A 56,307-nucleotide genomic window follows, 5' to 3' on the forward strand; every position below is an offset into this window, starting at 1 on the left:
TCATCGCCTGGCGTATGCTCGATATGCGGCGAGCTCATGGACTGGATCGCCACGCCGCGCGCATCGAAGCGTGTCATGTCTGCCCCGTCGAGATAGTAATCCGGCTCACTGCTGTCGACCTCGACATTGACGGTCGATTCCAGGCTGTTGCGCTGCTCGATCAGCGCCAGCACGCCACCGACGAGCAGCAACAGCAGCATCAGCCAGAGACGCGGAGAAGGGCGGGGCAGACGTAACATCAGGGACGCGACTCCTGCAGGTAGGTATCCAGCACCGAGGCCCAGTGGCCCTGTGCCTTGAGCAGCAGATCACAGAGCTCGCGCACGGCGCCATCGCCGCCCTGGCGCGAGGTGACCCAGTTGGCCTCGCTCATCACGTAGGCCATGGCGTTGGGCACGCTGACGCCGAGGCCGACACGCCGAATAGCTTCGCGGTCCGGCAGGTCATCGCCACAATAGGCGACGTCTTCCAGCTCGATCCCGTGCTCGCGGCACAGATCGGTCAATGCGACCAGCTTGTCTTCACGGCCCTGGATGACATCCTGAATACCCAGTTCCTTGGCGCGACGCTCGACCATCGGTGAGCTGCGGCCGGTGATCAGCGCGACGCGAACGCCACTGCGCAGCACCAGCTTGAGGCCATGACCGTCCTGGACGTGGAAGGACTTGGTCTCGACGCCGTTGGCATCGTAGTGCAGGCGGTTGTCGGTGAGCACGCCATCGACATCCAGCGCCAGCAGACGCACGCGGCGTGCGCGGTCGATGATGTCCTGCGGATATTCTTCGCTCAGGGAATTCGTGTCGCTCATGGTCTTTCTCCTCGCACTCCGTGCATGCTTGACGCTGTCCTGTGAACGGCGCTGATGGGCGTTGAGCGGTGGCGTCTTGCCGGGACGATCTGCCGTCGAACAGAGACAGCGAACGCCCGCGGGAGTTCAGATCACGCCGCTGGCCAGCAGGCCGTGCATATGGATGGCCCCGATGGGGTGCTCATCCTCGTCACAGACTACCAGAACGCTGATGCGGTTTTCTTCCATGATGCGCACCGCTTCGGCGGCCAGCATGCTGGCGCGCACGGTCTTGCCGCCGCGGGTCATGACATCATCGACCTTCAGCGCGCGCAGATCGCCGTGCTGGTCGAGGGTGCGGCGCAGGTCACCATCGGTATAGACGCCGACCAGATGGTCGTCATCATCGATTACACAGGTGAAGCCCATGCCCTGACGCGTGATCTCGAGCAGCGCATCGCGCAGCGGGCTGCCGAGTGCCACGCGCGGCAGGGCGTCGCCATGATGCATCACGTCCTGGACTCGCAGCAGCAGGCGGCGACCCAGGCTGCCGCCCGGATGGGAAAGCGCGAATTCCTCGGCAGTGAAGCCGCGCGCCTCAAGCAGTGCCACCGCCAGGGCGTCGCCCATCACCAGCGCAGCGGTGGTCGAGGCGGTGGGTGCCAGATTCAGCGGGCAGGCTTCCTGGGCAACGCTGGTGTCCAGATGCGCCTCGGCGTCACGCGCCAGGGTCGAGCCGGGTTTGCCGGTCATCGAGACCAGCGGGGTGCCCATGCGCTTCAAGAGCGGTAGCAGCGCTGTGACTTCGGCGGTCTCTCCGGAGTTGGACAGCGCAAGTACTACATCGGCCGGCGTGATCATGCCCAGGTCGCCATGGCTGGCTTCCCCGGGGTGGACGAAGAAGGCCGGGGTGCCGGTGCTGGCCAGGGTGGCGGCGATCTTGCTGGCGACATGGCCGGATTTGCCCATGCCGGTCACGATGACGCGGCCCTTGGTGGCGAGCATCAGCTGACAGGCGCGGTCGAAGTCGTCATCGAGATGGCTTTCAAGCGCGGCGATGGCCGCCTCTTCAATGGCGAAGGTGCGACGGGCGCTGGCGCGAAAATCCGCCTGGCTGGCCGGAGTCTCATCAGCGGCGGCGGACTGGCTGGATGCTGAGGCGCCAGGTGTGGTGGCGTGTGGAGTGCTGGAAGGCTCGGTCATGATCGAATTGTTGCCTGTGGTTGGCCAGGGCTCAGGCCGCGCGGAAAGGGCGTGTCATCCCGCGCGGCGGCGTGGCAAACGATGATGAAGACGCTGCCGTCAGCGAGTCAGGCTGATGGCAAGCCAGGCCGTGTAGGCCAGATAGCAGGCGAGCAGGATAACACCTGGGGCACGGCCGATGCGCCCACGGCGCTGCCAGATGAGCAACGCGGCCAGCAGCAGCGTCAGTCCCAGCATCACCGGATAGTCACGGCTGATGGCGCTGCCATCCACCGGTCCCGGCGCCAGCAGGCCCGGCACGGGCAGCACGGCGAGGATGTTGAACAGGTTGGAGCCGATGACGTTGCCGATGGCGATGTCGTGATGGCGCTTGAGGGCGCTGGCCACGCTGGCGGCCAGTTCCGGCAGGCTGGTGCCGATGGCGATCACGGTCAGGCCGATGATCAATTCCGGCACGCCGAGTGCCTGGGCGATGTCGGTCGCTCCCCACACCAGCGCCCGCGAGCTGGCGATCAGCACGGCCAGCCCGACCAGTAGCCAGAAGATGGCGCGCCCGGTACTCATCTCGGGCACGTCATCCTGGCTTTCCGCCTCACTCGGGGCATCGACCTTGAACAGCCACACCAGCGTGAAGACCAGCAGGGCCAGCAGCAGGATGCCATCGAGACGCTCGAGCCCGCTGTTGGACAGCGCATAACCGCCCAGCGCCGTAGCCGCCAGCAGCAGCGGCAGCTCGCGGCGCACCAGCCCGAAATGCACTGGAATCGGGGCGATCAACGCCGTGACGCCGAGCACCAGGCCGATATTGGCGATGTTTGAGCCCAGCGCATTGCCGGTCGCGATATCCGGAGTGCCATCAAGAGAGGCCATGATGGAGACGACGATCTCGGGGGCAGAGGTGCCGACGGAGACAATCGTCATCCCGATCAGCAGTTTGCTCATCCCGGCGCGCCACGCAGTGGCCGCGGCTCCTTCGACGAAGCGATCAGCACTCCAGACAAGACCAATCAGGCCGATGACGACTGCAAGGATGGGAAATAGCATCAGAACTCTCGGGTCAGGGGGCAGGGCGGTGGCGTATCGCCGGGAACCGCGCCATTAAACGCATCCCCCCAATCCATTGCAAGACGGCGGCCTTGTTCGCATTGCAGGCCGTGTTGCCGAGCGCATTGCTGCCCGCATCACCACCCGCGGCACGGCTCTGTTGCCTTGATGAGACTGGCGGCACAGGGGTGGGTTCGGATACGATGTTCGCTAACTAACTTGATCCTTGGATCCCATGACTCGGACATTCGTCCTGTTCACGAGCCGACTGCGTGTGGCTTGTCACGGCGAAGGTCCCTCACAGCGGATGCTTCTATGACTGATTTGCCCGGTCAGACCGCAACCCGGACGGGTGCGGACGGCCAGGATGCGCAGGCTTCTTCACGTGGCGCGGCAGGCGAGATCAATCTCGATGACGCCCTGATTCGTGTCGAAGGCCTGCGGTTCACCCGTGGAGAACGCGAGATATTCTCCGGCATCGACCTCAAGATCCCGCGCGGCAAGATAACCGCCATCATGGGGCCTTCCGGTACCGGCAAGACGACACTGCTCAAGTTGATCGGCGGCCAGTTGACACCTTCGGCAGGACGCGTCGAGATCGCCGGGTTGCACGTGCATGGCCTGTCGCGGCGCGAGCTGTTTCGCATGCGCCGTCGCATGGGCATGCTGTTTCAGAGCGGTGCCCTGTTCTCCGACCTGAGCGTGTTCGAGAACGTCGCCTTCCCGTTGCGCGTCCACACCGATCTCCCCGATGCGATGATTCGTGACATCGTGCTGATCAAGCTCGAATCCGTCGGGCTGCGCGGCGCGCGTGAACTGATGCCGGCCGAACTCTCCGGCGGCATGACGCGGCGTGTGGCGCTGGCGCGAGCCATCGCGCTGGACCCGGACCTCATCATGTACGACGAGCCGTTCGCCGGGCAGGACCCCATCTCGATGGGCGTGCTGGTCAATCTGATCCGGCGCCTCAATGATGCGCTGGGCATGACGGCGCTGGTGGTCTCGCACGACATCAAGGAAACGCTGACCATTGCCGATTACGTCTATGTGATCGCCGATGGCAAGGTGATGGCGCAGGGCACCCCCGAGGCGCTGAACGCCGAATCGGACCCGCGTGTGGCCCAGTTCATCCACGGCAAGCCGGATGGCCCGGTGCCCTTCCATTACCCCGCCCCGGACTTCGCCGGCGACATTCTCGATGGTCGCGAGTCGGCAACCCGCAGGAGAGAGTCATGAGTGGTCTGAATCGTGGCCCGCTCGGGGCCATCACGTCACTGGGCCGCAGCAGCATCGACGTGATCGCGGCCATCGGGCGCGCCGGCATGCTGCTGGTGCAGGCCGGTATCGGCATCCCGTCCCGTGAGGGCATTGGCCTGTGGGTGCGACAGATGCACTTCGTCGGTGTGCTGTCGCTGGCCATCGTGCTGGTCTCGGGGCTGTTCATCGGCATGGTGCTGGCGCTGCAGGGCTACACCATTCTGGTCGGTTTCGGCGCCGAGGAAGCGCTGGGACAGATGGTGTCGCTGTCACTGCTGCGCGAGCTGGCGCCTGTGGTCGCGGCCTTGCTGTTTGCCGGGCGCGCGGGGTCGGCGCTGACGGCGGAGATCGGCCTGATGAAGGCCACCGAGCAGTTGACCAGCATGGAGATGATCGGCGTCGATCCGCTCAAGCGCATCGTCGCGCCGCGCCTGTGGGCCGGGTTCGTCTCGCTGCCGCTGCTGACCATCGGCTTCAGTGTCGTGGGTATCTGGGGCGGCAAGCTGGTGGGGGTCGACTGGCTGGGCATCTACGAGGGCGCCTACTGGAGCAGCATGCAGTCGAACGTCGATTTCATCGGTGATGTCATGAATGGCGTCATCAAGTCACTGGTCTTCGGGCTGGTGGTCAGCTGGATCGCCGTCTTCCAGGGCTATGACCTGATCCCGACCTCGGAAGGCATTTCGCGCGCCACCACACGTACCGTGGTTTATTCATCTTTGGCGGTGCTGGGACTCGACTTTGTCCTCACGGCCGTCATGTTCGGAGAGATTTGATGAAACGTACCCGCATGCTCGAGTTCGGCGTGGGCCTGTTCATACTCGCTGGTTTCCTGGGAATGGTCTTCCTGGGGCTGCGTGTCAGCGGCGTCACGTTCCAGCAGGCTGATGACACCTTCGTGCTCAATGCCAACTTCTCAGGGATCGGAAGCCTCAAGGCGCGGTCAAAGGTCACGATGGCAGGTGTTGCCGTCGGCAGCGTCGAGAAGATCGAGCTGGACCCGAAGTGGTTTGACGCCCGTGTCACGATGAAGCTGGACAGCAGCCTGCGTGGCAAGCTGAGCAAGGACACCACCGCCGCCATCCTGACGTCCGGCCTGCTGGGCGAGCAGTACATCGGCCTGAGTACCGGGGGAGACCCGGACGTGCTGGAGGACGGCGACACCATTCGCGATACCCAGTCTGCACTGGTGCTGGAAGAGTTGATCCAGCAGTTCGTGTCCAATTTTTCGAAGAGCTGATTCTGGAAGCGCTGATTCTCGAAGCGCTGTTCATCGAAGTCCAGGCACCCGGCGCATGCGTGTGATGCGCCGAAAGACCTGACTCGGTGCCTGTGGTTTCACGTTCGAGCACGATGCACATTTTCAAGGAGCAACCCTGATGATTCCTAGCCTCAAGAAGCTGATCCGTCCGCTGAGCGTGCTGAGCCTGTCCGCCCTGATGGCGCTGAGCCCGCTGGCCATGGCCGCCCCGCAGGAGCCGGACGTGCTGCTGCGCGACACGGTCGAGGGCCTGACTACCAAGATCGATAGCCGCGAGAGCTACTACAAGGACAACGTCGACGAGCTGGAAAGCCTGGTGGATTCCGCGCTGAAGCCGGTGGTGGATTATCGCTACATCGCCGCCAGCGTGATGGGCAAGTACTTCAAGGGCGCCTCTCCTGAGCAGCGCACCGAATTCGCCAAGGTCTTCCATGACACCCTGATCGGCACCTATGCCAAGGGGCTGGTGAGCTTCGATTACGCCAGGCTGGACGTGAAGGACAGCGAAGGTGAGCGTCGCTATGAAGACCAGGACACCGTCTACATGGACGTGGTCGATACCAAGGGCAAGGTCTATCCGGTGGCCTATTCCATGCGTCTGCGCAACGACAAGTGGAAGGTGGTCAACGTGATCGTCAATGGCGTCAACCTGGGCCTGACCTTCCGCAACCAGTTCGACCAGGCCATGCGTGACAACGGCCGCGACATCGATGCCGTCATCAAGGGCTGGCAGCCGGATGTCGACCTCGAGAAGGGTGAGGGGGATCAGGGCAACAGCTGAGCCCTGTCGTCGCCATGACCATGAAAACTCTCTTCGATCGCGAGGGCGTCACGCTGGAAGCCGGTGACGCACGGTTGAGCCTGAGTGGCCAGCCGGATTTCGACAATGCCGCAGAGCTGGCGGATTCCGGCAGGAAATGGCTGGGGCGCCGCGAGGATGGGGTTTCCATCGATCTGTGCGGCGTGGATAGCGCCAGTACTGCCACCCTGAGCGTGCTGCTCGAGTGGCAGCGCCATCTGGCGGAGCATGGTGGGCACGTCGCTCATCTCGCGTTGTCTCCCGCGTTGAGCCGACTGGCGGCAGTCTCTGGACTGGAAAACCTGCTGCCGGGGCTGAATGTCGCTGAGATCAGCGCCGAGCCCCCGCTGTCACTCGAGACGTCCTGAGCCAGCAGTGTGGCCTGACTACCTGTCAGGCCACACTGCTCTGCTGGATGCTAGAGGCTTGTCCGTATCGCCATTCATGCGCGCGGCAACGTGGAGGCAGCGATTGACTGCCAATCGCGTTCCCGCGCGCTTTTGATTACCATGTGCGGTCATATCGCATCGATCGTCGCGCAAGGATTCCCTGCCACGATCCCGACATGTACCGCGAAGGAGTCATCGCCCGTCATGCAACCGAATGATGTCAAGGCCCTGCTCGAGGCTCGTATCGAGAACGTCGATTTTCATATCCAGGGTGAGGGCTGCAATTTCCAGGTCGTCGCCGTGGGGGATGTCTTTGCCGAGCTGAGCCGCGTCAAGGCCCAGCAGCTGGTCTACTCCGCACTCAATGATGAGATCCGCTCTGGCGCGCTGCATGCCATCAGCATTCGTACCTATACCCCGGCGCAGTTCGAAGCTGCCGCCGGCAACGCTCAGGGTTGACCGGAACATTTCATGGATAAGCTGATCATCACTGGCAACGGGCCGGTCAACGGGGAAGTCTGGGCCAGCGGCGCCAAGAATTCGGCACTGCCCATTCTGGCAGCCACGCTGCTGTCGGAAGGTCCCGTGACCATCAGCAACCTGCCGCATCTGCAGGACATCACGACCAGCCTCGAGCTGCTCGGGCGTATGGGCGTCGAGCCGGTGATGGGCGACAACATGACCGTGCAGCTGGATGGCTCCAAGGTCGAGCATTGTCACGCGCCCTATGACCTGGTCAAGAAGATGCGTGCCTCGATTCTGGTGCTGGGCCCGCTGCTGGCGCACTTCGGCAGTGCCGAAGTCTCGCTGCCGGGCGGCTGCGCCATCGGCTCGCGTCCGGTGGATCTGCACATCCGTGGCCTGGAGGCGATGGGGGCCGAGATCACGGTCGAGAATGGCTATATCCGCGCCAAGGCGCCGGGTGGCCGCCTGAAAGGCGCGCGCATCGTCTTTGATGTCGTGACCGTCACCGGCACCGAGAACCTGCTGATGGCCGCGACCCTGGCCGATGGCCGCACCGTGCTGGAAAACGCCGCGCGTGAGCCGGAAGTCGTCGATCTGGCCGAGTGCCTGATCGCGATGGGCGCGAAGATCACCGGCCAGGGCTCCGACACCATCGTCATCGACGGTGTCGAGAAGCTGCACGGCTGTGAATACTCCGTCATGCCGGACCGCATCGAGACCGGCACCTTCCTGGTCGCGGCGGCTGCCTCGCGCGGCAAGGTGCGTGTCACGCGTACGCGTGCCGACACCCTGGATGCCGTACTGGCCAAGCTGGAAGAAGCCGGCGCCACCATCACCACCGGTGATGACTGGATCGAGCTCGACATGCACGGCAAGCGCCCGAAGGCGGTCAATATCCGCACGGCGCCGTACCCGGCATTCCCCACCGACATGCAGGCCCAGTTCGTGGCGATGAATGCGGTCGCGGAAGGCACCAGCACCGTGATCGAGACCATCTTCGAGAACCGCTTCATGCACGTGCAGGAGCTCAACCGCATGGGCGCCCACATCGCGCTCGAGGGCAACACCGCGGTCGTGACCGGCACCGAGCGCCTGTCCGGCGCGCCGGTGATGGCGACGGACCTGCGTGCCTCTGCCTCGCTGGTGATCGCGGCGACCGTCGCCGACGGCGAGACCATGGTCGACCGCATCTATCACATCGACCGCGGTTACGAGTGCATCGAAGAGAAGCTCTCCGGGCTGAACGTGATCATCCGTCGCTCCGCCGGCTGATCAGTGGCCCACCTCGTGCTGCCGGCCTTGATTGACCGGCAGCGCGTGCCGAATTCCTACGTACAAGCACGGGCGAATACCCCATGAGCAAGCAACTGGTCGTCGCCCTCTCCAAGGGGCGTATCCTCAAGGAAACCCTGCCGCTGCTGGCTGACGCTGGCATCGAGCCGCTGGAAGATCTCGACAAGAGCCGCAAGCTGCTCTTCGATACCAATCTGCCGGACGTCAAGCTGGTCATCATCCGTGCCACCGACGTGCCGACCTACGTGCAGCTGGGCGCGGCCGATCTCGGCATCGCCGGCAAGGACGTGCTGCTCGAGCATGGTGCCGAAGGCCTGTACGAGCCGCTGGACCTGGAAATCGCCAAGTGCCGCCTGATGACCGCCGGTGTCGTCGGTCAGCAGCAGCAGGGCGCTCGCCGCCGCGTCGCGACCAAGTTCGTCGATGTCGCGCGTCGTTATTACGCCGAGCAGGGCATTCAGGCGGAAGTCATCAAGCTCTACGGTGCGATGGAACTGGCCCCGCTGATGAATCTGGCCGACGAGATCGTCGATATCGTCGACACCGGCAACACCCTGCGCGCCAACGGCATGGAGCCGCGCGAGCTGATCACCGACATCAGCACGCGTCTGGTGGTCAACAAGGCCGCCATGACCATGAAGCACGATCGTCTCAAGCCGCTGATCGATCGCCTGCGTCAGGCCGTGGAAGCCCGCCGCGAGGCGTGATGGCGGCGTGCTGTTGGCATCGACCCGATGGATACCCAAGGTCGCATAGATGACCGTGGCAGAAGATGACGCTCGAAACGCCAGCTGCCGCCCCTGCTCGTCACGATCCTTATCAAGATGATAGGGGTAGGCGCTGGACAGAGCCCGTCCGGTTCAGCCTTCTCTGCCAAGCAATGAGAAAAGAGGTTCGCATGGATACCTTGATCAACCGGCTTGATAGCCGTGATACCGATTTTATTGCCCGCCTGGATCGCTTGCTGTCATGGGAGGGCGTGTCCGATGCCGAGGTACAGCATCGTGTCACCGACATCCTCGCGCGCGTCAAGCAGGAAGGCGATGTGGCGCTGGTGGAGTTCTCCAACCGCTTCGACCGCCTGAATGTCTCGAGCATGGCCGAGCTGGTCATCGGTGCCGAGCGTCTGGCCCAGGCCTATGCCGACTTGCCGGCGGATCAGCGCGAGGCGCTGGCTGTGGCTGCCGAGCGCGTGCGTGTCTATCACGAGCATCAGAAGCCGGAAAGCTGGTCCTTCAAGGACGAGCACGGCAGCCTGCTGGGCCAGAAGGTCACGCCGCTGGACCGCGCCGGCATCTACGTGCCGGGCGGCAAGGCCGCCTACCCGTCATCCGTGCTGATGAACGCGATTCCGGCGCATGTCGCGGGCGTGCGCGAGATCATCATGGTCGTGCCGACGCCGGACGGCGTGGTCAATGAGCTGGTGCTGGCCGCGGCTCACCTGGCGGGTATCGATCGTGTCTTCACCATCGGTGGCGCCCAGGCCGTGGCGGCACTGGCCTACGGCACCGAGTCCGTGCCGCGCGTCGACAAGATCGTCGGACCGGGCAACATCTACGTGGCGACTGCCAAGCGTGCGGTGTTCGGTCAGGTCGGTATCGACATGATCGCCGGGCCGTCCGAGATCCTGGTGGTCAGTGATGGCGTGACCGATCCGGACTGGCTGGCGATGGACCTGTTCTCCCAGGCTGAGCACGATGAAGATGCCCAGGCGATCCTGATCGGATGGGATGACGAGCACCTGGCCGCCGTCGAGGCCTCCATCGCACGCCTGGCACCGACCATGGAGCGTGCCGAGATCATCCTGACCTCGCTGCGTGAGCGTGGCGCCCTGATCCGTGTCAGCGGGCCGGAGCAGGCGCTGGAGCTGACCAACCGCATCGCGCCGGAGCACCTGGAGCTCTCGGTGGCCAATCCCCAGGAGTGGGTCGAGGGCGTGCGCCACGCCGGCGCCATCTTCATGGGCTCGCATACCTCCGAGGCGCTGGGCGATTACTGCGCCGGGCCGAATCACGTGCTGCCGACCTCCGGCACCGCGCGCTTCTCCTCGCCGCTGGGCGTCTATGACTTCCAGAAGCGCTCCTCGCTGATCCAGTGCTCGCCAGCGGGCGCGTCAGTGCTCGGGCGTACCGCCTCGGTACTGGCACGTGGCGAGTCGCTGACGGCACATGCGCGCAGTGCCGAGAATCGCATTCTCGACTGATCTTGAGACTGAGCCTTGCCTGGTCAGTCGTCTGACAAGACAAGAAGCCCCGCGACGGACTCCGTCGCGGGGCTTCTTGTCATCATGGGGCGGGGGCTGCCCAAGGCGCTGCGCCGATATACCGGCTCAGCCCTTGTCCTGCAGGGACGGCTCGACGGCCGCCGGTGTATTGTCGGGAATCGGGCGCTCGCCGACCTTGACATCGATGTCCAACGTCTTGCCGTCACGCAGCAGGCGCAACTCCAGCGCATTGCCGGGCTTGACGGCGGCGATGTCGGCCATGGCCAGGCGAGCATCCAGCAGGCGCTTGCCGCCGATGGCGGTCAGGATATCGCCCGGGCGCAGGCCGGCGCGCGCGGCAGGGCCGTCACGCAGCACGGCGGCCACCACCACGCCTTGCGGGGCGCTCAGGCCGAAGGAGTGCGCCAGCGACGGCGTCAGCTCCTGGACTTCCAGGCCCAGCCAGCCACGAATCACGCGGCCGTGGTCGACCAGCGCTTCGAGGATGTCACGTGCCAGGTTGGCGGGGATGGCGAAGCCGATGCCCTGCGAGCCCCCGGAGCGCGAATAGATGGCGGTATTGATGCCGACCAGCGAGCCGTCGGTATTGATCAGCGCGCCGCCGGAGTTGCCGGGGTTGATCGCGGCATCGGTCTGGATGAAGTCTTCATAGGCGTTCAGGCCAAGATGATTGCGTCCGGTGGCCGAGATGATCCCCATGGTGACCGTCTGGCCGACTCCGAAGGGATTGCCGATCGCCAGCGAGACATCGCCGACGTGCACCTGGGTGGAATCGGCAATCGCCACGGTGGGCAGGTTGTCGAGGTCGATCTTGAGCGCCGCGAGGTCGGATTCCGGGTCCACGCCCACGACCTTGGCGAATGTCTCGCGGCCATCGCGCAGGGCGACCTGGATCTGGTCGGCACCCTGGATGACGTGATTGTTGGTCAGGATGTAGCCGTCGCTGGAGAGAATGACGCCGGAGCCCAAACTCGACAGCATGCGCTGGCTGCGCAGTGCGTCTTCGCCGTAGAACTGGTTGAAGAAGGGGTCGGACATCAGCGGATGCTTGCTGTCGTCCTTGATCTCGCGCGAGGAATAGATGTTGACCACCGCCGGAGCGGCGGCGTCCACCGCGGCCTGATAGCTGGCCGGGCCGCTGTTGCGCTGCAGCGGCGGTGCTTCACGCAGTACCGGGTCTGCCGACTCTTCGCGCTGCGCCGCTGACAGCGTCAGGCTCGGAGGCGGCAGCACCTGCTGATTGGCGGCAGAGTTCCGTGACGGGCTCGGATAGGGGGTGTTGCCTGCCTGCTCGCTCTGCTGCAGGGCGGGTTCGCCCAGACCCAGCGTCGGAAAGCGATCCAGCACGACGACGGCCAGCAGGACGCCGGTGACGACGGGCCACAGTAGCGGGAGCAGTGTGCTGCGAAGAGAACGGGGCATCGGATTACCTGATGAAAAGTCCGCGCACCGACGCGATGCTGCGGACATGAAGATGAATGGCCTGAAACTCCACGTGCCACGCGAAGGGATGGCCCCGGTCAAGGCGCGGCACGCTTACATGGCGCCGATGCGCCGTTACAATGCTCGCCAGTGTAACACTCGATGACTCTGACTGCTGGAGGCCCAATGGCTGATCGTGACACGCTGATGAAGGCGCTGGATGGCTGTCTGGAGGCGCAGGCCTTCAAGGACTATACCGTCAATGGCTTGCAGGTGGAGGGGCGCCGCGAGGTGCGCCGCGTGATGACTGGCGTGACGGCCAGTCAGGCGTTACTTGATGAGGCGCTCGCCTGGCAGGCCGACCTGGTGCTGGTGCACCACGGCTACTTCTGGAAGAACGAGCCGGCCCAGATCACCGGCATGAAGCGTCGGCGCCTCAAGACCTTGCTGGCCAATGACATCAATCTGGCAGCCTATCACCTGCCGTTGGATGCGCATCCGACCCTTGGCAACAATGCCCAGCTGGCCGAGCGTCTGGGGCTGGTCAGTGAAGGCTGTCTGGATGGCGTGCCCGGGCGTGGCCTGGTGCATGTCGGGCGTCTGGCTGCTGAGGTGGAAGAGCTGGACAGCACAGCGCTGGGGGCCGAGTTCAGTCGGCGTCTGGGACGTGAGGTGCTGGTCGTGGCCGGCCATGATCGTCCCATCAAGCGCATTGCCTGGTGCACCGGCGGCGCTCAGGACTATATCGGTCTGGCCATCGAGGCCGGCGCCGATGCCTTCCTCTCGGGCGAGATTTCCGAGCGCACCACCCATAGCGCCCGTGAAGAGGGAGTGACCTACTTCGCGGCGGGGCATCATGCGACCGAGCGTGACGGTGTGCGGGCCCTCGGCGAGTGGCTGGCCGCCGAGCATGGAGTAGAGCACCGCTTCGTGGATATCGACAATCCGGCGTGACATCTGGTGCCGGAAACGACAACGGCCACCTCTCGAGGTGGCCGTTGTCGTTTTCAGATGCCGTGAGAGGTTCACGACAGCAGGGCGATCAGATGCGCGGCGGGTTGGTGGCCGGAGTCTCGCCTTCACTCGGTTGCGGCTTGAGGCCGAAGTCCTCTGACAGAGTGCCACGGTTATCGGCGTAATCACGCGGCAGGTCGACCTTGTCGGTCTCGCTGTCGTCCGGCGTGGTGTCAGTGTCCAGCAGGCGGCGCTTGAGCTGGCTGTCATCGCACAGCGCGGTGGCGCCAGTGGCCAGATGCTGGCGCAGCTCATTGCCGGCGCGCTGGATCTGGTCGGTCAGGTCGCTGGCCTTGGAGAAGTGGTCGTTGAGGGCATCGCGGAACTGGGTCAGCTCCAGTTCGCGCTCAGCCAACTTCTGGCGGGTCTTCTGATTGCGGGCCACGTTGGCATTCAGCAGGTGGTAGCACAAGGCGCCGATACCGATGCCAGCCAGAAAACAGGCAATGGCCAGGATCCAGTCAATGTTGCTCTCGTTCACGTCGCTCTCCTTGTGTCACGACTGCGGTGATCGTCACCGCTGGGGCATGGTAGCGCTGAGATACGATGCCGGTCTTCAATGATGTTCCATCACGCCGATCTCGGGATCGGTCTGGTGTCCAGCAGGTCAGCGCCGCTTGCCGCTGTCCTTCTTGCCTTGGTCTTTCCTAGCTCAGTCTGTAGTGCCGCTTGCGTTTCAAAAGCGTCCACGCGCCATTATATCGGTGTGGTGCAGCGATGCGTCAATTCACTCGGCGCGCGACCTTGGTCGCCTGTCGGCGCATCCGGCGGGGTGTGGGCGGATGCCAGCTCACGCCTTGCGAGCAATGCGCGCGGCGACAGCCACCTCGCACCGCCGATTGCTGGCCGGTGAGTGGGTAAAGTGGCCATCAAGGCGTATAATGCCGCGCAATTTCGTTCTTGCCTGCCCGCCGTGTCGGGTCAGGCGTGTTCTTGTTCCTTTTCATGTCAGGCGTGTGCCAGTAGGTGGCGCCTGACCTGCAGCGGGTTTCTCAATGCCAGCACCGACGCCTCTCGAGAAGTACCAGGCAGACCTCAAGCGTGATGACTTTGCCTACGATGCCGCCCAGGAAGATGCGGTCCGTCATCTGCAGCGTCTCTACGATGACCTCGTGCGCAGGCCGCGCCAGACGCCCGACAAGGTGTCCGACGCGACGGGTGGCGGCGGGCTGGGCTCCAAGGTGCGTCGTCTGTTCGGCAAGCCGTCACGCACGGCACCTGTCGATGAAGTGCCCGAGATCATGGGTCTCTACTTCTGGGGCGGTGTGGGGCGCGGCAAGACCTATCTCGTCGATACCTTCTACGAGAGCCTGCCGTTTGCCGACAAGATGCGCACGCATTTCCACCGCTTCATGCAGCGTGTCCACAATGAACTCGGCCACTACAAGGGCGAGAAGAATCCGCTGACTCTGGTGGCGGCCAAGTTCGCCGTCGAGGCGCGCGTGATCTGCTTTGACGAATTCTTCGTCAAGGACATCACCGATGCGATGATTCTCGCCACCCTGTTCGAAGAGCTGTTCAAGCAGGGCGTGGTGCTGGTCGCGACCTCCAATATCGTGCCGGATGACCTCTACAAGGACGGCCTGCAGCGGGCGCGCTTCCTGCCGGCGATCGACCTGGTCAAGCGTCACTGCACGGTGGTCAACGTCGATTCCGGCATCGACTATCGCCTGCGCGCGCTGGAGCACGCCGAGCTCTTCCATAGCCCGCTGGGCGACGACAGTGCCGCGCGGCTGGCGCGGGAGTTCCGCTCCATCGCCGGTGCCGAAGGCCATGCTGATGAAGGCTTGAGCATCAATCACCGCGTGCTGCATGCTCTGCGTCGCCATGAAGACGTGGTGTGGTTCCACTTCGATGAGCTGTGTGATGGCCCGCGTAGCCAGAATGACTACATCGAGCTGGCGCGTGAGTTCCATACCGTGCTGGTGTCCGAGGTGCCGCAGATGGGGCGCGACAGTGACGACCAGGTGCGTCGTTTCATCAACATGGTCGATGAGTTCTATGACCGTGGCGTCAAGCTGCTGATGAGCGCCGCGACGCCCGTCGAGGATCTCTACACCGGTGGCAATCTGGATTTCGAATTCCAGCGCACGCTGTCACGCCTGCAGGAAATGCAATCACGCGAGTACCTCGCACTGCCTCACAAACCGTGATGTCCATGACAGGGCAAAATAGCCTTTGTGGTAGGCGGGTATGACATGTACAATGCGCGCTCGCTCGAACTGTTGACCGGTTCTCGAGCCATCCTGAGTCATTCACTCCTGATGGGCGAGGGCAGTCTGGAGATGAGAGGGCAGTGACTGCGCAAGCAGCATGCCGCTCGCTGCCAGACGTCGGGCAACCAAGAAAAATAGGGATTGGTCGCGCACACAGGTGCAAGACCCGACTATAGGTGATTCATCCATGAAGACGTTTACTGCTAAGCCGCAGTCCGTCCAGCGTGACTGGTTCGTCGTCGACGCAGCCGGCAAGACGCTGGGCCGTATGGCTACCGAAATTGCTCGTCGCCTGCGCGGCAAGCATAAAGCCGAGTACACTCCGCACGTTGACACTGGCGATTACATCGTCGTCATCAACGCCGAGAAAGTCGCTGTGACTGGTCGCAAGGCAGAAGCCAAGACCTACTACCGTCACACCGGTTACCCGGGTGGCCTGCGCTCCATGAACTTCAACCAGATGATCGACCACAAGCCTGAGCGCGTGATCGAACTGGCTGTCAAGGGCATGCTGCCGAAGGGTCCGCTGGGTCGTGCCATGCAGTCCAAGCTGAAAGTCTATGCTGGCTCCGAGCATCCGCACGCTGCGCAGCAGCCGCAAGAACTGAACATCTGAGGGAAGCATCGCCATGACACAGCAGCACTACGGTACCGGGCGCCGCAAGACTTCTACCGCGCGCGTCTTCCTGAAGCCGGGCACCGGCAAAATCACCGTCAACCAGCGTGACCTGAACGACTACTTCGGTCGTGTGACAGGGCGTATGGTTGTCCGTCAGCCGCTCGAGCTGACCGAAACTAGCGAACAGTTTGACGTCTACGTCACTGTTGCTGGTGGTGGTGGTTCTGCCCAGGCCGGCGCTATCCGTCACGGCATCACTCGTGCCCTGATGGCTTACAACGAAGACTTCCGTCCGACCCTCCGCGCCGCCGGTTACGTCACTCGTGACGCCCGTGAAGTCGAGCGTAAGAAAGTCGGTCTGCGCAAGGCCCGTCGTCGTCCGCAGTTCTCCAAGCGTTAAGAGAACTCGCGTCGACTACAAGAACGTCCAGTACCCGCAAGGGTGCTGGACGTTTTTTTTGCGGTCTCGCTGCACGATTGACGAAAGCGGCTTTGGTCAAGGTGGCTTTCTTGAGTTGTGAGTGCTCTGTTCTTGCCCTTTAATACAAGCAAGCATCAAGTGCTCGGCAAGTGGATGGCCCAGCATCAAGCGGTAGTGTTTGGGAGATAACAATAAAATGTCAGATCAAGTCGTGAACCGAGGGCGACGCCGCTTCCTCGTCAGCGCAACCACCGTGGTCGGGGCGGTAGGGGTGGTCGGTATCGCAACGCCCTTCCTGGCGTCCTGGCAGCCAAGTGCGCGTGCTCGCGCGGCAGGCGCGCCTGTCACGGCGGATATCTCGCGGCTGGCACCCGGCCAGCAGATGACCATCGAGTGGCGCGGCAAGCCGGTGTGGGTGGTGCGTCGCACCCCCGAGATGATCGCCGATATCCGCGCCATCCCCCCCGCAGAGTTGCAGGACCCCGAGTCACTGCGTCCCCAGCAGCCCCCTTATGTCGATGCCGTGCTGCGTTCCATCAAGCCGGAATATGTGGTGTTGGTGGGTATCTGCACGCACCTGGGCTGCTCGCCTGGCTATCGTCCCGAGATTGGTGCGGCGGATCTTGGCGCGGACTGGCCGGGCGGCTATCTGTGTGCCTGTCATGGGTCCAGGTTCGATCTCGCCGGGCGAGTCTTCACCGGAGTGCCGGCACCTTCGAATCTGGAGGTGCCGCCGCATCGCTACGAGAGCGAGCAGGTACTGGTGGTGGGTGTCGACGAGGAGGCTGCCTGATGGGGAATCCAAACCGTGCCAAGGCGCCACGCGGCATCATGCGCTGGATCGATGACCGCCTGCCGGCCACCCAGTTTCTGCAGGACCATCTGACCGGCTACTACGCGCCGAAGAACTTCAACTTCTTCTACTTCTTCGGCTCGCTGGCCTTGCTGGTGCTGGTCAATCAGATATTGACCGGCATCTGGCTGACGATGAGCTATACGCCGAGTGCCGAGGAGGCCTTTGCCTCCATCGAGTACATCATGCGCGATGTGGAGTACGGCTGGTTGATCCGCTACATGCATTCCACCGGCGCCTCGGCCTTCTTTGTTGTCATCTATCTGCACATGTTCCGTGGCCTGCTGTATGGCTCCTACCGTGCGCCTCGCGAGCTGGTCTGGATCTTCGGCATGTGCATCTATCTGGCGCTGATGGCCGAGGCCTTCATGGGCTATCTGCTGCCCTGGGGGCAGATGTCCTACTGGGGTGCGCAGGTGATCATCTCGCTGTTCACGGCGATTCCGGTCATCGGGGCAGACCTGGCGCAGATGATTCGTGGCGACTATCTGATCTCGGGAATCACCCTGAACCGCTTCTTTGCGCTGCATGTCATTGCCTTGCCGCTGGTGATCGTCGGGCTGGTGGTGCTGCATCTGGTGGCGCTGCATGAGGTGGGCTCGAACAACCCCGATGGCATCGAGATCAAGGACCGGAAGGATGAGGCGGGGCAGCCCCTGGATGGCATTCCGTTCCATCCCTATTACACGGTGAAGGACCTCGTCGGCGTCGGCGTATTCCTGTTCGTGTTCTGTGCAGTGATCTTCTATTTCCCCGAAGGCGGCGGCTACTTCCTGGAGACGCCGAACTTCGAACCGGCCAATTCGCTCAAGACGCCCGAGCACATCGCGCCGGTGTGGTACTTCACGCCGTTCTACGCCATGTTGCGCGCGGTCAATTACCCGCTGTTCGGCGTGGATGCCAAGTTCTGGGGCGTGGTGGTCATGGGGCTGGCGATCGCTATCCTGTTCGTGCTGCCGTGGCTGGATCGCTCGGCGGTGCGCTCGATCCGCTACAAGGGCTGGCTGTCGCGTGTCGCCATCGTCATCTTCGTGGTCAGTTTCGTGACGCTGGGCGTGCTGGGGGTGATGCCGCCCACGCATGAGCGCACGATCATCGCGCAGCTGGCGACCGTGGCATATTTCGCCTTCTTCATACTGATGCCGCTGTATACGCGCTTCGAGACGACGCGAGCGGTGCCTGACAGGGTGACGGGCCGATGAACGCGCTGATGAGTGGGGCAAGGGAGTGGCTCAAACGCGGGCTGGCAGCAGGGTTGCTGGCCGTAGTGAGCCTGATGGGGGCGGGTATGGTGAGCGCGGCCAGCAGCGCGGTGCCGCTGGAGACGATGGAGCCGGATCTGCATGATCAGCCCTCGCTGCAGCGAGGCATGCAGCTTTACACCAACTACTGCCTCGGCTGTCATAGCCTGCAGTATCAGCGTTACTCGCGTGCCGCGGAGGACCTGGGGATGCCCGAGGACCTGGTCGAGCAATACCTGATTCTCTCGCCAGCGCTCAAGATCAATGACACCATGCGTACGGGCATGCAGAAAGAAGACGCGGCCGGCTGGTTCGGCACGCCGCCACCGGATCTGTCGCTCGAGGCGCGTCTGCGCGGCACGGACTGGATCTACACCTATCTGAAGAGCTTCTATCGCGATGCGTCACGTCCGTGGGGCGTGAACAATGCGGTCTTCCCCCAGGTCGGCATGCCGCATGTGCTGGAATCGCTGCAGGGCGTGCAGGAAAAGGTCTGTGGACAGACTGATATGGCGGTAGCGGGGGCGGAGATCGATCCCGGCACGGGGCGTTATGCCTCCTGTGATATCCTAGAGATCACCCAGCCTGGCAGCATGACGGCAGGGGAATTCGATCAAGCGATGTGGGATCTGACCAATTTTCTGGCCTATGTCGGCGAGCCTTCGCGACTCAAGGCTGAGAGCATGGCCCCCAAGGTGTTAATATTCATTCTGATCTTTACCTTGCTGGCGTATCTTCTCAAGAAGGAATACTGGCGCGACATTCATTGATGGCCCCCGGGGCGGGGTCTCAGTGATAATGGCGAGCCGGCAGTGACGGGCGCGCGGCTGATCAGTCGCGCGCCCGCTTGCGTCGCCTCGAGGTGGCGCAGGCTGACCCTCTGGCAGGGCCCGTTGTGACAAGGGCAGGCCAGAGGAAACTTATCCCCGTTTGTCAGGCCAAAAGCTGACACGGGCATGTCTCGAACAGATGCGAGGACAGTTTCATGGGTGTTGTGGCCAAGCGTTCATCGATGACCTTCTACTCCGGTGGTGACGACCACTTCAGCCACCGTGTACGGATCGTGCTGGCCGAGAAGGGTGTGGCAGTCGATATCATTGATGTGGATGATGACAGCCGTCCGGCCGAACTGGCCGACCTGAACCCGTACAACAGTGTGCCGACGCTGCTGGATCGCGACCTGGTGCTCTACGAGTCCAAGGTCATGATGGAATATCTGGACGAGCGTTTCCCGCATCCGCCGCTGTTGCCGGTGTATCCGGTGGCGCGCGCCCAGAGCCGTCTGTGGATGCATCGCATCGAGCGCGAATGGGTGCCGATGATGGAAACCATCCAGACAGGCACCAAGAAGGAAGCCGACAAGGCGCGCAAGGAATTGCGTGAAAGCCTGATCGGCATTTCCCCGATCTTCGACGACATGCCGTTCTTCATGAGCGACGAGTTCTCGCTGGTGGACACCTGCATTGCCCCGATCCTGTGGCGCTTGCCGACACTGGGAATCGAGCTGCCGGAGAAGCAGGTCAAGCCGCTGCTGACCTACATGGAGCGGTTGTTCGGGCGTGATGCTTTCAAGGCGTCGCTGTCCGAGGCCGAGCGCGAGATGCGCATCTGATCCGTGCGTGATCCTTCGGTCACTGATCGATCGGTCACGCATTCGGGCTTTCGCCCTCGCTCATCAGTCTGAGGTCGATGGATGTGAGCGATGTGCGGGGCGTTGGCCCGTTGGCGGAATGGACTTCGGTCGTCGCTGACACTCATTGCAGTTCAAGAGGTTCTCCCATGCTTTCCAGTCGCCCTTATCTGGCACGCGCACTCTACGAGTGGCTGCTGGATAACGACAATACGCCGTACATCGTGGTGGACGCCGAGCAGGAAGGTGTCCAAGTGCCGCGTCAACACGTCCAGAACGGCCAGATCGTGCTCAATATCGCACCCGGTGCGGTGCGTGATCTGTTGATCGCCAATGAAGGGGTCAGCTTCAATGCCCGCTTCGGTGGTCAGCCGATGCACGTCAGCGTGCCGACGACGGCCCTGGTCGCGCTGTATTCGCGTGAAAACGGTGTCGGTATGGTCTTCGGTCATGAGCCGGTGATGCCGGGTGCCGATGAGATGACATTCGGTGAAGCCGCGCCAGATGCCGAGCCGGCCGCCACAGCGCGCCCGACGCTGGCCAGTGTCGGCAGTGCGCCCGCCGAAGAAGAGGCACCTGCCTCGGAATCAGTGGATGCGTCCGTCGAGCCAGGCGCTGATGCCGGAGTCGCCGCTGAAGAGCCGGCGTCGGACTCGGCCAGTGACGAGCAGGATGCTGATGACAATGGTCAGCCCAAGCCGCCGCGCAAGGGGCGTCCTTCGCTGCGTGTGATCAAGTAATCACGTCGGCAGGTGGGGGCGATGGATGAGGGCTGGCCATTGTCCGCCTGATGTCGCTCCTGTCATGAAAAATGCCCCGCAGGCTTCGGCCTGCGGGGCATTTTTCATTCTGGGTGCTGTTCATTCAGGGCGCCTTGCATGTCAGGCATGCAAGGCGCGCCACCTTGATCAGTCGAGGTACTCGAAGACCTTGGCGATACGCTGGATGCCGCCGACTTCAGAGACCTTGCTGACGATCTGGTCAGCTTCGGCGCGGGTCACGATGCCCATCAGGTAGACGCTGGCATTCTCGGTGAGTACCAAGATGCGACCGGAGTCGATATTGGCATCCGCCGCCAGTGTGGCCTTGACGCGCGTGGTCAGCCAGGTGTCCTGCACGCGCTGGCTGGCCGGGGCATTGGCGCTGATTTCCAGCGCATTGTGCACCTGACGCACACGACGCACATCCTTGGCGATGTCCGTGGCCTTCTGCTTCAGCTCGTCACTGGCGACCTGGCCGGTCAGCAGCACCATGCCGTTGTAGGAATTCACATTGACATGGGCATCGTTGAAGCGGGCGTCGGTCTTGCCGAGATTGACCTCGATCTTGGTCTCGATGCTCTCGTCTTCCACCTGGGCGCCCAGGGTGCGATCGCCATAGTCTTCGTCGATCGGGCCGCTGTTGGTCAGGTCGGCGACGGTGGTGCAGCCGGCTAGCGTCAGGAAGCCGGCGGTGGCTATGAGGGAAAGCAGGTTCTTGGGCGTCATGCCGTTTTCTCCTGGTGAATGCCGTGGGGCGCGCGGATTACTCGTTGCTGCCGAACAGCTGATGATCAATCAGGTCGCACAGGCAGTGGATGGCCAGTAGATGGACTTCCTGGATGCGTGCCGTAGAGGTGGCGGGGACACGAATCTCGCAGTCTTCACTGCCCAGTAGTGACGCCATGTCACCACCGTCACGGCCGGTCAAGGCCACGACGCGCATGTCGCGGTCGTGAGCCGCCTGGATGGCCTGCACCACGTTGGCGGAGTTGCCGCTGGTGGAGATGGCCAGCAGGATGTCGCCGGGCTGACCCAGGGCGCGGATCTGCTTGGAGAACACCTCGTTGTAGCTGTAGTCGTTGGCGATGGACGTCAGCGTGGAGGTGTCGGTGGTCAGCGCGATGGCCGGCAGGCTCGGGCGCTCACGCTCGAATCGGTTGAGCAGCTCGGAAGAGAAATGCTGGCTGTCGCCGGCGCTGCCGCCGTTGCCGCAGGCCAGGATCTTGCCGTCATTGACCAAGCTCTGGACCATCATCTGGCTGGCCGCTTCGATGAAGGGCGGCAGCACTTCGCTGGCGTAGGTCTTGGTGTCAATGCTGGCGTTGAAGTGGCCGAGAATACGCGATTGGAAATCCATGATGGCTCTTGGTCGTTGGCTTCAGAACGCTTCGAAGGCGTGGCGAATCCAGTGAATGGAACGAGGGGAGGTCCCCTCCACGCCTACCACGTCGAAGCGGCAGGAACATGATAGCCCGTGCTGGGCCAGATAAAAACGCGCGGCAGTGATCAGCCGGCGTTGCTTGGTATGGGTCACGCTTTCCAGTGCGCTGCCGAAGCGGGAGTTGGCCCGGTAGCGCACCTCGATGAAGACCAGGGTCTCGGCGTCACGCATGATCAGGTCGATCTCGCCGCCCTTGGCATGCTGGTTGCGCGTGACGGGTGTCAGGCCACGCGCTGCCAGCCATTGTTCTACCTCCGCCTCGATGACGGCGCCGCGCGCTCGGGCGCGACGCTGGGGAGGCGGGTGCGCTTTGCCAGAGGGCGAGTCGGCGCGTGTCATGTCAGGGCGTGTAGGCTTCGACGGTGCGGCTGTTGGCGCCTTTCAGTGGCGGACGCGGTACGCCACCTCTGAATTCAGCCCAGGGCAGCGTGCGCTCGATGCGTCCATCGTGGCGCGGGAAGAGGCTGCCGGTGGCGCCGAAGAGTTCGCCGCCCGCTCCGGCCAGCATCAGCGGTACGCGCTGGGCCAGACGATAGGCATCGACCCCCATGGCGTTGAGCTTGAGCATGCGTGGTGAAGCATCGGACAGGGCGCGATAGGTGTCGGCTTCCGGCAGGGATGCCTTGCCACCGGAGGAGGCCTCCGGCACTTCCCAGGGAATGTCCACGAAGTCGACGCCATTGAGGTCGCCGTCCTGATCGGGCTGCGGTGCGCCGTCATAGAGATGGGAAGTGCCGTAGATCGGCAGGTCGCCCGCGTAGTAGAAGTCCAGCATCGGCGGCACCTGACGCGCATAGCTCGGCAGCGCCAGCAGGAAGATCATGTCGATGTTGCCGGAGTGCGCGCGGCCGTATTTGCTGCCGGATTTCTTGGCGGACTTCATGCGCGCCTGGTCCTGGCTCGAGACCGACAGCAGGTCCTTGACGGCCGAGCTGACGGCGCCCTTGGGGTTGTAGCGCTCAACGGAGACGATGTCGCCACCTTCCTGCTCGAAGCGGTCGCGGAAGGCGCTGTAGACGCGTTGGCCCCAGGCATTGTTGGGCACCAGTGCGGCGGCGCCACGATGGCCGTCGAGAGCGGCTCGCAGGGCGACCTGGCGGGCTTCGTCCTCGGCGGAAAGGCCGTACTGGAACAGGTTGTCGGCACGGTTGCTGTCATGGGTGCCGTAGTTGAGGGCCAGTGTCGGCAGCGGCAGGCTGTTCTGAGTCTCGAGCCGACTGACCAGCTTCTTGTCCAGCGGGCCGAGCACGACCTGAGCGCCATCCATGGTGGCACGGGCATACAGGGTCTTGAGGTCCGCGCTCGAGGTGTCATAGAAACTCAGCTGCGGCGTGGCCTCGGCATTGTCGATGGCGCTGCGATGGCGTGCCTCGATGCCTTCACGGATGGCCTGGGCGATCCGCTTGAGCGAACCGGACTCGGGCAGGAAGACGGCAATCTTGCGCACTTCCTGGCCGGAGAGCTCGCGCAGATCGAGAATGCCCTGCGGCATCTGGCGCGCTGCGGGATGCTGCGGGTTGGCGTCCGACCAGTCGTTGATGGCGGAGAACATCTGGTCGATGTTGCCGCCGAAGCGACGCTGTAGGCGCAGCAGGTCCGTCCAGCCGCTGGCGGTCGGGCTAGCGCTGGCCAGCTCATTGAGCTGACTGGGCGAGAGGCGCGTGAGCTGCTCCCACAGGGTGTCGTTGATGCTCAGGTCATCGCTGTCGGCCTGCAGGGCGATCAGGGTCTGGGCGCTGGCCAGGGGTTCGCCGACCATGCCGAGTGCCAGGCCGCGACGCTTGCGCAGTGTGCGCTGGTCATCGCTGGACATCTGGATGTTGTCCTCGAGCACCGAGGTGGCCAGGATCGTGTTCCAGCCGTCCTGCTGCTCAAGCGCGATACGCGACAGCAGCAGGGCCCATTGCACGCGTTCCTGCGGCTCAAGGCTTGTCGGGTCGATGTCGGATGCGATGGTGATCGCCTGCGCGTTGTCGCCGCTGCGTGCTAGGATGTCCGCAGCTTGCAGGCGCGTACTGGCCGCTTGCTGACCCTGTTGCTGCTCGGCCTGAGCTAGCAGGGCATCGGCACCGGGGCCGCTGGAAAGCGGTGACTGTCCGGCACACCCTGCCAGCAGCAGGGCGGAGGCGGCGAGGCCCGCCAGCGTGCGCAGGCCGGAACGTGAACGGCGCGCGGCCTCCTGCCGGATGGCTGACGAAGTGCCCAGCGTATTGGCTGATGCACGATTCCATGTCTGGCGCATGTACGACGGTCCCTTGGCTGATGGGCGATGTGGTCAGGACTGTGCATCGCCGCCTACTGTGATGAAGGGTGAAAGGCATCATGGCACTCGGTCGATCAGGGCCACGCATGCAGCGTCCTTCGGATGAAATGTCCCAAGGCAATCTGCCTGTGTCTGACGACCATTTCTACCATTGAGTTCAACGAGTCGAAGCATTGAATGTCCGAGTCTTCTGAAGGCGTATTGTACGTGGTCGCCACGCCGATTGGTAACCTCGATGATCTCAGTCCCCGCGCCGCGCGGGTGCTGGGAGAAGTGGACCTGATCGCAGCCGAGGATACCCGCCACAGCGCGCGGTTGCTGCGTCACCTGGGCCTGGAAGTGCCCATGATGTCCCTGCACGATCACAACGAGCGTGGCCGTGTCGACCAGCTGTGTCAGGCGCTGGAGGCAGGCCGACGCGTCGCGTTGGTCTCCGATGCCGGCACGCCGCTGATCTCTGATCCCGGCTTCATCGTCGTGCGCGCCCTGCGCGAGCGTGGCTTCAAGGTAGTGCCGCTGCCGGGGCCGTGCGCGTTGATCACCGCCCTCAGCGCTGCGGGCCTGCCGACGGATCGCTTCACCTTCGAAGGCTTTCTGGCCCACAAGGGCGGCCCGCGTCAGGCGCGCCTTGCCGCGCTGCGCGACGATAGCGCCACCCACGTGCTGTATGAATCTCCGCACCGTATCCAGGCGCTGCTCGGCGATATCCGCGAGGTGCTGGGCGAGCGTCGGGTCGTGCTGGCCCGTGAGCTGACCAAGACCTTCGAGACCTTCCTCGATGGCACGGCGGCCGAGCTGCTGGCGCAGATGGACGCTGACAGTGATCAGACACGCGGTGAGTTCGTGGTCATGATCGAAGGAGCGCCGGCACGTGACGGCGACGAGGCGGCCAGTGTCGAAGGCGACGCCCTGTTGCAGGTGCTGTTCGAGGAGGGCGTCGGCGTCAAGCAGATGGCCGCTATCGCCACACGTCTGGTGGGCGGGCGCAAGAAAGCCTGGTATGCCAAGGCGCAAGCCATGAAGGACGCGGCGGAGGAATAGGCAAACCTCTGTCACGCCAGACTTTTTTGCCGCTGCCATTGTTCGGCCTGCGCGGGCTTCGTCTTGTGAAAGGCCCATGACACTGGTAGTCTTGCGTGCTTGGGAGACGGCCAGACAGTCGCCGCCAGCGCAAGCTGGGGGAGGAAAGTCCGGGCTCCATAGGGCAAGGTGCCAGATAACGTCTGGGCGGCGCGAGCCGACGGCAAGTGCAGCAGAGAGAAGACCGCCTACGTCAGCTTCGGCTGACCGGTAAGGGTGAAAGGGTGCGGTAAGAGCGCACCGCGCGGCTGGTAACAGTTCGCGGCGAGGTAAACCCCACCTGGAGCAAGACCAAATAGGCCCCCTATGCTGCTGCCCGCAGTGGGGGCGGGTTGGTTGCTTGAGCCCTGAAGTGATTCAGGGCCTAGATGAATGACTGTCCACGACAAGACCCGGCTTATCGGTCATCTCCCGCCTTATAACGTCAGTGTGCTGCCATCCTTCGCGATGCGAGCGGTGGCAGCACACCTTGAATTCGCATGACCGGCGCCGTCCGCTGCGTGTTTCGTGAATGACCATTGCAGTTGGATGGCAACGAACACGCTGCCGTGACAGGCGCCGGTTGTCGGTTATGGCACTTGAATTCGTGTTTCAGCCGCTTGCCTGCTGCACGCAGGCGCTGTCTCCGCTCTTATGCTGTCGGTGTCCTTTGCCACCGGCTTTCACTGCTCGCATCGCGTGCCAAGGTCCAGAGTTTCGTCATGTCCAAGCCCAGTGCTCCTTCCGTTACCGAGTCTGTCGATACCGAGTCCGTCGAAGTGGCTGATCGCTTCGCGCATGTCAGTGTCATGCTCGATGGTGCGGTCGATGGTCTGATTCAGGACACTGCCGGCGTCTACTTCGACGGCACCTTCGGTCGCGGTGGCCATTCGCGTCTGATCCTGTCGCGTCTGGCGCCCGAGGGGCGTCTGATCGCCTGTGATCGTGACCCCCAGGCGCTGGCGGAAGCCGCGACCATCGATGATGAGCGTTTCAGTATCCATGCCGGTGAATTCGCGCGTCTTGGCGAGTATGCCGAGCATGAGGGCGTGCACGGTCAGCTGGATGGCATCCTGCTCGACATCGGCGTGTCATCCCCGCAGCTGGATGATGCCGAGCGTGGCTTCAGCTTCATGAATGATGGCCCGCTGGACATGCGCATGGACCCCACCAGTGGCGAGAGCGCCGCCGAGTGGCTGTCGCGTGCCAGTGCCGAGGATATGGCCTGGGTCTTCAAGACCTACGGTGAGGAGCGTTATGCCAAGCGCCTGGCGCGTGCCGTGGTGGAGCGTCGCGCCGAGCGACCCATCACGCGCACCGGCGACTTCGCCAGCCTGATCAAGGATGCCCACCCCAACTGGGAGAAGCACAAGCACCCGGCGACGCGTGTCTTCCAGGCGATCCGCATTCACATCAATGGTGAGCTGGATGAGCTGACCCGCGCGCTGGATGCCGGTCTCGAGGCGCTCAAGCCCGGCGGTCGTCTGGTCGTGATCAGCTTCCACTCGCTGGAAGACCGCATCGTCAAGCGCTTCATGCGTGACAAGGCGCGGGGGGATCAGGCGCCGCGTGGCATGCCGATCCGCGAAGACCAGCTCAACAAGCGTCTCAAGCTGGTGGGCAAGGCACAGAAGGCTTCGCAAAGCGAAGTCGATGCCAATGTCCGTTCGCGCAGTGCGGTGATGCGCATTGCCGAAAAGCTCAAATAGCCTCTGTGCACCCTCTGGGGAATCGTGCCTCTTTCTGCGCCTGCCTACCGGCAGGCGCGCGCGCAAGTGGGCTGTGGTGAAAGGGCGACACAAGTGTTGCCGTGCTGCAACTCTTAGCGGCTAACGCCACTTGCTGACATAATGCGCCGGGCGCTTCAAACAAGTGAGCGAACATCGCGCTTGCACGTTGACAGTCTGCAAGGATATTCGTGATGCGGGGCATCACGTTCAGAGTGATTAGGGAGTCGGCATGGCGGGACGGAGACAGGAGGGCTGGACGGGTAACTGGCCGATCAAGGTGCAGATGCGTTGGCGTCACCTGTGTTTCGCGGTGCTGATGCTCAGTCTGCTCGGCTCTGCCGCTGCCGTCGTCATCAGCTCGCACCTCTCGCGCGGCCAATATGCCCAGCTGCAGAAGCTGGAAGCGGCGCGCGATGATGCGCGTGCACGCTGGGGCCGCCTGCTGCTGGAAGAGAGCGCCTGGTCGGCACCGGCGCGTATCGAAAGCATCAGCATCGAGCGACTCGAGATGCGCGTCCCGGATGTCCACGATGTCGAGGTCATTCGCTGATGGCCACGCGTCGCCCGCCTTCGTCACGCCCGCGCAAAGCCGCCGGCGCTGAGACGCCCGCTCGTACCAAGGCCGCAAGCGGTGCCCGCAAGAGCGCACGCGCGGCCATGGGGCCTGCCCGCTATCGCATCATGCTCTTCATCGTGCTTGCCGGGCTTGTCGCTCTGGTCGGCCGCATCGGCTATCTCCAGCTCTTCGATCAGCAGTTCCTGCAGGATCAGGGCGATGCACGCACCCTGCGTGTCGACAGCATCAATGCACACCGCGGCATGATCACCGATCGCACCGGTGAGCCGCTGGCGATCTCCACGCCTGTCATCACCCTGTGGGCCGACCCGCGCAAGGTGCCTGATGACCCCGTGCGTCTGTCATTGCTGGCGCGCGCGCTGGGTCAGAAGCCGGATGACCTTATTGCTCGCGTCCGCCGCTATCGTGATGCCGGCAAGGGCTTCATGTACATCAAGCGCCAGATGACCCCGCCGCAGGCTCAGCCTGCCATTGACCTCGATATTCCGGGCGTCAGCCACAAGCAGGAATACAAGCGCTATTATCCCTCCGGAGAAGTCTCCGCCCAGTTGATCGGCGTGACCAACGTCGATGACAAGGGTCAGGAAGGGCTCGAGCTTGCCTACAATTCCTACCTTTCCGGCACGCCGGGCAAGCGACGTGTGCTCAAGGACCGCAAGGGGCGGCTGGTGCGTGACCTGCATCTGATCAGCGAAGCCAAGCCCGGTGGCGACCTGACGCTCTCCATCGACCTGCGTCTGCAATACATGGCCTACCGCGAACTCAAGGCGGCCGTGGCGGAGCACCGCGCCGATGGCGGCACCCTGGTGATGATGGATGCGCGCACCGGCGAGGTGCTGGCGATGGTCAATCAGAAGTCCTATAACCCGAACAACCGTGCCGGGCTTGATCCCGAGGGGCTTCGCAACCGCGCGATCACCGATGCCTTCGAGCCGGGCTCGGTGATGAAGCCGCTGGCGATGAGCGCTGGGCTTGCCACTGACCTGTATCAGCCGGATACGGTGATCGATACCACGCCGGGTTACATGCGGGTCGATCAGTTCACCATTCGTGACTTCCGCAACTACGGCAAGCTCGACATGGCCGGCATTCTCTACCATTCCTCGAATATCGGCATGAGCCGCATGGCGCTGAGTCTCGAGGATGATGCGGTATGGAATCGCTACTATGAGCTGGGCCTCGGCCAGGCACCGGGCACCGGCTTCCCGGGCGAGACGACCGGCGTGCTGCCGCCGCCGACCAACTGGTCGCGCAGCAAGCGGGCCTCCATCTCCTACGGCTACGGTATCAGCGTCTCGGCACTGCAGCTGGCCAGTGCCTTCACCGCGCTCGCCAACGACGGTCGTCGTGTGCCGCCGTCGCTGCTCAAGGTCAAGACGCCGCCGGTCGGTGACCAGGTGATCTCATCGGACAACGCGCACGCCTTGCTCGGCATGATGGAGAAGATCGTGCAGCCCAACGGGCCTGCCAAGCGGGCGGTGGTCGAAGGCTATCGCATCGCCGGCAAGACGGGCACCGTGCGCAAGGTGACGGCCGGTGGTTATCAGAAGACCGCCTATCGTTCGTTGTTCGCGGGTGTGGCACCGGTGTCTGATCCGCGTATCGTGACCGTGGTGATGATCGAGAACCCCAAAGGGCAAGAATATTACGGCGGTCTGGTGGCGGCGCCCGTGTTCGGGCGCGTGGTGGGCAAGGCATTGCGCCTGCTGGATGTGCCGCCGGACAGCAAGGTCGATGAGTAACGCATTCAATGTGGCATGGTCGTCGGCCCCGGGCGGGCGGCTGCGTCTTTTTTCTCATGTAGTGAATACGTTCCGGGACATCGGGAACAAGGAAGGTCTTCCGACATGACTTCACCGCACGATTCCAGGCGCCTGGGCGAGTTTCTGGCGCGCCCGTTGGCCACGGCGAGCGACATGCTCGCCGCCTTGCTGGCACTGTGGCCAGGCGCCCTCGATGATGATTGGCGCGCGCGGCTTGCCGCGCGCGATGACTGGCACCTGACGATCGACAGTCGCAGTGCCGCGCAGGGTTCGCTCTTCATCGCCATCCCCGGCATCGCCAGCGATGGCCGCGACTATATCGCCGCGGCGCTTGAGGGCGGTGCCGAGCTGGTGCTGGCCGAAAGACCCGCAGGCGGGGATGCACGTCTCGCGCTGCATTCAGACGATGCCAGAGTCGTCTGGCTCGAGAATCTGGGCGAGCAGCTCGGTGAGCTGGGTCGCCAGGCCTTCAGTGTGCCCGAGTCGCTGACGCTGGTCGGGGTCACGGGCACCAATGGCAAGTCTTCCGTCACCCATTACATCGCCGAGCTGGCCGAAGCGATGGGCACGCCCGCCGGCATGATCGGCACGCTCGGCATCGGGCGTCCCGGCGCGCTGGTCGCGGGCGAGCGCACCACGCCTGATGCCCTGGCCGTGCAGGCGGCGCTCAAGGGCCTGAGCCTTGCCGGTGCCGAGCTGATCGCGATGGAAGTCTCTTCCCATGCGCTGGATCAAGGGCGCGTCAATGGCTGTCGCTTCACCGTTGCGGGCTATACCAATCTTTCGCGAGACCACCTCGACTACCACGGCAGCATGGCGGCCTATGCGGCGGCCAAGGCGAAGCTGTTCAAGCGCCCCGAACTCAAGCTTGCGGTGCTCAATGCCGATGATGCGCTGGCGCGTCTGATGCTGGCCGGCATGCAGCGCGGCGTGCGCGTGCTGGCGATGGGGCGTGATGATGTCGCGACCCTGCGCGTGCTGGATGTCTTCCCCGAGCCGCTGGGCCAGGTTGCCGTGATCGCGACGCCGGATGGCGAGCGTGAGCTGGGCCTCAATCTGATGGGGCGCTTCAATCTCGACAACGCCTTGCTGGCAATGCTGATCCTGCATGGCCTCGACTATACGTTCGAGGGGCTGTTTGCCGCCGCGCCGCGTCTGACGCCGGTGCCGGGCCGCATGCAGCGCCTGAGCCGTGATGGCGCGCCGGTGGTGGTGGTCGACTACGCCCACACGCCGGAGGCCGTCGAGACGGCACTGACCGCGCTGCGTGCCCACCTGCCGGCGCGGGATGATGCGCGCCTGTGGTGTGTACTCGGCTGTGGCGGCGATCGCGATAGCGGCAAGCGCCCGCTGATGGCCACGGCCGCCGAGCAGGGCGCCGACCGTGTCGTGATCACCGATGACAACCCGCGTAGCGAGGATGCCGCCGCCATCCGTCAGCAGATGATGACCGGCATCCATTCCCGCGAGCGCGTGCTGGATATCGCCGAGCGTGGTGAGGCCATTGCCCAGGTCATCCGGGATGCCGGCGAGCATGATGTCATCCTGATCGCCGGCAAGGGGCACGAGGACTATCAGGAAATCGACGGTCAGCGACTGCCGTTTTCGGATGTGGCCCATGCGGTCGCGGCGCTGGAGCGTCGTGAGCTCTCGATGCTGGAAGGTCAGGAGCGTGACGCATGAGCGCGCCTGAACAGCCCGTCGCTCTGAGTACCTTCGAGGAACTGGCCGCGGTGCTCGGGGCGCAGTTGCCACCGGCATTGCGCGGTCAGTCGCTGGGCGTCATCGAGACGGACACCCGCAAGCTTGGCGAGCAGGCCGCGCCGCTTTTTGTGGCACTCAAGGGCGAGCGATTCGACGCCCATGACTTCCTCGCCCAGGCTCGCGCCAATGGCGCCGTCGCGGCGCTGGTCGAACGGGCAGTGGATGACCCGCTGCCGCAGATCGTCGTTGCGGATACCCGGCTGGCCTTCGGGCTGCTGGCGGCGGCGCGTCGCCGTGCCTGGGGGAAGCCCTTGATCGCGGTGACCGGCAACAGTGGCAAGACCAGTGTCAAGGGCCTGGTGCATGCCATCCTCGTGCGGGATGCCGCGCGTTTCGAGGCCCAAAGCCTCGCCAATCACGGCAACCTCAACAACGATTTCGGCCTGCCGATGACGTTGCTGCGCTTGAGCGATGCCCACCAGCACGGCGTGGTCGAACTGGGCGCCAATCACCTCGGCGAGATTGCCTGGACGACGGCCCTGGCGCGCCCGCAAGTGGCGGTGATCACCAATGTCACCGGCGCCCATGTCGGCGAATTCGGCGGCATGGGTCAGATCGCCCAGGCCAAGGGCGAGATTCTGGCGGGCCTCAGCCCGTTGGGAGGACGACGCCCGGTCGCGGTGCTCAACCGTGATGACGCCTACTTCTCGCTTTGGCAGGCGCTGGCCGCGACTGGTCAGGCGATCGATATCATCGACTTCAGCGTTGCGGATGACGCTGCGGATGGCAGCGTGGATAGCGTTGATTGCCCGGCACGCCTGCAGGCGCGTGAGCTAGGCGCGGATGAACTCGGGCGTTATGCTTTCGAACTGACGTTTGATGGCCGCTCGCTCGGCCGTGTTCAGCTGGCGTTGCTGGGGCGTCACAACGTGGCCAATGCGCTGGCGGCTGCCGCGGCGTGCCTGGCACTGGGCATCGACAGTGATCTGGTGATCGCCGGGCTCGAGAGTGCCGAGAGCGTGCCCGGCAGGTTGGGGGTCGTGGCGGGCATCAATGGTTCGCGTCTGCTGGATGACAGCTACAACGCCAACCCCGGTGCCATGCTGGCGGCGCTGGATCTGCTGGCGACACTGCCTGCGCCGCGCTGGTGCCTGATGGGCGCCATGGGCGAACTCGGAGCCGACGCCGAACGTCTGCATGCCGAGGTGGGCGATTACGCCCGCAAGCTGGGCATAGATTTCATTGCCACCTGCGGCGAGGGCGCTCAGGCGACTGCCGAGGCCTTCGGGGCCGGTGGCAAGCACTTTATCGAGCGGGTGGAGCTGGAAGCTTACGCCCGTAACCATCTACCCACCGGGGCCAGTGTTCTGGTCAAGGGGTCTCGCAGCGCTGGCATGGAGAATGTCGTTGCCGCGCTCAAGGTCGACGCATCAAGGTGAATGTGAGTCATGCTGCTGCTGCTTGCTGAGTTTCTGGCCCAATTCAATGGCGCCTTTACGGTTTTCAATTATCTGACCCTGCGCGTGGTATTGGCCACGTTGACGGCACTGTTGCTGTGTCTGTGGCTGGGTCCCTGGGTCATCCGCAAGCTCGTCGATGGCCAGATCGGCCAGGCCGTGCGCGACGATGGCCCCAAGTCTCACCTTTCCAAGGCCGGTACTCCGACCATGGGCGGCGTGATGATCCTGCTGTCGATGGCCGTCTCCACCCTGCTGTGGGGCGACCTGACCAACCTGTATGTCTGGGTGGTGCTGGTCGTGACGCTGGGCTTCGGCGCCGTCGGCTGGGTCGATGACTACCGCAAGGTGGTGGAGAAGAATCCGCGTGGCCTGCCGGCGCGCTGGAAGTACTTCTGGCAGTCGGTGGTGGGCATCGGCGCCGCCGTGGTGCTGTACCTGACGGCGAGCACGCCGGCCGAGACGGGCCTGCTGGTGCCATTCTTCAAGGACGTCGTCATCCCGCTGGGCGTGTTCTACGTGGTGCTGACCTACTTCGTGATCGTCGGCAGCTCCAATGCGGTCAACCTGACCGATGGCCTCGATGGTCTGGCGATCATGCCGACCGTGCTGGTCGCCATGGGCCTGGCCATTTTCGCCTATGCCTCGGGCAATCTGAAGTTCGCCGAGTATCTGCACATTCCGTTCATTGCCGGTTCCGGTGAGCTGGCCGTGTTCTGCGCCACCATCGCGGGTGCCGGCCTCGGTTTCCTGTGGTTCAACACCTACCCCGCCCAGGTCTTCATGGGCGATGTGGGCGCGCTGGCGCTCGGCGCGGCACTGGGGGTCGTGGCGGTCATCGTGCGTCAGGAAATCGTGCTGTTCATCATGGGCGGCGTCTTCGTGATGGAAACCGTCTCGGTGATCCTGCAGGTCGGCTCCTACAAGCTGACCGGGCGACGCATCTTCCGCATGGCGCCGCTGCATCACCACTTCGAGCTGAAAGGCTGGCCGGAGCCGCGCGTCATCGTGCGCTTCTGGATTATCACCGTCGTGCTGGTGCTGCTTGGCCTGGCCACACTCAAGGTTCGCTGAGGACGCATTCGCGATGACCCTCTCTGTCACCTCTCACACACCGGCCTCGCCGGTGCCTGCCAAAGGACCGACCCTGGTGGTCGGTCTTGGTGTCTCCGGACAGGCGATCGCTCGCCATCTGAGTGATCGCGGCATCGACTTTGCCGTCGCCGATACCCGCAGCGCACCGCCTGGCCTCGAGAGCCTGCGCGAGCATGCGCCGCAGGCCGAGGTACATCTTGGCCCACTGGAAGCGCTGGACCTGTCACGCTTCGGCGAGGTGGTACTCAGTCCGGGCATTGCCCCGCGTCAGGCGGTGTTCGATGGGGTCCGCGAGCGACTGGTCGGCGAGATCGCACTCTTCGTGCGCGCGCTGGATGAGCGCCAGGCTCGTGACGCGCAGGGCAAGCGGCCCACGCTGGTCGCGATCACTGGCTCGAACGCCAAGTCCACCGTGACCACGCTGATCGCGCAGATGGCCGCGCGTGCCGGTCGTGACGTGGCGGTCGGCGGCAATCTGGGCACCGCCGCGCTGAGCTTGTTGCGTGAGCAGCCCGATGCCGAGCTCTACGTGCTGGAGCTGTCTTCCTTCCAGCTCGAGACCACGCCTGAGCTCAAGGCCGATGTCGCCTGCTTCCTGAATCTCTCCGAAGATCATCTTGATCGCCACGACGGCATGCGCGGCTATCAGGCCGCCAAGCGCGGTATCTTCCGCGGCGCAGGCCTTGCGGTCATCAATGCCGATGACGCCTGGAGCTGGCCGGCCGAGAATGATGCGGTGGCGCGAGTCAGTTTCAGCGTGCAGCTCGGTGGGTCGGCCGATAAGTCGACCGATGAGGCTGCCAGGCAGGCGCAATGGTGCCTGGCGGAAGAGAGCGGCACGCTGTCGCTGTGTCATGCCGAGTCTGGCCAGCTGCGCAGCGTGATGCCTGCTGCGGACGTGCGTCTTGCAGGCCGCCACAATCAGGCCAATGCGCTGGCGGCACTCGCGATGGGCACCGCGATCGGCCTCGACGAGGCGGCGATGGTCGCCGAGCTAACCAGCTTCGCGGGCTTGCCGCATCGCGGCGAGCTGATCGCCGAGGTGGCGGGCGTGCGCTGGATCAATGATTCCAAGGGCACCAATGTCGGGGCGACGCTGGCGGCGATTGCCGGTCTCGGCCCGACGCTCGAGGGCAAGCTGATATTGCTGGCCGGTGGCCAGGGCAAGGGCGCAGATTTCACGCCGCTGGCGGCGCCACTGGCCCGTTATGCCCGTGAGGTGGTGGTGTTCGGACAGGATGCGCCGTTATTGATGCAAGCCCTGGCCGATGACGTCCCCGTGACGCCAGTCATGACGCTGGGCGATGCCATGCGTCATGCACGACAGATCGCTCAGGCGGGTGACTGCGTGCTGCTGTCACCGGCCTGCGCCAGTCTTGATCAGTTCCCCCATTACATGGCGCGCGGCGACGCCTTCCGTGACTGGGTCACGCAGTACATCATGTCTGGTGCTGACGGCAATTCTGGCCCTAGCAGCAGCGACAAGGAAGCCTGCGATGCGTAACAAGGCCCGGCGAGTCCATGACACCTTGACGGCAGAGCGTCAGCCCGTCGACGGCTGGCTGCTGTTCTGCGCGCTGGCGATTCTGTGTATCGGCTGGGTAATGGTGACCTCTGCCTCCAGCGAGATCTCGAGCGAGCGCTTCGATGGCAATGCCTTCTACTACAGCATGCGCCACGGCATCTTTATCGTGATCGGCCTGGTGGCCGCCTTCTGTACGCTGCGCGTGCCGATGTCCGCCTGGCAGCAGCGCAGCTTCGCGATGCTGATGCTGGGCTTCGTGCTGCTGGTGGTCGTGTTGGTGGTCGGGCGCGAGATCAACGGCGCCAAGCGCTGGATACCGCTGCCATTGGTCGGCGGGGTGCAGGCCTCCGAGATCGCCAAGCTGTGCCTGATGATCTGGCTGGCCGGCTATCTGGACCGCCGCCTCGACAAGGTGCGCGCCAGCGTCGTCAATGGCCTCATTCTGCCCTGTGTCCCCTTGTTGCTGATGATCGTGCTGTTGGCACTGGAGCCTGACTTTGGCTCCATCGTGGTCATGGGCGGTGCCGTGATGGGCATGCTGCTGATGGCGGGCGTCGCCTGGTGGGGGTTCATCGTCTTGCTGGGCCTGGCGGGCGGTGGTGGTTGGCTCTTGGCGATCGCCGAGCCCTATCGCTGGGAGCGCCTGACCACCTATACCGACCCGTGGGCCAACATGTATGACAGTGGCTACCAGCTGACCCAGGCATTGATCGCCTTCGGTCGTGGCCACCTGAGCGGCATGGGGCTGGGCAATAGCGTGCAGAAGCTGTTCTATCTGCCGGAAGCGCATACCGATTTCGTATTTGCCGTGCTGGCCGAGGAGCTGGGCTTGATCGGGGCGACGGCCGTGGTGGCGCTGTTCGGACTGCTGATCTACCGCGCCTTCAAGATCGGTCGCCGCGCTGAACTCGCCGGCTTGCCGTTCAGCGCCTACCTCGGCTACGGTATCGCCCTCGTGCTGGGGGCGCAGGCCTTCATCAACATCGGTGTGGCCAGCGGACTGCTGCCCACCAAGGGGCTGACCCTGCCCCTGATGAGTTATGGCGGCTCCAGCCTGATCGTCAGTTGCGTGCAGATCGCGATACTGCTGCGTATCGATGCCGAGACCCGCAAGCTGACCCGCACACCGACAGGAAATGCCGCCGCGCCCCGCCGCAAGACCAGGAAGCCGACCGAGACACCGCAAGGAGCACAGGCATGACGTCATCTTCTTCTACCATCGCTCCCCAGGGGGCGGTTGACTCGGTAGACGCTGCCTCCAGGGGCGTCGTGCTGATGATGGCCGGCGGGACGGGAGGACATGTGATTCCAGCGCTGTCGCTGGCGCGTGCCCTTGCGGCGGCCGGTCACGAGATTCATTGGCTGGGCAGCCCGCGTGGTATCGAGAACCGTCTGGTGCCCGACGCCGGCTACCCGCTGCATCGGGTCGAGGTCGCAGGCTTGCGCGGCAAGGGGCTGGCGGGCTATGCGGCGATCCCGTTTCGTCTCGCGCGCGCCGTCCTGCAGGCAAGGCGCGTGATTCGTGAGCTCAAGCCGGTGCTGGTGGTGGGCCTCGGTGGCTTCGCCAGTGGTCCGGGCGGGCTCGCGGCGCGCCTTGAAGGCATTCCGCTGATCATTCATGAGCAGAACGCCATCGCGGGGCTGACCAACAAGGTGCTGGCGCGGATGGCGACGCGTGTCTACGCCGCCTTCCCGGGCGCCTTCCCGCCGGCCCTCGGGGCTCAGGTGGTGGGCAATCCGGTACGTGATGAGATCGCCGACGTCGGCGCCGCCGGGCATATGTCCGAGTCTGCTGCCGAGGCGGCAGGCGAGTCGCGTGCCTTGCATCTGCTGGTGATGGGCGGCTCGCTGGGGGCTCAGGCGCTCAACGAGACGCTCGCGCCGGCGCTGGCCCTGCTGCCGGAAGCCTCGCGCCCCGTGGTGCGCCATCAGGCCGGACGTGACAAGCAGGAGGCGACCCTCGCCGCCTATCAGGCAGTCGGTGTCACGGCTGAGGTCAGCGAGTTCATCGGTGACATGGCCGAGGCCTATGCCTGGGCAGACCTCGTGGTCTGTCGCGCCGGCGCCCTGACCGTGGCCGAGCTGGCCGCGGCAGGTCGCCCTGCGGTGCTGGTGCCGTTCCCCCACGCCGTGGATGACCACCAGACCGTCAATGCCGCGGTATTGGTCAAGGCGGATGCCGCACGCCTGATTCCCCAGAATACGTTGACTGCCGAGCGTCTCGCCGAGACGCTGGCAGAATTGCTCGACCCCAAGATACTCACTGGCATGGCCGCTCGCGCCCGCAATAGTGCGGAACTCGATGCGGTAGCGACCATGCTGGCAGGCTGCATGGAGACTCGCCTTGAACGCTAGCAATTCTGATCGCGGTGCAGGTATGCGCCGCATCCGTCGTATCCATTTCGTCGGCATCGGCGGTGTGGGCATGTGTGGTATCGCCGAAGTACTGGGCAACATGGGCTATGAGGTCAGCGGTAGCGATCTCAAGGAATCCGCCGTCACGGCTCACCTGCGTGAGTGCGGCGTGCGTGTCGCCATCGGTCATGCGGCCATCAATGCTGAAGGCTCGGATGTGGTCGTGGTCTCGACCGCGGTGGACATCACCAACCCGGAAGTGGCTTGGGCGCGGGAGCATCGCATTCCCGTCGTGCGTCGCGCCGAGATGCTCGCCGAGCTGATGCGTTTCCGCCAGGGCATCGCGATTGCCGGTACCCACGGCAAGACCACCACCACCAGCCTGACCGCGACTCTGCTCGCGGAAGGCGGCATGGACCCGACCTTCGTCATCGGTGGCAAGCTGACCAGCGCAGGCACCAATGCCCGTCTGGGCGAGGGGGAGTATCTGGTCGCCGAGGCGGATGAGTCCGATGCCTCCTTCCTGCATCTTCAGCCGTTGATCTCGGTAGTGACCAATGTCGATGCCGATCACATGGCCACCTACGAGGGCGACTTCAATCGCCTCAAGGACACCTTCATCGAATTCCTGCACAACCTGCCGTTCTACGGTCTGGCGGTGCTGTGTATCGATGATGCCAACGTGCGTGAGCTGCTGCCGCGTGTTCAGCGTCAGTTCGTGACCTACGGCTTCAGTGACGATGCCGATTACCGCATCAGCGATTTCCGCCAGGGTGGCGGTCAGCTCAGTTTCACGGCGCTGCGTCCGGAAGGCCATGCACCGCTCGAGATCACCCTGGCGATGCCGGGTGAGCACAATGCGCTCAACGCCCTGGCGGCGATCGCCATCGCCACCGATGTCGGTGTCAGCGATGAAGCCATCGCTCGCGCGCTGGCAAGCTTTGCCGGTGTCGGTCGTCGCTTCCAGGTGCACGGAGAATTCGCGGCACCCAATGGCGAGCAGAGCGTGATGCTGGTGGACGATTATGGCCACCACCCGCGCGAAGTGGAGATGGTGATTCGCGCCGTGCGCGCCGGCTGGCCGCAGCGCCGTCTGGTGATGGCCTACCAGCCGCACCGTTATTCGCGCACCCATGATCTCTATGAAGATTTCGTGCGTGTGCTGTCCGAAGTCGACACCCTGTTGCTGCTGGATGTCTACAGTGCCGGGGAAGCGATGATTCCAGGCGCCGATGGCCGCTCGCTGGCGGGCTCGATCCGTCAGCGCGGCCAGGTGGACCCGCTGTTCGTCGAACACAAGCGTGCCTTGCCGGACCTGCTCAAGAACGTGCTGCGTCCGGACGATATCCTGATTACCCAGGGGGCGGGCGATGTCGGTGGCATTGCGCTGGCACTGGCGGGGGCCGACCTCAAGCTTGACGAGGTGACGCTATGACCGTCTCTTCTTCCTCGTCTGGAGTGACAGGCGTGAATCCTGAGCTGGCCACGCGCTATGGACGTGTCGTGGTGCTGTTCGGTGGCCTGAGCGCCGAGCGCGAGGTGTCGCTCAAGAGCGGTGCGGCGGTGCTGGCGGCCCTGCAGGGCGCAGGTGTCGATGTGCAGGGCTATGACATGGCGCATGGGCTGGCCGGTCTCGAGACATTGCGCCCCGACCGTGTCTTCATCGCCATGCACGGTCGGGGCGGCGAAGATGGCACCTTGCAGGGGGCGCTGGAATTGCTGGGCATTCCCTACACCGGCAGCGGAGTACTGGCCTCTGCACTGGGCATGGACAAGCTGCGCACCAAGAAGCTCTGGGATATCGAGGGCTTGCCGACGCCGCGTTCCTGTCGCCTGGCGGCGGATACGAACTGGCAGTCGGTGCTAGAGACGCTCGGTACCCCGGTAGTGGTCAAGCCGGTGCATGAGGGGTCGACTCTCGGCATTCATATCGTCGAGGACGCCCAGGCGCTCCATGATGCCTGGACGGATGCCAGCCGCTTCGATGCGGTAGTGATGGCCGAGCGTTTCATCAAGGGGCCGGAATATACGGTCTCGGTGCTGGACGGCGAGGTATTGCCAGCCATTCGCATCGAAGCCGATAGTGGCTTCTATGATTACGATGCCAAATACATCGCCAATACCACGCGCTATCTGCTGCCTTGTGGTCTGAGCGCTGCGCGTGAGGCGGAATTGGCCGAGATCTCACTCAAGGCATTCAACGTGCTGGGCTGCGAGGGTTGGGGCCGTGTCGATGTGATGGAAGATGCGGACGGCGCCTTCTGGCTGCTGGAAGTCAACACCTCGCCGGGCATGACTGATCACAGCCTGGTGCCGCAGTCCGCGGCGCATATCGGGCTCGATTTCGCCACCCTGGTGCTGCGTATTCTCGACACGACTCTCGCCGAGCGGGGCGCAAACGATGCGTCAGTCGCTCAGCAGAGTGGTCATTGATCGATGGCGGCGCGTAGCACAACCGGTGCAATCTTCGGCTTCGTTCTCGGCCTTGCGCTGCTGGTTGCGGGCGGACAGGCATTGTGGACCTGGCTTGACCGCCCCATTGAGCGAGTCACCATCAAGGGTGACTTCGATCATGTCAGTGCTGCCTACCTTCAGCGTCATATCGCGCCGTTGATTCGCGGCCAGAGCTGGCTCTCCGTCCCCTTGGGCGAGGTTCGGCGTCGCGCGTTGGCGATCGATTGGCTGAGTGAAGTCAGCATATCGCGTCGCTGGCCGGATACACTCGAATTCGAGCTGTTTGAACAGCAGCCGGTGGCCTACTGGAATGATGGCGAATTGCTCAATGTGCGCGGTGATGCCTTCCAGGCGGGCCCGGTCACGCAGCTGGGCAACCTGCCCAATCTGGCGGGGCCAAAGGGCAGTGGATCCGAAGTGCTGGCCGAGCTTGACGCGCTGCAGAGCCAGTTGGGCGGGCTGGGACTCAATGTCTCCCAGTTGCGATTGGAGCCACGTGGCGCCTGGCGCTTCCAGGTCAATGATTCAGTGTGGGTGATGCTGGGTCGCAACGATCGAGAGGCACGTCTGGCGCGTTTCATGGCAGCCTGGCAGCGGCGTCTGGGTGATGAGGCGTCGCAGATCCGCTACATTGATCTGCGTTACCCCAACGGAGTGGCAGTGGCGTGGCATGGGGAGACGATGGCACTCGAAGAAGGCAAGGATAGTTGAGGCAAATGGCGACACTCACTACATGCTTCATTTGCGTGTGAGCATTAGCAAAATGGCGATATCGCCAGTTTCATTTGTCGTCAATCCCGCCTATTCTAGCGGGGATTTGCGCCCCTCGGTATTTTAGGCTGGTATGCCCCAAGTGGCTGCTCCTATACTGGGAAGTCAAATCCCTCTGTACGGGTTAAACGGAACGTAAACCCGTTCTGGGTGGTGCGGCAGACATGGTGTCTGTCAAAGCGCGCAATTATTTTCATGATGAACCAGAATCAAGGAGCTGGCCCGACCTATGGCAGGACATTCCAAATCACAGGATATGGTGGTCGGGCTGGACATCGGAACCTCCAAGGTAGTCGCGATCGTGGGTCAGCCGACCGATGATGGCGGTATCGAAATCGCGGGAATTGGTTCCCACCCTTCACGTGGCATGAAGAAGGGCGTGGTGATCAACATCGAATCGACCGTACAGTCGATTCAGCGCGCAGTGGAGGAGGCTGAGTTGATGGCCGGCTGCGATATTCACTCGGTATATGTGGGCATCGCCGGCAGTCACATCAGTTCGATGAATTCCGATGGTGTCGTGGCAATCAAGGATCGCGAAGTGACGCCGTCTGATATCGAACGCGTGATCGACTCGGCGCGCGCTCGAGCGATTTCTGAAGGTCAGCGCATTCTTCACGTGCTGCCGCAGGAATATGCCATTGACCGTCAGGAAGGTATTCGCGAGCCGTTGGGCATGTCCGGGGTGCGTCTTGAGGCGCGCGTTCACCTGGTCACTGCCGCACTGAATGCCGTGCAGAATATCGAGAAGTGCGTGCGTCGCTGCGGGCTCGAAGTCGACGACATCATTCTCGAGCAGCTCGCCTCGAGTCATGCGGTTCTGACCGAGGATGAGCGTGAATTGGGTGTGTGCATGGTGGATATCGGCGGTGGTACCACGGATATCGCCGTCTTCACCGAAGGTGCCATTCGTCATACGGCTGTGATCCCCATCGCGGGTGATCAGGTCACGAATGACATCGCCATGGCGCTGCGCACACCGACGCAATATGCAGAGGAAATCAAGGTCAAGTACGCCTGTGCTCTGACCCAGCTGGCCTCCAGCGACGAGACGATCAAGGTGCCGAGTGTCGGTGACCGACCGGCACGTGACCTGTCCCGTCAAGCGTTGGCAGAAGTGGTCGAGCCCAGGTATGAGGAACTGTTCACCCTGGTCCGCGATGAATTGCGTCGCAGTGGCTATGAAGATCTCGTGGCTGCGGGCGTGGTCCTGACGGGTGGAACTTCACGCATGGAAGGTGTCGTTGAGCTGGCGGAGGAGATCTTCCATATGCCGGTTCGCATCGCTTGCCCGCAAAATGTGCGTGGACTGGCGGATGTGGTCCGCAATCCGATTTATTCCACGGGTGTGGGTTTGCTACATTATGGGATGAAACAGGAGCGGCATACGCCATCCTCGACTGCGGTCGCGGTGCGCAGGGAGGAATCTGCCGCACGACGCGTTCACGGCCATGAGCACGACACCTCCACGCTGGAGCGGATCAAGGGCTGGTTCAAGGGAAATTTCTGACAGGGATTACAGAAAGACTGTGATCCAGGAGACAGGGCATATGTTCGAACTGGTAGATAACGCACCCTCCAGCAGCGCGGTCATCAAGGTGATCGGTGTTGGCGGCGGCGGTGGTAACGCCGTCAATCACATGGTCGAGAGCAACATTGAAGGCGTCGAGTTCATCTGCGCCAACACCGATGCTCAGGCGCTCAAGCGCGTGGCCGCCAAGACTGTCCTTCAGCTGGGCAGTGAAATCACCAAGGGGCTTGGCGCTGGCGCCAACCCGGAAGTGGGCCGCCAGGCGGCGATGGAAGATCGTGAGCGTATCGTCGAGCTGCTGCAAGGCGCCGACATGGTCTTCATCACCGCTGGTATGGGGGGAGGTACCGGTACCGGCGGTGCTCCTGTCGTGGCACAGGTCGCCAAGGAATTGGGTATCCTGACCGTGGCCGTCGTCACGCGTCCGTTCCCGTTCGAAGGGCCGCGTCGTCAGAAGGCGGCAGAGCAGGGCATGAAGGAGCTCTCCGAGCACGTCGACTCCCTGATCACCATCCCCAACGAGAAGCTGCTGTCAGTGCTGGGCAAGAGCGCCAGCCTGCTGAGCGCCTTCAGCGCCGCCAACGATGTGTTGCTGGGTGCCGTACAGGGGATCGCGGAACTGATCACCAGCCCGGGTATCATCAACGTCGATTTCGCCGACGTGCGCACTGTCATGTCCGAGATGGGCATGGCGATGATGGGGACCGGTGACGCCATCGGCGAGAACCGTGCTCGTGAAGCCGCCGAGAAGGCCATTCGCAGCCCGCTGCTCGAAGACATCGATCTGCACGGCGCGCGCGGTATCCTGGTCAACATCACGGCAGGCCCGGACCTCTCCATCGGTGAATTCAACGATGTGGGTGCCACCGTGCAGGAGTTCGCTTCTCCGGACGCCACCATCGTGGTCGGGACGTCCATCGACATGGACATGACCGACGAGCTGCGTGTTACTGTCGTGGCTGCGGGTCTCGACGGCCGCGTCGAGAAGCCGGCGGCGCGTGAAACGGCACCGGCCAAGCGTACCGTCGAGAAGCCGGCAGACTACCGCAGCCTGCAGACGCCGACGGTCACCCGTCAGGCCAAGGAAGAGCAGGAAGCGGCAGCCAAGAAGTCGGAGCCGCGCAAGTCGCGTGATATGGATGATTATCTCGATATCCCGGCCTTCCTGCGTCGCCAGGCTGACTGATGCGCACTGACTGACACGTCATTGACGCTCATGCGCCAGTCGGCACGAGGTCGAGATGACACGGCTCATCGTGAGTCTGACTTCACCCATCCGGGGCTTCCCGGGTGGGTGAAGTCGTTTCCGGGGCAGACAAAAGGGGCTTTCGCCATCGGCGCGGGGCGCTGCCTATGCGTCGCGGGAGCATCCGCCAGTGCCGTGGGCGCGTAAGGAAGGGGGGGCTTCAAGCTGCCTTGCACATTGATTATCGTTTTACGGCAGTACGAGTGAGAACTGTTTGGTGATTGCGTGTTCATACTCAGCACGAGGCCAGCAGGCGCGTGGGAAAGCCTCAATGGTGCTCGAAAGGCAATGTTGAATTTCCCTAGCAGCGGCAGGTGACAATTTGTTGAATTCCTGCATTGCTGTTATCATGAACACTGTTTCCAAATTCAGGCTGACTGGCTATCTCCCTATGATTCGACAAAAAACACTCCAGAATACGATCCGCGCCACAGGCGTTGGTCTGCACTCAGGTGACAAGGTTTACCTGACGCTGCGTCCCGCTCCGGTCAACACCGGCATCGTCTTCATCCGTACCGATCTCGAGCCGCAGGCTCATATCCGTGCCGATGCGATGAGCGTCCGTGACACCACCATGTGCACCGCCGTCTCCAACGGTGAAGCCAAGGTGACGACCGTCGAGCACCTGATGTCCGCCTTCGCAGGCCTGGGCATCGACAACTGCTTCGTCGAGCTGTCTGCGCCGGAAGTGCCGATCATGGACGGCAGCGCCGGCCCGTTCGTCTTCCTGATCCAGTCCGCTGGTATCCAGGAGCAGTCGTCGCTCAAGAAGTTCATCCGCATCAAGCGCGAGATCGAAGTGCGTGATGGTGACAAGGTCGCGACCTTCCTGCCGCACAACGGCTTCAAGGTGTCTTTCGCCATCGACTTCGATCACCCGGTGTTCGAACAGCAGAAGCAGACCACCACGGTCGACTTCTCCACCACCTCCTTCGTCAAGGAAGTGTCTCGCGCGCGTACCTTCGGCTTCATGCGTGACCTCGAGTTCCTGCGCTCCCAGAACCTCGCGCTGGGCGGAAGCCTCGACAACGCCATCGTCGTCGATGACTATCGCATCCTCAACGATGAAGGCCTGCGTTACGACGATGAGTTCGTCAAGCACAAGGTGCTGGACGCCATCGGTGACCTCTATCAGCTGGGCCACAGCATCATCGGTGAATTCCGTGGCTACAAGTCCGGCCATGGCCTCAACAACCTGCTGTGCCGCGCGCTGCTGGAAAATGCCGACAGCTACGAGATCGTCACCTTCGAGAACTCCGATGCGATGCCGATTTCCTATGCCTCTCCGGCGCTTGCCGTCTGAGTCGAGGCCAATGACATCTGCGAAAGCTGCAAGACGAGGTACTTCAGAAGAAAAGCACTCAGAGAGACAGTACCAGCAGAACACTGTGACCTAGCCCGTCCAGCCTGACAGCACTGCTCCGGCTTTAGCCAGCCGGAGATGGAAACGACAACAGCCGCGCCGCCCAGAAGGGCGGCGCGGCTGTTTGCATGCAGGACAAGAAATGCTTGAGTTGGCTCAGGGCGTCTCGGCGTCGTCGCTCGAATCCGTTGCGTGGGCCGCCAGTCGCTCCAGGGCGAGACGCAGGCGCTCGTCCCGGGTATGGGAGGCGCAATCCATCAGGTGTTCCGCGGCAGCCTCTGGCAGGTGGCGCGGTTGGCGTGCGGGCACGAAGGCCGGGCGGATCGGGCGGACCTTGAAGGCCAGGCGGGCGAGGGTGGCGAGTTCTGGCAGCTCGCGCAGCACACTGATCAGGCGACGCTGCTCATAGCGCAGCCAGGTCAGCCAGGAAGCGCGGCTGGTGATCAACGTCAAGGTGTCATCGTGATAGCCGCCGACGAAGACCTGTTCCTGCATGTCCCTGGGCAGTGCAGCACGCAGGTGCAGTTGGGCCTGCTCGAGCATGCGCGCCTGGCGCATGACGCCGCCAAGTTGCCCCTTGCCGTTCAACAGGCGCGCCGCGGGCTGGGCGCGGAAACGCTTAGCCTTTATACTCATGGGCTTGCATGCCGGTTCAGTGATTTCCGGCAATCTATCATGAGCGGGAGTCCGGCAACAGCATGAGCCCTGTCGATGCCACAGCACGCCCTCGCGCGTTACCGGATTCCGGTAGCGGCGCTTCGCGTCGCTGGTCGGTACGCACGGCGCCGCGCTGGCTGCTGGCAGGCCTGCTGCTCAGCTGTCTGTTCCCCGCTGGACTGAGCGCGGCGCAGGTCGAGCGCGTCAATCTGACACTGGCCAGCATCCAGTTGCTGGCACCCGCGGTGATTCGTGCCGAGAGTCGCCGCCAGGGACTGCGCTGCCTGCGCAAGCGGGTGCGTCGTGCACCCCAGGCCAGTCCCAACCTCCCGCGCCAGCGCTCCTTCGTTTCCTGCACCCGCGTCCTGCTGCGTGGTCTCGTCAATACCATCGCGCCGCGTGCGCCGCCCATTCTGTCCTGACACCCCGTTCATCGTTCGCGCTGAGAATGATGAGGTTCGTTTTTTCTTTCGAGCGTAATGCCTGATGGGCCCCGGGCCACATCGAGCTGCTTGTCATCGCGTTTGGCGGCAGCGCTTGAGTGTCATGATATGTGAAGGCGTGCCCCGACCCCGGGTGACGTACAAGGACAGAATATGCTGGGTAAATTCCTGACCAAGGTAGTAGGTTCCAAGAATGATCGCGAAGTGAAGCGCCTGCGCAAGCGGGTCAACGCGATCAATGCGCTCGAGAGCGAGTTTGAGCCGCTCTCCGATGAGGCGCTGACAGCCAAGACCGCGGAATTCCGCGAGCGTCTCGCGCAAGGGGAAAAACTCGACAAGCTGCTCCCGGAAGCCTTCGCGACAGTGCGTGAGGCCAGCAAGCGCATCATGGGCATGCGTCACTTCGATACCCAGATGGTCGGTGGCATGGCGCTGCACGAAGGTCGCATCGCCGAGATGAAAACCGGTGAGGGCAAGACGCTGGTGGGAACGCTCGCGGTCTATCTGAATGCACTGACCGGCGAAGGTGTCCACGTGGTGACGGTCAACGATTATCTGGCCACCCGTGATGCCAACTGGATGCGTCCGTTGTATGAATTCCTCGGTCTGAGTGTCGGTGTCATCTACTCAGGCCAGCCCAATGAAGACAAGCGCGCCGCCTATCAGGCCGATATCACCTACGGTACCAATAACGAATACGGATTCGATTACCTGCGCGACAACATGGCCTTCTCGCTGGAAGACAAGGTCCAGCGCAAGCTGCACTTCGCCATCATCGATGAGGTCGACTCCATCCTGATCGATGAGGCGCGCACGCCGCTGATCATCTCCGGTCCGGTGGAAGAGAATACCGACCTCTACAAGATCATCGATCGCATGGCGCGCGAGCTCGAGCAGTGCAGCGATGAGGAAGACCCGGAAAGCGGCGACTTCACCCTCGATGAGAAGCAGAAGCAGGTCGAGCTGACCGAGTTCGGCCACCAGAAGGTCGAGGCGCTGTTGCGTGCCCAGGAGCTGCTCGGGGAAGAGGATTCCTTGTATGCGGCCCAGAACCTGAGCCTGCTGCACCACGTGCACTCTGCGCTGCGTGCCCAGAACCTGTTCGTGCGTGACGTGGATTACATCGTCAACAACGGCGAAGTGGTCATCGTCGATGAGCACACCGGGCGTACCATGGTCGGTCGTCGCTGGTCTGAAGGTCTGCACCAGGCGGTCGAGGCCAAGGAAGGCGTTGCCATCCAGAAGGAAAGCCAGACGCTGGCATCCACGACCTTCCAGAATTACTTCCGTCTCTACGACAAGCTGTCCGGCATGACCGGTACGGCCGATACCGAAGCCTTCGAATTCCGTCAGATCTACAACCTCGACGTGATGGTCATCCCGACCAACAAGCCCATTGCGCGCAAGGACATGAATGATCTGGTCTATCTGACCGCGGAAGAGAAGTTCAACGCCATCATCGAGGATGCCCGCGAGAAGGTCGCGGAAGGTCGTCCGGTGCTGGTGGGTACCGCCTCGGTCGAGACCTCCGAGCTGCTGTCGCAGATGATGCACAAGGCGGGCGTCAAGCATCACGTCCTCAATGCCAAGCAGCACGTCAGCGAGGCCGCCATCATCGCCCAGGCGGGTCGTCCGGGCGCCGTGACCATCGCGACCAACATGGCCGGTCGTGGTACCGACATCATGCTGGGCGGCAACTGGGAAGCCGAGCTTGCCGAGCTGGAAGCGCCGACCGAAGAGCAGATCAACGAGATCAAGCATGGCTGGCAGGAGCGTCACGAAGCCGTGCTGGCGGCAGGCGGTCTGCACGTGATCGGCTCCGAGCGTCACGAATCACGCCGTATCGACAACCAGCTGCGCGGTCGTGCCGGTCGCCAGGGTGACCCGGGTTCCACGCGCTTCTTCCTGTCGCTGGAAGACAGCCTGATGCGCCTGTTCGGCTCTGACCGCGTGCAGCGTCTGATGGGCGCGCTGGGGCTCGAGAAGGGCGAAGCCATCGAGCACAAGATGGTCTCCAATGCCGTCGAGCGCGCGCAGAAGAAGGTCGAGGGTCGCAACTTCGACGTGCGCAAGCAGCTGCTTGAGTACGATGATGTCGCCAACGACCAGCGCAGCGTGATCTACGAGCAGCGCAACGACATCCTCGAAGCCGACGAGATCGCCGAGAACATCGCCGGCATCCGTCGCGAGGTGTTGGATGACGCCATCTCCCTGCGTGTGCCGCCGCAGAGCCTGCCGGAACAGTGGGACCTGCCGAGCCTCGAGAACGACCTCAAGACCGACTTCAACCTCGACCTGCCGCTGGTGCAGTGGGCGGAAGAGGACGAGCACTTCCATGAGGAAACGCTGCGCGAACGTCTGCAGGCCGCCCATGAAGCGCTTTATGCCGACAAGGTCGAGGCCGTCGGCCCCGAGCTGATGCGCCGCTTCGAGAAGCAGGTCATGCTTCAGGTGCTGGACACGCGCTGGAAGGAGCACCTGCAGGCGATGGACAACCTGCGTCGCGGTATCCACCTGCGCGGCTATGCCCAGAAGAACCCGAAGCAGGAATACAAGCGCGAAGCGTTCGAGCAGTTCCAGGCGCTGCTGGTCAACATCAAGTCCGACGTGGTGCGCATTCTCAGCCACGTGCAGGTGCGTCGTCAGGAAGAGGTCGACACGCTGGAAGAAGAGCGTCGTGCCAATCTCGAGCGCGAGCAGGCCGGTGCCGAGACGCGCCGTGTCGATGAAGACGCGGTCAGTGAAGACGGTGTCCAGGCGGCCGAAGAGGTCGTCGAGGCACAGTACGGTGCGCAGCCTCAGGCCCAGGGCGATGGCGAGCCGATGCGCCGCGATGTGCCCAAGGTCGGTCGCAACGACCCGTGCCCGTGCGGTTCCGGCAAGAAATACAAGCAGTGCCACGGCAAGCTGAGCTGACACTGCGCCAAGCAGCCTCCCTGCGCGTCACGTCGATTCGGCTCGCAGGGGGCAGTTGTCACAGAACACCATGATTGGAGACGTGAACGATGGCGGTAGGGCCTTCCACTTTTCCCGCTGACATGCCGGCGATTGCCGGCTTTCAGATCGGGGTTGCTGAAGCCGGTATCAAGAAGCCGGGTCGTCGTGATCTGGTGATCATGGCCCTCGAGGCAGGGTCGCGTCTTGCAGGCACTTTCACCCGCAACGCCTTCTGCGCGGCGCCGGTTCATGTCGCACGTGAGCACCTCACGGCAGGCGTCGAAGGGCCGCGTTATCTGGTGATCAACACCGGCAATGCCAATGCGGGGACTGGCGAGCAGGGCATGACCGATGCTCGCGCGACCTGCCAGGCCCTGGCGGAGATCGCCGGCTGTGATGCTCGGGCAGTGCTGCCGTTCTCGACAGGCGTGATCGGTGAACCCTTGCCGATGGACCGCCTGACGGCGGCGTTGCCGACAGCCTTTGCCAACCTGGGCGAGGGCGACTGGTCTGCCGCGGCGCATGGCATCATGACCACCGATACGCGGCCCAAGGGCAGCTGGCGGACACTGACGCTGAGCAATGGCGAGAGCGTGACGCTGGCAGGTGTCTCCAAGGGTTCCGGCATGATCTGCCCGAACATGGCGACCATGCTGGGCTTCGTGGCCACCGATGCTGATCTCGCCATCGATCAGGTGGCGCTCGACGCCATGCTGCGCCGGGTGGTGGTCAAGAGCTTCAACAGCATCACCGTCGATTCCGATACCTCCACCAATGACGCCTGCATGCTGGCTGTCACGGGGCAGGCCGGGCGTGTCGAGGGTGAAGACCTGATCGCGTTCGAGGCCGCTCTGGCGGAAGTCATGCTCGAGCTGGCTCAGGCCATCATTCGTGATGGCGAGGGGGCGACCAAGTTCGTCACCATCGAGGTCAGCGAGGCACGTTCACAGGAAGAGGCACGTGCCGTCGGCTTTACCGTCGCGCACTCGCCGCTGGTCAAGACAGCCCTCTATGCCAGCGACGCCAACTGGGGGCGCATTCTGGCGGCCGTCGGACGTGCGCCGCTGGAAGCGCTGGATGTCACGGGTGTTACGATCACGCTCAATGGCGTCACCATCGTCGAACAGGGCGGCCGTGCCGACAGCTACACCGAAGCCGCCGGCAGTGCCGCCATGGCCGAGGAAGAGCTGGTGATCGGCATCCGCCTGGGGCGTGGACAGCAGGAAGCGCGCATCTGGACATCGGATCTGTCCCACGATTACGTCTCGATCAACGCTGATTATCGTAGCTGACGCCCGAGGGCGAAGGCCTACGCTGAAGCGGTAATGCAATATCTCCCGCAGGCTTCGCCTCTCGAGGCGGAGTCGGATGTACAACGCGAGTCAAAGGTACAGGCATCATGCCCAAGCGAAGGGTTCACGTGGCGGCTGCCGCCATCTTAAACGAACAGGGCCAGGTCCTGATTGCACGTCGTCCCTCGACGGTGGATCAGGGCGGCTTGTGGGAGTTTCCGGGTGGCAAGCTGGCGCCTTACGAAACCGGTCTGGAAGCGCTCAAGCGTGAGCTGTGCGAAGAGCTGGGCATCGAGATCATTCGTGCTCAGCCGCTGATCCGTATTCATCACGAATACCCGGACAAGCACATCCTGCTGGATGTGTGGGAAACGCGTCAGTTCACTGGCGAACCCTTTGGTCGTGAAGGGCAGGCAGTGCGCTGGGTCGAGATCGAGGATCTCTACAAGTACGCCTTCCCGGCGGCGAATCTGCCGATTCTGCGGGCGGTCTCGCTGCCGCGCGAGTACCTGATCACGCCTGAAGAGGCCGATGAGGACGTCTTCGAGACGCGTCTGACGCGTGCATTGGATGAGGATGGCGTGCGTCTGGTCCAGCTGCGCGCCAAGGAGCTGGATGAGGCGGCCTATATCGCGCGTGCCGAGAAGGCGCTGGCGATCTGTCATGCGCGTGGTGCCCGTCTGCTGCTCAATGCCGAACCCTCCATGCTCGACAAGGTCGATGCGGATGGTATTCACCTGACCAGCGTGCGTCTGGCGGAGCTGGCGGAAAAGGGCGAGCGTCCGATTGCCGCCAACAAGTGGCTGTCTGCCTCCACCCACGATCAGCAGCAGCTGGATCAGGCCGGTCGTGTGGCGTGCGACTTCGTGTCACTGTCACCGCTGCGTGTGACGCCATCGCACCCGGAACGTCCGCCGCTGGGCTGGCACGACTTCCAGGGACTGGTCGAGCAGGCGTGCATGCCGGTCTATGCGCTGGGCGGCATGTCCCGCCATGACAGCGACCACGCACGCGCCGTCGGTGCCCAGGGTATCGCCTCGATCCGTGATTTCTGGAAATGATGATCGCGCGCTGATGGCAGTTGCCTGAACAAAAAAGACCCTCGAGGCTAGCCTCGAGGGTCTTTTTTATGCCCAGCGTCTTGAGTGTCTAGCTCTGCACCAGTCTGAACCGAGCGCTACTGCTGATGCATGTCGCGCTCCATGCGCGCCACCATCTCGTCGATGCTGGTCTCATCCATGGCGGGCTCACCGGGGATGCTGTGGGATTCATCCGCCCAGGCGCCAAGATCCAGCAGTTGGCAGCGTTTGCTGCAGAAAGGGCGAAACTCGCTGGCGGCACTCCATACCACGTCGGTACGGCATTGCGGGCAAGCGACGGTCAAGGGTGTCTTGCCATTGGGGGCAGCGGTGGCATCAGACATGAGGGGTGTCCTGAAACGGTGTATGGGGGGCGCTCAGTGATCGATAGCAGGCATCCATGGCCCTTACCTGTTCACGAAGATGCGCCAAGCTTCCGTCATTGTCGATGACATCGTCGGCCTTGGCCAGTCGTGTCTCGCGTGGCAGCTGGGCCGCGAGGATGGCGCGTACCTGTGCTTCGCTGACACCATCGCGGCTCAGCGTGCGCTCAAGCTGCACATCCTGGCTGACATCCACCACCAGGGTACGTGAGACGAGGCTGTCCTGACCGGACTCGAACAACAGCGGAGAGACCAGCAGGCGATAGGGGCTGGTCATGGCCGCGAGATGCTCGACGATCCGCTCCCGGATACGCGGATGGGTGCAGCGCTCCAGCCATTGACGCTCCTCGGGGGCCGCGAAGATCCGCTCGCGCAGCGCGGCGCGGTCAAGCTCGCCCTGCGCCGTGACGATCGACTCGCCGAAGTGGGCGATGATCTCGGCCAGTGCGGTCTCGCCGGGGCGCACGATCTCGCGTGAGACATCGTCGGCATCCACCCACTGGATGCCCAGCTCGCCGAACAGTCGCGCGACGCTCGACTTGCCGCTGCCGATGCCGCCGGTAACACCGATGATGGGGCCTTGGGATACAGAAGTCGTCGTCATACGCCGATCACGCTCAGGTAGAGGCTCATCAAGGGCGTGCCGAACAGCAGAGCGATCCAGCCGGCAACCGCCAGGTAAGGGCCGAAGGGCATCGGCGCGCCGCGCAGACGCGGTACCAGCAGTTGCAGCAGGATGCCCAGCACGGCCCCAAGACCGGCGGACAGAATCAGCAGCAGCGGCAACCACTGCCAGCCGAGCCAGGCACCCAGCGCGGCGAGCAGCTTGAAATCACCGTAGCCCATGCCTTCCTTGCCGGTGATCAGCTTGAATAGCCAGTAGAAGCTCCACAGCACCAGATAGCCCGCCATCGCGCCGATGACGGCACTGGGCAGCATCAGAGGCTGGAACAGCAATTGATAGGCGAGGCCTGCCCACAGTAGCGGCAGAGTGATGGCATCTGGCAGCAGCTGGGTGCGGAAGTCGATGACTGACAGCACCAGCAGGGTCAGACAGGCACCGAAGATCCACAGGCTCTGTGCCTCCAGGCCGTAGATCAACGCGATGGACGCACCAAGTGCGCCACCGGCCAGCTCCACCAGCGGATACTGCGGACTGATGCGTGTCTGGCAGCTGGCACAGCGGCCACGGCGTTTCAGCCAGCCGAGGATGGGGAGGTTATCGTGCCACTTGATTGGCGTGTCACAGCCTGGGCAGCGTGAAGCTGGCACCAGCAGGTTGAAGCGCGGTGTGTCTTCGGCTTCCAGCTCCAATGCCTCGCGGGCCTCGGCGCGCCATTGGCGCATCATCATCACGGGCAGGCGAGTGATGACGACATTCAGAAAGCTGCCGATCAGCAAACCGAATATACCGGCCAGGCAGGCCTGCAGAGTGGGGGAGAGTTGGGCGAGTGATTCCACGAGTCATCCTTGTCAGTAAATGACACGGCCGCGTCCCTGAGGTGGCGCGGCCGCTTGGCATGAAAGCTTCTTTCGAGATACAGGCCGCGTGCTAGATCGCGTTGCCCAGCTCGAAGATGGGAAGATACATCGAGACCACAAGCCCGCCCACCAGGGTGCCTAGCACCACGATGATCAAGGGCTCCAGCAGTGAGGTCAGGGCATCTACCTTGTTGTCGACATCTTCTTCGTAGAAATCCGCCACCTTGTTGAGCATGGCATCCAGTGAGCCGGATTCCTCGCCAATCGCTACCATCTGTACTGCCAGTGTCGGAAACAACTGCGTATTGCGCATGGCGAAGTTCAGCTGCTGGCCGGTGGAGACATCTTCCTTGATCTGGGCAATGGCACGCTCGTAGACCTTGTTGCCTGAGGCGCCGGCGGCAGTATCTAGCGATTCCACCAACGGAACACCGGCCTGAAAGGTCGTGGCCAATGTGCGTGAATAACGAGCGACAGACGATTTATCCAGGATATCGCCGAGTACCGGTACCTTGAGCATGAAGCGGTGACTGGCGTAGGCAAACTTGTCAGAGCGCTTGATCGCTTGCGCAATAAGTACGACGGCCAGGATGATCGCGCCTAGCGCAATATACCAATAATTCTGCGCGTACTCCGACAAGCTGATCGTCAGCTGGGTAAAGGCTGGCAGCTCTGCGCCGAAGCCCTGGAAAAGACTCTCAAACTGTGGGACTACCTTGATCAAGAGGATGGCTGTTACCCCGATCCCGACGCCGATCACGGCGATAGGGTAATACAGAGCTTTCTTGACGCGCGCCTTGAGTGAATCAATCTTTTCTTTATAGGTCGCGACACGGTCGAGCATCTTGTCCAGGGCACCAGCTTGTTCGCCGGCTTCAACCAGATTGGCAAACAGCTTGTCAAAGTGCTGGGGATGTTTGCGCAAGGCTTCCGAGAAGCTGGCACCTGCTCCCACCTGATTCATCATGTCTTCGACCAGATGACGCATGCCCGGACTCTTCATGCTCTCAGCCACGATGCCAAATGCCTGAAGTACCGGTACGCCAGCGCGAATCATGGTCGCCATCTGACGGGCGAACATGGTGACATCCTTGCCACTGACCTTCTTGCTGCCGCCAAACAGGGAGGACTTCTTGCGCAGGCGCTTTACCACAATGCCCTGGCTGGTCAGCGTGTTCTTGACCTGGTCGACGCTGGCCGACATCAGCTCGCCCTTGACGTTTTCGCCGCGCGAATTCTTGCCCGACCATTGCCAGGTCTCGATGCCCGCTTTCTTCTTGTCTTGCTTGGCAGTTCTGGAGGTTGCCATGTCAGTTATCGTTCCCTGATAAATGGGATCAGGCATTGTGGGTGAGCCATGATCAATGCCTTGTCTGCTTGACGTCAATGTGCCTGATGAGCACACAAAAGTCAGCGTCGATGAAAATAGTTCACATCGGCATCCTCAACGCTATCGAGCCGCTTGCTCGTGGGATGCGAGCAACCTGGGGCATCACGATCAATCCTTGGTGATGCGATTGACTTCTTCCAGTGAGGTCATGCCTGACATCACCTTGCGCAAGCCGCTACGCCTCAGGTCTGAAAGCCCTTCCTTGCGGGCCTGGTCTGCCAGTTCGATGGCGGTGCCCTCACGCATGATCAAGCGGCTCATCTCATCCGAGATCGGCATGACTTCATAGATGCCGACTCGCCCCTTGTAACCCAGGGTGCACTGACTGCAGCCGACGGGGCGGAAGATGGTCGCGGCCTCGAGTTCCGCTGTGCTGAAGCCATTGTCTTCATTGAAGCCCATCGAGGCCATCGCCTCGGGCGGAATCTCCGCGGGCTGGCGGCAGTGGGTGCACAGGCGGCGAGCAAGGCGCTGAGCGATGATCAACGAGACGGAACTCGCGATGTTGAAGGGGGCAATTCCCATGTTGCTCAGACGTGTCAGTGTCTCGGGCGCTGAGTTGGTGTGCAAGGTAGAAAGTACCAGGTGACCGGTCTGGGCAGCCTTGACACCAATCTCGGCGGTTTCCTTGTCACGAATCTCCCCCACCATTACCACATCAGGGTCCTGGCGCAGGAAGGCGCGCAGGGCCGAGGCGAAATCCAGGCCGATCTTGGGCAGCACGTTGACCTGGTTGACACCTTCCACCTTGAGCTCGACCGGGTCTTCCGCCGTCGAGATATTGCGCTCCGGGGTATTGAGGATATTCAAGCCGGTGTAGAGCGTCACTGTCTTGCCGCTACCAGTAGGCCCAGTGACCAGAATCATGCCCTGGGGCTGAGCCAGCGTCTTCTCGAACATGGCGCGCTGCTCGGGCTCGAAGCCCAGCGCTTCAATGCCCATCTTGGCCGAACTGGGATCAAGAATACGCAGCACGATCTTCTCGCCATACACGGTCGGCAGTGTATTGACGCGGAAATCGATGGAGCGGGACTTGGACAGTCGCAGCTTGATCGCGCCATCCTGTGGCAAACGGCGCTCGGAAATATCCATGCGCGACATGACCTTTAAGCGTGCCGAGATACGATTGCGCATGTTGAAGGGGGGGCGAGTGTTCTCGATCAGCATGCCATCGATACGAAAACGAATGCGGTAGGTGGATTCGTAGGGCTCGAAGTGGATATCCGATGCACCACGCTTGATGGCATCCAGCAGTACCTTGTGAACGAAGCGCACCACGGGCGCATCATCACTGCTGGCCGTGATCGCCATATCCTGGCTATTGTCTTCCTCACCCTCGAAATCCAGCCCATCGAGCGCTTCGCCATCTTCACCAAGTATATCCATGGCGCTTTCTTCGCCGGCTTCCAGG

The 56,307-nt window shown here is 63.1% G+C and carries 54 protein-coding genes and 1 other RNA gene (2 of these 55 running past the window's edge); 39 read left to right on the forward strand and 16 right to left on the reverse strand.

The window, feature by feature from the left end; genetic code table 11:
* From lptC to NH396_RS06175, 4 genes are all read right to left on the reverse strand, one after another.
* Positions 1 to 239, reverse strand: partial view of an LPS export ABC transporter periplasmic protein LptC gene (gene lptC / locus NH396_RS06160; protein ID WP_176676284.1) — the start only. Its footprint begins 445 nt before the window's first position; the window shows 239 of its 684 coding nt (coding positions 1-239); it begins with the start codon at positions 237 to 239; the stop codon falls past the left edge of the window.
* Positions 239 to 808: an HAD hydrolase family protein gene (locus NH396_RS06165; protein WP_176676285.1), complete on the reverse strand. Its 570-nt coding sequence runs from the start codon at positions 806 to 808 to the stop codon at positions 239 to 241. The genes lptC and NH396_RS06165 overlap by 1 nt, the downstream gene beginning before the upstream one ends.
* 126 nt (positions 809 to 934) lie before the next feature.
* A complete protein-coding gene (locus NH396_RS06170) occupies positions 935 to 1,990 on the reverse strand; it encodes a KpsF/GutQ family sugar-phosphate isomerase (RefSeq protein WP_176676286.1) in 1,056 nt (351 codons plus the stop codon).
* 99 nt (positions 1,991 to 2,089) lie between these two features.
* Complete coding sequence (locus NH396_RS06175) at positions 2,090 to 3,034, reverse strand: calcium/sodium antiporter (protein ID WP_176676287.1); 945 nt, start codon at positions 3,032 to 3,034, stop codon at positions 2,090 to 2,092.
* Positions 3,035 to 3,349: 315 nt separating this feature from the next.
* On the opposite strand from NH396_RS06175, the gene NH396_RS06180 reads away from it, so the two are divergent.
* The 9 genes from NH396_RS06180 (at position 3,350) to hisD (ending at position 10,701) form a co-directional block, all read left to right on the forward strand.
* Positions 3,350 to 4,270, forward strand: a complete 921-nt coding sequence (locus NH396_RS06180; RefSeq protein ID WP_082388135.1) for an ATP-binding cassette domain-containing protein — start codon at positions 3,350 to 3,352, stop codon at positions 4,268 to 4,270.
* Positions 4,267 to 5,067, forward strand: coding sequence for a lipid asymmetry maintenance ABC transporter permease subunit MlaE (mlaE, locus tag NH396_RS06185; RefSeq protein ID WP_043332547.1), 801 nt, complete (start codon positions 4,267 to 4,269; stop codon positions 5,065 to 5,067). Before NH396_RS06180 ends, mlaE begins: the two co-directional genes overlap by 4 nt.
* A complete protein-coding gene (gene mlaD, locus NH396_RS06190) occupies positions 5,067 to 5,531 on the forward strand; it encodes an outer membrane lipid asymmetry maintenance protein MlaD (RefSeq protein WP_043332545.1) in 465 nt (154 codons plus the stop codon). Before mlaE ends, mlaD begins: the two co-directional genes overlap by 1 nt.
* A 139-nt stretch (positions 5,532 to 5,670) precedes the next feature.
* Positions 5,671 to 6,333 carry an ABC transporter substrate-binding protein gene (locus NH396_RS06195; protein WP_176676288.1) on the forward strand — a complete coding sequence of 221 codons (663 nt, stop codon included), beginning with the start codon at positions 5,671 to 5,673 and terminating at the stop codon, positions 6,331 to 6,333.
* A gap of 20 nt (positions 6,334 to 6,353) precedes the next feature.
* Positions 6,354 to 6,719: an STAS domain-containing protein gene (locus NH396_RS06200; protein ID WP_253062255.1), complete on the forward strand. Its 366-nt coding sequence runs from the start codon at positions 6,354 to 6,356 to the stop codon at positions 6,717 to 6,719.
* Between the two features lie 225 nt (positions 6,720 to 6,944).
* Entirely contained in the window at positions 6,945 to 7,199 is a 255-nt protein-coding gene (locus NH396_RS06205) for a BolA/IbaG family iron-sulfur metabolism protein (RefSeq protein WP_043332541.1), read from the forward strand.
* Positions 7,200 to 7,211: 12 nt separating this feature from the next.
* The gene (murA, locus tag NH396_RS06210) at positions 7,212 to 8,477 is read left to right on the forward strand and encodes a UDP-N-acetylglucosamine 1-carboxyvinyltransferase (RefSeq protein ID WP_176676289.1); all 1,266 of its coding nucleotides are present in this window, start codon (positions 7,212 to 7,214) and stop codon (positions 8,475 to 8,477) included.
* A gap of 83 nt (positions 8,478 to 8,560) precedes the next feature.
* Positions 8,561 to 9,205 carry an ATP phosphoribosyltransferase gene (gene hisG, locus NH396_RS06215; protein ID WP_043332537.1) on the forward strand — a complete coding sequence of 215 codons (645 nt, stop codon included), beginning with the start codon at positions 8,561 to 8,563 and terminating at the stop codon, positions 9,203 to 9,205.
* 191 nt (positions 9,206 to 9,396) lie between these two features.
* Complete coding sequence (gene hisD / locus NH396_RS06220; protein WP_176676290.1) at positions 9,397 to 10,701, forward strand: histidinol dehydrogenase; 1,305 nt, start codon at positions 9,397 to 9,399, stop codon at positions 10,699 to 10,701.
* Positions 10,702 to 10,827: 126 nt separating this feature from the next.
* On the opposite strand, the gene NH396_RS06225 is transcribed toward hisD, so the two are convergent.
* Complete coding sequence (locus NH396_RS06225; RefSeq protein WP_253062257.1) at positions 10,828 to 12,144, reverse strand: trypsin-like peptidase domain-containing protein; 1,317 nt, start codon at positions 12,142 to 12,144, stop codon at positions 10,828 to 10,830.
* Between the two features lie 186 nt (positions 12,145 to 12,330).
* On the opposite strand from NH396_RS06225, the gene NH396_RS06230 reads away from it, so the two are divergent.
* Entirely contained in the window at positions 12,331 to 13,098 is a 768-nt protein-coding gene (locus NH396_RS06230) for a Nif3-like dinuclear metal center hexameric protein (RefSeq protein WP_176676292.1), read from the forward strand.
* Between the two features lie 88 nt (positions 13,099 to 13,186).
* Here the strand turns inward: NH396_RS06230 and NH396_RS06235 are convergent, their stop codons facing one another.
* Positions 13,187 to 13,639, reverse strand: a complete 453-nt coding sequence (locus NH396_RS06235) for a DUF1043 family protein (RefSeq protein ID WP_043332529.1) — start codon at positions 13,637 to 13,639, stop codon at positions 13,187 to 13,189.
* Between the two features lie 514 nt (positions 13,640 to 14,153).
* Between NH396_RS06235 and zapE the strand changes: the two genes are divergently transcribed.
* From zapE to NH396_RS06275, 8 genes are all read left to right on the forward strand, one after another.
* Positions 14,154 to 15,311 carry a cell division protein ZapE gene (gene zapE / locus NH396_RS06240; RefSeq protein ID WP_176676293.1) on the forward strand — a complete coding sequence of 386 codons (1,158 nt, stop codon included), beginning with the start codon at positions 14,154 to 14,156 and terminating at the stop codon, positions 15,309 to 15,311.
* 250 nt (positions 15,312 to 15,561) lie between these two features.
* Complete coding sequence (gene rplM, locus NH396_RS06245) at positions 15,562 to 15,990, forward strand: 50S ribosomal protein L13 (RefSeq protein WP_176676294.1); 429 nt, start codon at positions 15,562 to 15,564, stop codon at positions 15,988 to 15,990.
* Between the two features lie 13 nt (positions 15,991 to 16,003).
* The gene (rpsI, locus tag NH396_RS06250) at positions 16,004 to 16,393 is read left to right on the forward strand and encodes a 30S ribosomal protein S9 (protein ID WP_176676295.1); all 390 of its coding nucleotides are present in this window, start codon (positions 16,004 to 16,006) and stop codon (positions 16,391 to 16,393) included.
* Between the two features lie 217 nt (positions 16,394 to 16,610).
* Complete coding sequence (gene petA, locus NH396_RS06255; protein ID WP_176676296.1) at positions 16,611 to 17,207, forward strand: ubiquinol-cytochrome c reductase iron-sulfur subunit; 597 nt, start codon at positions 16,611 to 16,613, stop codon at positions 17,205 to 17,207.
* Positions 17,207 to 18,469, forward strand: a complete 1,263-nt coding sequence (locus NH396_RS06260) for a cytochrome bc complex cytochrome b subunit (protein WP_176676297.1) — start codon at positions 17,207 to 17,209, stop codon at positions 18,467 to 18,469. Before petA ends, NH396_RS06260 begins: the two co-directional genes overlap by 1 nt.
* Entirely contained in the window at positions 18,466 to 19,278 is an 813-nt protein-coding gene (locus NH396_RS06265) for a cytochrome c1 (RefSeq protein ID WP_253062267.1), read from the forward strand. Before NH396_RS06260 ends, NH396_RS06265 begins: the two co-directional genes overlap by 4 nt.
* 215 nt (positions 19,279 to 19,493) lie before the next feature.
* On the forward strand, positions 19,494 to 20,120 hold the full coding sequence (gene sspA, locus NH396_RS06270) for a stringent starvation protein SspA (RefSeq protein WP_043332516.1): 627 nt from the start codon (positions 19,494 to 19,496) through the stop codon (positions 20,118 to 20,120).
* 167 nt (positions 20,121 to 20,287) lie between these two features.
* Positions 20,288 to 20,878 (forward strand): ClpXP protease specificity-enhancing factor, encoded by a 591-nt coding sequence (locus NH396_RS06275; RefSeq protein ID WP_176676298.1) that lies wholly within the window; start codon positions 20,288 to 20,290, stop codon positions 20,876 to 20,878.
* Between the two features lie 168 nt (positions 20,879 to 21,046).
* On the opposite strand, the gene NH396_RS06280 is transcribed toward NH396_RS06275, so the two are convergent.
* Genes NH396_RS06280 through NH396_RS06295 form a run of 4 tightly spaced genes read right to left on the reverse strand, consistent with a single transcriptional unit; the run spans position 21,047 to position 24,582 of the window.
* Positions 21,047 to 21,625 carry a BON domain-containing protein gene (locus NH396_RS06280; protein ID WP_176676299.1) on the reverse strand — a complete coding sequence of 193 codons (579 nt, stop codon included), beginning with the start codon at positions 21,623 to 21,625 and terminating at the stop codon, positions 21,047 to 21,049.
* A gap of 37 nt (positions 21,626 to 21,662) precedes the next feature.
* Positions 21,663 to 22,256 carry a phosphoheptose isomerase gene (locus NH396_RS06285; protein ID WP_043332512.1) on the reverse strand — a complete coding sequence of 198 codons (594 nt, stop codon included), beginning with the start codon at positions 22,254 to 22,256 and terminating at the stop codon, positions 21,663 to 21,665.
* A gap of 21 nt (positions 22,257 to 22,277) precedes the next feature.
* On the reverse strand, positions 22,278 to 22,679 hold the full coding sequence (locus NH396_RS06290; protein ID WP_052384397.1) for a YraN family protein: 402 nt from the start codon (positions 22,677 to 22,679) through the stop codon (positions 22,278 to 22,280).
* Position 22,680: 1 nt separating this feature from the next.
* Positions 22,681 to 24,582 (reverse strand): penicillin-binding protein activator, encoded by a 1,902-nt coding sequence (locus NH396_RS06295; RefSeq protein WP_176676301.1) that lies wholly within the window; start codon positions 24,580 to 24,582, stop codon positions 22,681 to 22,683.
* Positions 24,583 to 24,780: 198 nt separating this feature from the next.
* Here NH396_RS06295 and rsmI point away from each other — a divergent pair, with 198 nt between their 5' ends.
* From rsmI to lpxC, 17 genes are all read left to right on the forward strand, one after another.
* Complete coding sequence (gene rsmI, locus NH396_RS06300) at positions 24,781 to 25,644, forward strand: 16S rRNA (cytidine(1402)-2'-O)-methyltransferase (RefSeq protein ID WP_043332510.1); 864 nt, start codon at positions 24,781 to 24,783, stop codon at positions 25,642 to 25,644.
* A gap of 102 nt (positions 25,645 to 25,746) precedes the next feature.
* Positions 25,747 to 26,099, forward strand: an RNA gene (gene rnpB, locus NH396_RS06305) — RNase P RNA component class A.
* 285 nt (positions 26,100 to 26,384) lie between these two features.
* Complete coding sequence (gene rsmH / locus NH396_RS06310; RefSeq protein WP_176676302.1) at positions 26,385 to 27,371, forward strand: 16S rRNA (cytosine(1402)-N(4))-methyltransferase RsmH; 987 nt, start codon at positions 26,385 to 26,387, stop codon at positions 27,369 to 27,371.
* 250 nt (positions 27,372 to 27,621) lie between these two features.
* Positions 27,622 to 27,942 carry a cell division protein FtsL gene (gene ftsL, locus NH396_RS06315; protein ID WP_175088323.1) on the forward strand — a complete coding sequence of 107 codons (321 nt, stop codon included), beginning with the start codon at positions 27,622 to 27,624 and terminating at the stop codon, positions 27,940 to 27,942.
* A 107-nt stretch (positions 27,943 to 28,049) separates the two neighbouring features.
* Positions 28,050 to 29,711: a penicillin-binding protein 2 gene (locus tag NH396_RS06320; protein WP_176678269.1), complete on the forward strand. Its 1,662-nt coding sequence runs from the start codon at positions 28,050 to 28,052 to the stop codon at positions 29,709 to 29,711.
* Positions 29,712 to 29,816: 105 nt separating this feature from the next.
* Complete coding sequence (locus NH396_RS06325; protein WP_253062269.1) at positions 29,817 to 31,415, forward strand: UDP-N-acetylmuramoyl-L-alanyl-D-glutamate--2,6-diaminopimelate ligase; 1,599 nt, start codon at positions 29,817 to 29,819, stop codon at positions 31,413 to 31,415.
* Entirely contained in the window at positions 31,412 to 32,875 is a 1,464-nt protein-coding gene (murF, locus tag NH396_RS06330; RefSeq protein WP_176676304.1) for a UDP-N-acetylmuramoyl-tripeptide--D-alanyl-D-alanine ligase, read from the forward strand. Before NH396_RS06325 ends, murF begins: the two co-directional genes overlap by 4 nt.
* Before the next feature lie 9 nt (positions 32,876 to 32,884).
* Entirely contained in the window at positions 32,885 to 33,967 is a 1,083-nt protein-coding gene (gene mraY / locus NH396_RS06335; protein ID WP_176676305.1) for a phospho-N-acetylmuramoyl-pentapeptide-transferase, read from the forward strand.
* Positions 33,968 to 33,980: 13 nt separating this feature from the next.
* On the forward strand, positions 33,981 to 35,492 hold the full coding sequence (gene murD / locus NH396_RS06340; RefSeq protein ID WP_253062271.1) for a UDP-N-acetylmuramoyl-L-alanine--D-glutamate ligase: 1,512 nt from the start codon (positions 33,981 to 33,983) through the stop codon (positions 35,490 to 35,492).
* Complete coding sequence (gene ftsW / locus NH396_RS06345) at positions 35,485 to 36,714, forward strand: putative lipid II flippase FtsW (RefSeq protein ID WP_176676307.1); 1,230 nt, start codon at positions 35,485 to 35,487, stop codon at positions 36,712 to 36,714. Before murD ends, ftsW begins: the two co-directional genes overlap by 8 nt.
* Before the next feature lie 77 nt (positions 36,715 to 36,791).
* Positions 36,792 to 37,868, forward strand: coding sequence for an undecaprenyldiphospho-muramoylpentapeptide beta-N-acetylglucosaminyltransferase (gene murG / locus NH396_RS06350; RefSeq protein ID WP_176678271.1), 1,077 nt, complete (start codon positions 36,792 to 36,794; stop codon positions 37,866 to 37,868).
* Positions 37,869 to 37,890: 22 nt separating this feature from the next.
* The gene (gene murC, locus NH396_RS06355; protein ID WP_176678272.1) at positions 37,891 to 39,303 is read left to right on the forward strand and encodes a UDP-N-acetylmuramate--L-alanine ligase; all 1,413 of its coding nucleotides are present in this window, start codon (positions 37,891 to 37,893) and stop codon (positions 39,301 to 39,303) included.
* Positions 39,304 to 39,335: 32 nt separating this feature from the next.
* Complete coding sequence (locus tag NH396_RS06360) at positions 39,336 to 40,301, forward strand: D-alanine--D-alanine ligase (protein WP_253062273.1); 966 nt, start codon at positions 39,336 to 39,338, stop codon at positions 40,299 to 40,301.
* A gap of 3 nt (positions 40,302 to 40,304) precedes the next feature.
* A complete protein-coding gene (locus tag NH396_RS06365) occupies positions 40,305 to 41,033 on the forward strand; it encodes a cell division protein FtsQ/DivIB (protein ID WP_176676309.1) in 729 nt (242 codons plus the stop codon).
* A 289-nt stretch (positions 41,034 to 41,322) separates the two neighbouring features.
* Positions 41,323 to 42,603, forward strand: a complete 1,281-nt coding sequence (ftsA, locus tag NH396_RS06370) for a cell division protein FtsA (RefSeq protein WP_077371694.1) — start codon at positions 41,323 to 41,325, stop codon at positions 42,601 to 42,603.
* A 40-nt stretch (positions 42,604 to 42,643) separates the two neighbouring features.
* A complete protein-coding gene (gene ftsZ / locus NH396_RS06375; protein WP_043332494.1) occupies positions 42,644 to 43,810 on the forward strand; it encodes a cell division protein FtsZ in 1,167 nt (388 codons plus the stop codon).
* A gap of 451 nt (positions 43,811 to 44,261) precedes the next feature.
* Positions 44,262 to 45,173: a UDP-3-O-acyl-N-acetylglucosamine deacetylase gene (gene lpxC, locus NH396_RS06380; RefSeq protein ID WP_253062275.1), complete on the forward strand. Its 912-nt coding sequence runs from the start codon at positions 44,262 to 44,264 to the stop codon at positions 45,171 to 45,173.
* Between the two features lie 216 nt (positions 45,174 to 45,389).
* Here the strand turns inward: lpxC and NH396_RS06385 are convergent, their stop codons facing one another.
* The gene (locus NH396_RS06385) at positions 45,390 to 45,869 is read right to left on the reverse strand and encodes a DciA family protein (RefSeq protein WP_253062277.1); all 480 of its coding nucleotides are present in this window, start codon (positions 45,867 to 45,869) and stop codon (positions 45,390 to 45,392) included.
* 62 nt (positions 45,870 to 45,931) lie between these two features.
* Here NH396_RS06385 and NH396_RS06390 point away from each other — a divergent pair, with 62 nt between their 5' ends.
* From NH396_RS06390 to NH396_RS06405, 4 genes are all read left to right on the forward strand, one after another.
* Complete coding sequence (locus NH396_RS06390; protein ID WP_253062279.1) at positions 45,932 to 46,312, forward strand: hypothetical protein; 381 nt, start codon at positions 45,932 to 45,934, stop codon at positions 46,310 to 46,312.
* Positions 46,313 to 46,486: 174 nt separating this feature from the next.
* A complete protein-coding gene (gene secA, locus NH396_RS06395; RefSeq protein WP_253062281.1) occupies positions 46,487 to 49,249 on the forward strand; it encodes a preprotein translocase subunit SecA in 2,763 nt (920 codons plus the stop codon).
* Positions 49,250 to 49,338: 89 nt separating this feature from the next.
* The gene (gene argJ / locus NH396_RS06400; RefSeq protein WP_253062283.1) at positions 49,339 to 50,562 is read left to right on the forward strand and encodes a bifunctional glutamate N-acetyltransferase/amino-acid acetyltransferase ArgJ; all 1,224 of its coding nucleotides are present in this window, start codon (positions 49,339 to 49,341) and stop codon (positions 50,560 to 50,562) included.
* A gap of 107 nt (positions 50,563 to 50,669) precedes the next feature.
* On the forward strand, positions 50,670 to 51,623 hold the full coding sequence (locus NH396_RS06405; protein WP_175088312.1) for a Nudix family hydrolase: 954 nt from the start codon (positions 50,670 to 50,672) through the stop codon (positions 51,621 to 51,623).
* Positions 51,624 to 51,739: 116 nt separating this feature from the next.
* Here NH396_RS06405 and yacG read toward each other — a convergent pair whose 3' ends face one another.
* The 5 genes from yacG to pilB form a co-directional block, all read right to left on the reverse strand.
* Positions 51,740 to 51,985 (reverse strand): DNA gyrase inhibitor YacG, encoded by a 246-nt coding sequence (gene yacG / locus NH396_RS06410; RefSeq protein WP_253062285.1) that lies wholly within the window; start codon positions 51,983 to 51,985, stop codon positions 51,740 to 51,742.
* The gene (gene coaE, locus NH396_RS06415) at positions 51,978 to 52,628 is read right to left on the reverse strand and encodes a dephospho-CoA kinase (protein ID WP_253062287.1); all 651 of its coding nucleotides are present in this window, start codon (positions 52,626 to 52,628) and stop codon (positions 51,978 to 51,980) included. Before coaE ends, yacG begins: the two co-directional genes overlap by 8 nt.
* Positions 52,625 to 53,485 (reverse strand): A24 family peptidase, encoded by an 861-nt coding sequence (locus NH396_RS06420; RefSeq protein WP_253062289.1) that lies wholly within the window; start codon positions 53,483 to 53,485, stop codon positions 52,625 to 52,627. The genes coaE and NH396_RS06420 overlap by 4 nt, the downstream gene beginning before the upstream one ends.
* Positions 53,486 to 53,576: 91 nt before the next feature.
* Positions 53,577 to 54,815 carry a type II secretion system F family protein gene (locus tag NH396_RS06425; RefSeq protein ID WP_253062742.1) on the reverse strand — a complete coding sequence of 413 codons (1,239 nt, stop codon included), beginning with the start codon at positions 54,813 to 54,815 and terminating at the stop codon, positions 53,577 to 53,579.
* Positions 54,816 to 55,004: 189 nt separating this feature from the next.
* A protein-coding gene (gene pilB / locus NH396_RS06430) for a type IV-A pilus assembly ATPase PilB (protein ID WP_253062291.1) crosses the window boundary here: on the reverse strand, positions 55,005 to 56,307 show its 3' portion. Its footprint extends 434 nt past the window's final position; only the last 1,303 of its 1,737 coding nucleotides appear in the window; the start codon falls outside the window, past its right edge; its stop codon occupies positions 55,005 to 55,007.

It is taken from the genome of Cobetia sp. Dlab-2-AX (assembly GCF_024124625.1).
Lineage (GTDB): Bacteria > Pseudomonadota > Gammaproteobacteria > Pseudomonadales > Halomonadaceae > Cobetia.

Excerpts from the sequence above, each read along its gene's own strand:
- NH396_RS06165 (WP_176676285.1), bottom strand. The coding sequence starts at position 808 with ATGAGCGACACGAATTCCCTGAGCGAAGAATATCCGCAGGACATCATC.
- NH396_RS06170 (WP_176676286.1), bottom strand. The coding sequence starts at position 1,990 with ATGACCGAGCCTTCCAGCACTCCACACGCCACCACACCTGGCGCCTCA.
- NH396_RS06175 (WP_176676287.1), bottom strand. The coding sequence starts at position 3,034 with ATGCTATTTCCCATCCTTGCAGTCGTCATCGGCCTGATTGGTCTTGTC.
- NH396_RS06180 (WP_082388135.1), top strand. The coding sequence starts at position 3,350 with ATGACTGATTTGCCCGGTCAGACCGCAACCCGGACGGGTGCGGACGGC.
- mlaE (WP_043332547.1), top strand. The coding sequence starts at position 4,267 with ATGAGTGGTCTGAATCGTGGCCCGCTCGGGGCCATCACGTCACTGGGC.
- mlaD (WP_043332545.1), top strand. The coding sequence starts at position 5,067 with ATGAAACGTACCCGCATGCTCGAGTTCGGCGTGGGCCTGTTCATACTC.
- NH396_RS06195 (WP_176676288.1), top strand. The coding sequence starts at position 5,671 with ATGATTCCTAGCCTCAAGAAGCTGATCCGTCCGCTGAGCGTGCTGAGC.
- NH396_RS06200 (WP_253062255.1), top strand. The coding sequence starts at position 6,354 with ATGAAAACTCTCTTCGATCGCGAGGGCGTCACGCTGGAAGCCGGTGAC.
- NH396_RS06205 (WP_043332541.1), top strand. The coding sequence starts at position 6,945 with ATGCAACCGAATGATGTCAAGGCCCTGCTCGAGGCTCGTATCGAGAAC.
- murA (WP_176676289.1), top strand. The coding sequence starts at position 7,212 with ATGGATAAGCTGATCATCACTGGCAACGGGCCGGTCAACGGGGAAGTC.
- hisG (WP_043332537.1), top strand. The coding sequence starts at position 8,561 with ATGAGCAAGCAACTGGTCGTCGCCCTCTCCAAGGGGCGTATCCTCAAG.
- hisD (WP_176676290.1), top strand. The coding sequence starts at position 9,397 with ATGGATACCTTGATCAACCGGCTTGATAGCCGTGATACCGATTTTATT.
- NH396_RS06225 (WP_253062257.1), bottom strand. The coding sequence starts at position 12,144 with ATGCCCCGTTCTCTTCGCAGCACACTGCTCCCGCTACTGTGGCCCGTC.
- NH396_RS06230 (WP_176676292.1), top strand. The coding sequence starts at position 12,331 with ATGGCTGATCGTGACACGCTGATGAAGGCGCTGGATGGCTGTCTGGAG.
- zapE (WP_176676293.1), top strand. The coding sequence starts at position 14,154 with ATGCCAGCACCGACGCCTCTCGAGAAGTACCAGGCAGACCTCAAGCGT.
- rplM (WP_176676294.1), top strand. The coding sequence starts at position 15,562 with ATGAAGACGTTTACTGCTAAGCCGCAGTCCGTCCAGCGTGACTGGTTC.
- rpsI (WP_176676295.1), top strand. The coding sequence starts at position 16,004 with ATGACACAGCAGCACTACGGTACCGGGCGCCGCAAGACTTCTACCGCG.
- petA (WP_176676296.1), top strand. The coding sequence starts at position 16,611 with ATGTCAGATCAAGTCGTGAACCGAGGGCGACGCCGCTTCCTCGTCAGC.
- NH396_RS06260 (WP_176676297.1), top strand. The coding sequence starts at position 17,207 with ATGGGGAATCCAAACCGTGCCAAGGCGCCACGCGGCATCATGCGCTGG.
- NH396_RS06265 (WP_253062267.1), top strand. The coding sequence starts at position 18,466 with ATGAACGCGCTGATGAGTGGGGCAAGGGAGTGGCTCAAACGCGGGCTG.
- sspA (WP_043332516.1), top strand. The coding sequence starts at position 19,494 with ATGGGTGTTGTGGCCAAGCGTTCATCGATGACCTTCTACTCCGGTGGT.
- NH396_RS06275 (WP_176676298.1), top strand. The coding sequence starts at position 20,288 with ATGCTTTCCAGTCGCCCTTATCTGGCACGCGCACTCTACGAGTGGCTG.
- NH396_RS06280 (WP_176676299.1), bottom strand. The coding sequence starts at position 21,625 with ATGACGCCCAAGAACCTGCTTTCCCTCATAGCCACCGCCGGCTTCCTG.
- NH396_RS06285 (WP_043332512.1), bottom strand. The coding sequence starts at position 22,256 with ATGGATTTCCAATCGCGTATTCTCGGCCACTTCAACGCCAGCATTGAC.
- NH396_RS06290 (WP_052384397.1), bottom strand. The coding sequence starts at position 22,679 with ATGACACGCGCCGACTCGCCCTCTGGCAAAGCGCACCCGCCTCCCCAG.
- NH396_RS06295 (WP_176676301.1), bottom strand. The coding sequence starts at position 24,582 with ATGCGCCAGACATGGAATCGTGCATCAGCCAATACGCTGGGCACTTCG.
- rsmI (WP_043332510.1), top strand. The coding sequence starts at position 24,781 with ATGTCCGAGTCTTCTGAAGGCGTATTGTACGTGGTCGCCACGCCGATT.
- rsmH (WP_176676302.1), top strand. The coding sequence starts at position 26,385 with ATGTCCAAGCCCAGTGCTCCTTCCGTTACCGAGTCTGTCGATACCGAG.
- ftsL (WP_175088323.1), top strand. The coding sequence starts at position 27,622 with ATGGCGGGACGGAGACAGGAGGGCTGGACGGGTAACTGGCCGATCAAG.
- NH396_RS06320 (WP_176678269.1), top strand. The coding sequence starts at position 28,050 with ATGGGGCCTGCCCGCTATCGCATCATGCTCTTCATCGTGCTTGCCGGG.
- NH396_RS06325 (WP_253062269.1), top strand. The coding sequence starts at position 29,817 with ATGACTTCACCGCACGATTCCAGGCGCCTGGGCGAGTTTCTGGCGCGC.
- murF (WP_176676304.1), top strand. The coding sequence starts at position 31,412 with ATGAGCGCGCCTGAACAGCCCGTCGCTCTGAGTACCTTCGAGGAACTG.
- mraY (WP_176676305.1), top strand. The coding sequence starts at position 32,885 with ATGCTGCTGCTGCTTGCTGAGTTTCTGGCCCAATTCAATGGCGCCTTT.
- murD (WP_253062271.1), top strand. The coding sequence starts at position 33,981 with ATGACCCTCTCTGTCACCTCTCACACACCGGCCTCGCCGGTGCCTGCC.
- ftsW (WP_176676307.1), top strand. The coding sequence starts at position 35,485 with ATGCGTAACAAGGCCCGGCGAGTCCATGACACCTTGACGGCAGAGCGT.
- murG (WP_176678271.1), top strand. The coding sequence starts at position 36,792 with ATGGCCGGCGGGACGGGAGGACATGTGATTCCAGCGCTGTCGCTGGCG.
- murC (WP_176678272.1), top strand. The coding sequence starts at position 37,891 with ATGCGCCGCATCCGTCGTATCCATTTCGTCGGCATCGGCGGTGTGGGC.
- NH396_RS06365 (WP_176676309.1), top strand. The coding sequence starts at position 40,305 with ATGGCGGCGCGTAGCACAACCGGTGCAATCTTCGGCTTCGTTCTCGGC.
- ftsA (WP_077371694.1), top strand. The coding sequence starts at position 41,323 with ATGGCAGGACATTCCAAATCACAGGATATGGTGGTCGGGCTGGACATC.
- ftsZ (WP_043332494.1), top strand. The coding sequence starts at position 42,644 with ATGTTCGAACTGGTAGATAACGCACCCTCCAGCAGCGCGGTCATCAAG.
- lpxC (WP_253062275.1), top strand. The coding sequence starts at position 44,262 with ATGATTCGACAAAAAACACTCCAGAATACGATCCGCGCCACAGGCGTT.
- NH396_RS06385 (WP_253062277.1), bottom strand. The coding sequence starts at position 45,869 with ATGAGTATAAAGGCTAAGCGTTTCCGCGCCCAGCCCGCGGCGCGCCTG.
- NH396_RS06390 (WP_253062279.1), top strand. The coding sequence starts at position 45,932 with ATGAGCCCTGTCGATGCCACAGCACGCCCTCGCGCGTTACCGGATTCC.
- secA (WP_253062281.1), top strand. The coding sequence starts at position 46,487 with ATGCTGGGTAAATTCCTGACCAAGGTAGTAGGTTCCAAGAATGATCGC.
- argJ (WP_253062283.1), top strand. The coding sequence starts at position 49,339 with ATGGCGGTAGGGCCTTCCACTTTTCCCGCTGACATGCCGGCGATTGCC.
- NH396_RS06405 (WP_175088312.1), top strand. The coding sequence starts at position 50,670 with ATGCCCAAGCGAAGGGTTCACGTGGCGGCTGCCGCCATCTTAAACGAA.
- yacG (WP_253062285.1), bottom strand. The coding sequence starts at position 51,985 with ATGTCTGATGCCACCGCTGCCCCCAATGGCAAGACACCCTTGACCGTC.
- coaE (WP_253062287.1), bottom strand. The coding sequence starts at position 52,628 with ATGACGACGACTTCTGTATCCCAAGGCCCCATCATCGGTGTTACCGGC.
- NH396_RS06425 (WP_253062742.1), bottom strand. The coding sequence starts at position 54,815 with ATGGCAACCTCCAGAACTGCCAAGCAAGACAAGAAGAAAGCGGGCATC.